44 protein-coding genes, 2 tRNA genes, 2 rRNA genes and 1 pseudogene (1 of these 49 running past the window's edge) are annotated in these 57,671 nt (G+C 70.0%); 36 read left to right on the forward strand and 13 right to left on the reverse strand.

What is annotated here, in order from left to right:
- The 8 genes from ALLO2_RS09395 to ligA form a co-directional block, all read left to right on the forward strand.
- Nucleotides 1–116, forward strand: a 23S ribosomal RNA gene (locus ALLO2_RS09395); the annotation flags it as partial.
- Nucleotides 117–186: 70 nt separating this feature from the next.
- A 5S ribosomal RNA gene (rrf, locus tag ALLO2_RS09400) occupies nucleotides 187–303 on the forward strand.
- A gap of 193 nt (nucleotides 304–496) precedes the next feature.
- Nucleotides 497–3,814 carry a fused isobutyryl-CoA mutase/GTPase IcmF gene (icmF, locus tag ALLO2_RS09405; RefSeq protein ID WP_035731258.1) on the forward strand — a complete coding sequence of 1,106 codons (3,318 nt, stop codon included), beginning with the start codon at nucleotides 497–499 and terminating at the stop codon, nucleotides 3,812–3,814.
- Between the two features lie 202 nt (nucleotides 3,815–4,016).
- On the forward strand, nucleotides 4,017–4,523 hold the full coding sequence (locus ALLO2_RS09410; RefSeq protein ID WP_023840249.1) for a MarR family winged helix-turn-helix transcriptional regulator: 507 nt from the start codon (nucleotides 4,017–4,019) through the stop codon (nucleotides 4,521–4,523).
- A gap of 41 nt (nucleotides 4,524–4,564) precedes the next feature.
- Nucleotides 4,565–5,815 (forward strand): cysteine desulfurase family protein, encoded by a 1,251-nt coding sequence (locus ALLO2_RS09415; protein WP_011438026.1) that lies wholly within the window; start codon nucleotides 4,565–4,567, stop codon nucleotides 5,813–5,815.
- A gap of 79 nt (nucleotides 5,816–5,894) precedes the next feature.
- On the forward strand, nucleotides 5,895–6,953 hold the full coding sequence (gene mnmA / locus ALLO2_RS09420) for a tRNA 2-thiouridine(34) synthase MnmA (RefSeq protein ID WP_035731261.1): 1,059 nt from the start codon (nucleotides 5,895–5,897) through the stop codon (nucleotides 6,951–6,953).
- A 90-nt stretch (nucleotides 6,954–7,043) separates the two neighbouring features.
- Entirely contained in the window at nucleotides 7,044–8,174 is a 1,131-nt protein-coding gene (locus tag ALLO2_RS09425) for a methionine synthase (RefSeq protein ID WP_023840248.1), read from the forward strand.
- A complete protein-coding gene (gene ligA, locus ALLO2_RS09430) occupies nucleotides 8,171–10,291 on the forward strand; it encodes an NAD-dependent DNA ligase LigA (protein ID WP_035731264.1) in 2,121 nt (706 codons plus the stop codon). Before ALLO2_RS09425 ends, ligA begins: the two co-directional genes overlap by 4 nt.
- A 20-nt stretch (nucleotides 10,292–10,311) precedes the next feature.
- Here ligA and ALLO2_RS09435 read toward each other — a convergent pair whose 3' ends face one another.
- Nucleotides 10,312–11,022, reverse strand: coding sequence for an ACT domain-containing protein (locus ALLO2_RS09435; RefSeq protein WP_011438022.1), 711 nt, complete (start codon nucleotides 11,020–11,022; stop codon nucleotides 10,312–10,314).
- 354 nt (nucleotides 11,023–11,376) lie between these two features.
- Here ALLO2_RS09435 and gatC point away from each other — a divergent pair, with 354 nt between their 5' ends.
- The 11 genes from gatC (at nucleotide 11,377) to leuA (ending at nucleotide 25,773) form a co-directional block, all read left to right on the forward strand.
- The gene (gene gatC, locus ALLO2_RS09440) at nucleotides 11,377–11,673 is read left to right on the forward strand and encodes an Asp-tRNA(Asn)/Glu-tRNA(Gln) amidotransferase subunit GatC (RefSeq protein WP_011438021.1); all 297 of its coding nucleotides are present in this window, start codon (nucleotides 11,377–11,379) and stop codon (nucleotides 11,671–11,673) included.
- A gap of 13 nt (nucleotides 11,674–11,686) precedes the next feature.
- A complete protein-coding gene (gatA, locus tag ALLO2_RS09445; RefSeq protein WP_023840246.1) occupies nucleotides 11,687–13,213 on the forward strand; it encodes an Asp-tRNA(Asn)/Glu-tRNA(Gln) amidotransferase subunit GatA in 1,527 nt (508 codons plus the stop codon).
- A 94-nt stretch (nucleotides 13,214–13,307) separates the two neighbouring features.
- A complete protein-coding gene (locus ALLO2_RS09450) occupies nucleotides 13,308–13,502 on the forward strand; it encodes a hypothetical protein (protein WP_011438019.1) in 195 nt (64 codons plus the stop codon).
- 12 nt (nucleotides 13,503–13,514) lie between these two features.
- Nucleotides 13,515–15,032, forward strand: coding sequence for an Asp-tRNA(Asn)/Glu-tRNA(Gln) amidotransferase subunit GatB (gene gatB / locus ALLO2_RS09455; protein WP_035731267.1), 1,518 nt, complete (start codon nucleotides 13,515–13,517; stop codon nucleotides 15,030–15,032).
- 306 nt (nucleotides 15,033–15,338) lie between these two features.
- Nucleotides 15,339–17,030: a penicillin-binding transpeptidase domain-containing protein gene (locus ALLO2_RS09460; RefSeq protein WP_011438017.1), complete on the forward strand. Its 1,692-nt coding sequence runs from the start codon at nucleotides 15,339–15,341 to the stop codon at nucleotides 17,028–17,030.
- A 341-nt stretch (nucleotides 17,031–17,371) separates the two neighbouring features.
- Nucleotides 17,372–19,198 carry an acetolactate synthase large subunit gene (locus ALLO2_RS09465; RefSeq protein WP_035731269.1) on the forward strand — a complete coding sequence of 609 codons (1,827 nt, stop codon included), beginning with the start codon at nucleotides 17,372–17,374 and terminating at the stop codon, nucleotides 19,196–19,198.
- Entirely contained in the window at nucleotides 19,198–19,722 is a 525-nt protein-coding gene (ilvN, locus tag ALLO2_RS09470) for an acetolactate synthase small subunit (protein WP_035731272.1), read from the forward strand. The genes ALLO2_RS09465 and ilvN overlap by 1 nt, the downstream gene beginning before the upstream one ends.
- A gap of 53 nt (nucleotides 19,723–19,775) precedes the next feature.
- The gene (ilvC, locus tag ALLO2_RS09475; RefSeq protein WP_035731275.1) at nucleotides 19,776–20,765 is read left to right on the forward strand and encodes a ketol-acid reductoisomerase; all 990 of its coding nucleotides are present in this window, start codon (nucleotides 19,776–19,778) and stop codon (nucleotides 20,763–20,765) included.
- 300 nt (nucleotides 20,766–21,065) lie between these two features.
- A complete protein-coding gene (serA, locus tag ALLO2_RS09480; protein WP_011438013.1) occupies nucleotides 21,066–22,655 on the forward strand; it encodes a phosphoglycerate dehydrogenase in 1,590 nt (529 codons plus the stop codon).
- Nucleotides 22,656–23,172: 517 nt separating this feature from the next.
- Complete coding sequence (locus ALLO2_RS09485; RefSeq protein ID WP_232235001.1) at nucleotides 23,173–23,790, forward strand: septum formation family protein; 618 nt, start codon at nucleotides 23,173–23,175, stop codon at nucleotides 23,788–23,790.
- Between the two features lie 249 nt (nucleotides 23,791–24,039).
- Complete coding sequence (gene leuA / locus ALLO2_RS09490) at nucleotides 24,040–25,773, forward strand: 2-isopropylmalate synthase (protein WP_035731379.1); 1,734 nt, start codon at nucleotides 24,040–24,042, stop codon at nucleotides 25,771–25,773.
- Here the strand turns inward: leuA and ALLO2_RS09495 are convergent.
- Together ALLO2_RS09495 and ALLO2_RS09500 are read right to left on the reverse strand one after the other, a co-directional pair.
- Nucleotides 25,770–25,964, reverse strand: a complete 195-nt coding sequence (locus ALLO2_RS09495; protein ID WP_035731278.1) for a DUF1059 domain-containing protein — start codon at nucleotides 25,962–25,964, stop codon at nucleotides 25,770–25,772. The genes leuA and ALLO2_RS09495 overlap by 4 nt on opposite strands.
- A gap of 98 nt (nucleotides 25,965–26,062) precedes the next feature.
- Nucleotides 26,063–27,424 (reverse strand): EAL domain-containing protein, encoded by a 1,362-nt coding sequence (locus tag ALLO2_RS09500; protein ID WP_011438009.1) that lies wholly within the window; start codon nucleotides 27,422–27,424, stop codon nucleotides 26,063–26,065.
- Between the two features lie 621 nt (nucleotides 27,425–28,045).
- On the opposite strand from ALLO2_RS09500, the gene ALLO2_RS09505 reads away from it, so the two are divergent.
- The 5 genes from ALLO2_RS09505 (at nucleotide 28,046) to cimA (ending at nucleotide 33,449) form a co-directional block, all read left to right on the forward strand.
- Complete coding sequence (locus ALLO2_RS09505; protein ID WP_011438008.1) at nucleotides 28,046–29,074, forward strand: 3-isopropylmalate dehydrogenase; 1,029 nt, start codon at nucleotides 28,046–28,048, stop codon at nucleotides 29,072–29,074.
- Between the two features lie 242 nt (nucleotides 29,075–29,316).
- A complete protein-coding gene (gene ilvE / locus ALLO2_RS09510; protein WP_011438007.1) occupies nucleotides 29,317–30,243 on the forward strand; it encodes a branched-chain-amino-acid transaminase in 927 nt (308 codons plus the stop codon).
- A 191-nt stretch (nucleotides 30,244–30,434) separates the two neighbouring features.
- A complete protein-coding gene (locus ALLO2_RS09515; RefSeq protein WP_023840243.1) occupies nucleotides 30,435–30,821 on the forward strand; it encodes a cyclic nucleotide-binding/CBS domain-containing protein in 387 nt (128 codons plus the stop codon).
- Between the two features lie 110 nt (nucleotides 30,822–30,931).
- Entirely contained in the window at nucleotides 30,932–31,609 is a 678-nt protein-coding gene (locus tag ALLO2_RS09520) for a Crp/Fnr family transcriptional regulator (RefSeq protein WP_035731281.1), read from the forward strand.
- A gap of 235 nt (nucleotides 31,610–31,844) precedes the next feature.
- Nucleotides 31,845–33,449, forward strand: a complete 1,605-nt coding sequence (cimA, locus tag ALLO2_RS09525) for a citramalate synthase (protein WP_023840242.1) — start codon at nucleotides 31,845–31,847, stop codon at nucleotides 33,447–33,449.
- 102 nt (nucleotides 33,450–33,551) lie between these two features.
- Here cimA and ALLO2_RS09530 read toward each other — a convergent pair whose 3' ends face one another.
- A complete protein-coding gene (locus tag ALLO2_RS09530; protein ID WP_011438003.1) occupies nucleotides 33,552–33,815 on the reverse strand; it encodes a hypothetical protein in 264 nt (87 codons plus the stop codon).
- Nucleotides 33,816–34,129: 314 nt separating this feature from the next.
- On the opposite strand from ALLO2_RS09530, the gene ALLO2_RS09535 reads away from it, so the two are divergent.
- The 3 genes from ALLO2_RS09535 to ALLO2_RS09545 all read left to right on the forward strand — a co-directional run bounded on the left by ALLO2_RS09535 (nucleotide 34,130) and on the right by ALLO2_RS09545 (nucleotide 35,329).
- Complete coding sequence (locus ALLO2_RS09535; protein ID WP_035731284.1) at nucleotides 34,130–34,909, forward strand: fumarylacetoacetate hydrolase family protein; 780 nt, start codon at nucleotides 34,130–34,132, stop codon at nucleotides 34,907–34,909.
- Between the two features lie 168 nt (nucleotides 34,910–35,077).
- Nucleotides 35,078–35,149, forward strand: a tRNA-Gln gene (locus ALLO2_RS09540).
- A gap of 107 nt (nucleotides 35,150–35,256) precedes the next feature.
- Nucleotides 35,257–35,329 (forward strand) — tRNA-Glu (locus ALLO2_RS09545).
- A gap of 119 nt (nucleotides 35,330–35,448) precedes the next feature.
- Here the strand turns inward: ALLO2_RS09545 and ALLO2_RS09550 are convergent.
- Entirely contained in the window at nucleotides 35,449–35,724 is a 276-nt protein-coding gene (locus tag ALLO2_RS09550; protein ID WP_023840241.1) for a hypothetical protein, read from the reverse strand.
- 201 nt (nucleotides 35,725–35,925) lie between these two features.
- On the opposite strand from ALLO2_RS09550, the gene ALLO2_RS09555 reads away from it, so the two are divergent.
- Entirely contained in the window at nucleotides 35,926–37,500 is a 1,575-nt protein-coding gene (locus tag ALLO2_RS09555) for an ATP-binding protein (protein ID WP_035731286.1), read from the forward strand.
- A gap of 109 nt (nucleotides 37,501–37,609) precedes the next feature.
- Here the strand turns inward: ALLO2_RS09555 and ALLO2_RS09560 are convergent, their stop codons facing one another.
- Together ALLO2_RS09560 and ALLO2_RS09565 are read right to left on the reverse strand one after the other, a co-directional pair.
- Complete coding sequence (locus ALLO2_RS09560) at nucleotides 37,610–39,757, reverse strand: serine/threonine-protein kinase (RefSeq protein ID WP_035731289.1); 2,148 nt, start codon at nucleotides 39,755–39,757, stop codon at nucleotides 37,610–37,612.
- A gap of 489 nt (nucleotides 39,758–40,246) precedes the next feature.
- Nucleotides 40,247–40,954 carry an IclR family transcriptional regulator gene (locus ALLO2_RS09565; RefSeq protein WP_011437998.1) on the reverse strand — a complete coding sequence of 236 codons (708 nt, stop codon included), beginning with the start codon at nucleotides 40,952–40,954 and terminating at the stop codon, nucleotides 40,247–40,249.
- A 91-nt stretch (nucleotides 40,955–41,045) separates the two neighbouring features.
- Here ALLO2_RS09565 and leuC point away from each other — a divergent pair, with 91 nt between their 5' ends.
- The 3 genes from leuC (at nucleotide 41,046) to ALLO2_RS09580 (ending at nucleotide 43,916) form a co-directional block, all read left to right on the forward strand.
- Nucleotides 41,046–42,443, forward strand: a complete 1,398-nt coding sequence (leuC, locus tag ALLO2_RS09570; protein WP_011437997.1) for a 3-isopropylmalate dehydratase large subunit — start codon at nucleotides 41,046–41,048, stop codon at nucleotides 42,441–42,443.
- Between the two features lie 83 nt (nucleotides 42,444–42,526).
- On the forward strand, nucleotides 42,527–43,114 hold the full coding sequence (gene leuD / locus ALLO2_RS09575; protein ID WP_011437996.1) for a 3-isopropylmalate dehydratase small subunit: 588 nt from the start codon (nucleotides 42,527–42,529) through the stop codon (nucleotides 43,112–43,114).
- Between the two features lie 517 nt (nucleotides 43,115–43,631).
- Nucleotides 43,632–43,916 (forward strand): HU family DNA-binding protein, encoded by a 285-nt coding sequence (locus tag ALLO2_RS09580; protein ID WP_011437995.1) that lies wholly within the window; start codon nucleotides 43,632–43,634, stop codon nucleotides 43,914–43,916.
- 21 nt (nucleotides 43,917–43,937) lie between these two features.
- On the opposite strand, the gene ALLO2_RS09585 is transcribed toward ALLO2_RS09580, so the two are convergent.
- Nucleotides 43,938–46,139, reverse strand: a complete 2,202-nt coding sequence (locus tag ALLO2_RS09585) for an RNA degradosome polyphosphate kinase (RefSeq protein ID WP_035731292.1) — start codon at nucleotides 46,137–46,139, stop codon at nucleotides 43,938–43,940.
- Between the two features lie 1,046 nt (nucleotides 46,140–47,185).
- Between ALLO2_RS09585 and ALLO2_RS28185 the strand changes: the two are divergent.
- Nucleotides 47,186–48,718 (forward strand): annotated as a pseudogene (locus tag ALLO2_RS28185) (putative bifunctional diguanylate cyclase/phosphodiesterase); the annotation flags it as partial.
- 35 nt (nucleotides 48,719–48,753) lie between these two features.
- Here ALLO2_RS28185 and cofC read toward each other — a convergent pair.
- Nucleotides 48,754–49,632 carry a 2-phospho-L-lactate guanylyltransferase gene (gene cofC, locus ALLO2_RS24270; protein WP_011437992.1) on the reverse strand — a complete coding sequence of 293 codons (879 nt, stop codon included), beginning with the start codon at nucleotides 49,630–49,632 and terminating at the stop codon, nucleotides 48,754–48,756.
- 329 nt (nucleotides 49,633–49,961) lie between these two features.
- On the opposite strand from cofC, the gene ALLO2_RS09600 reads away from it, so the two are divergent.
- Entirely contained in the window at nucleotides 49,962–50,972 is a 1,011-nt protein-coding gene (locus ALLO2_RS09600) for an NAD(P)H-dependent glycerol-3-phosphate dehydrogenase (protein ID WP_198030979.1), read from the forward strand.
- A 42-nt stretch (nucleotides 50,973–51,014) separates the two neighbouring features.
- Here the strand turns inward: ALLO2_RS09600 and murA are convergent, their stop codons facing one another.
- Both murA and thiD read right to left on the reverse strand, forming a co-directional pair.
- Nucleotides 51,015–52,436, reverse strand: a complete 1,422-nt coding sequence (gene murA / locus ALLO2_RS09605) for a UDP-N-acetylglucosamine 1-carboxyvinyltransferase (protein WP_011437989.1) — start codon at nucleotides 52,434–52,436, stop codon at nucleotides 51,015–51,017.
- Between the two features lie 109 nt (nucleotides 52,437–52,545).
- Nucleotides 52,546–53,379 carry a bifunctional hydroxymethylpyrimidine kinase/phosphomethylpyrimidine kinase gene (gene thiD, locus ALLO2_RS09610; protein WP_051875046.1) on the reverse strand — a complete coding sequence of 278 codons (834 nt, stop codon included), beginning with the start codon at nucleotides 53,377–53,379 and terminating at the stop codon, nucleotides 52,546–52,548.
- A gap of 247 nt (nucleotides 53,380–53,626) precedes the next feature.
- On the opposite strand from thiD, the gene ALLO2_RS09615 reads away from it, so the two are divergent.
- Together ALLO2_RS09615 and ALLO2_RS09620 are read left to right on the forward strand one after the other, a co-directional pair.
- The gene (locus ALLO2_RS09615; protein ID WP_011437987.1) at nucleotides 53,627–53,860 is read left to right on the forward strand and encodes an Lrp/AsnC family transcriptional regulator; all 234 of its coding nucleotides are present in this window, start codon (nucleotides 53,627–53,629) and stop codon (nucleotides 53,858–53,860) included.
- A gap of 33 nt (nucleotides 53,861–53,893) precedes the next feature.
- A complete protein-coding gene (locus tag ALLO2_RS09620) occupies nucleotides 53,894–54,541 on the forward strand; it encodes a DUF3515 family protein (RefSeq protein WP_232235002.1) in 648 nt (215 codons plus the stop codon).
- A gap of 77 nt (nucleotides 54,542–54,618) precedes the next feature.
- Here the strand turns inward: ALLO2_RS09620 and ALLO2_RS09625 are convergent, their stop codons facing one another.
- Both ALLO2_RS09625 and rpmB read right to left on the reverse strand, forming a co-directional pair.
- The gene (locus ALLO2_RS09625; RefSeq protein ID WP_023840234.1) at nucleotides 54,619–55,770 is read right to left on the reverse strand and encodes a D-alanine--D-alanine ligase family protein; all 1,152 of its coding nucleotides are present in this window, start codon (nucleotides 55,768–55,770) and stop codon (nucleotides 54,619–54,621) included.
- A gap of 138 nt (nucleotides 55,771–55,908) precedes the next feature.
- A complete protein-coding gene (rpmB, locus tag ALLO2_RS24275; RefSeq protein ID WP_011437984.1) occupies nucleotides 55,909–56,097 on the reverse strand; it encodes a 50S ribosomal protein L28 in 189 nt (62 codons plus the stop codon).
- A gap of 252 nt (nucleotides 56,098–56,349) precedes the next feature.
- Between rpmB and recG the strand changes: the two genes are divergently transcribed.
- A protein-coding gene (gene recG / locus ALLO2_RS09630) for an ATP-dependent DNA helicase RecG (protein ID WP_035731390.1) crosses the window boundary here: on the forward strand, nucleotides 56,350–57,671 show its 5' portion. 874 nt of this gene lie beyond the right edge of the window; 1,322 of the gene's 2,196 nt are visible here — the first part of the coding sequence; its start codon is at nucleotides 56,350–56,352; its stop codon lies off the right edge, out of view.

The raw sequence follows: 57,671 nt of genomic DNA on the forward strand, positions 1-57,671 counted from the left end.
CTCCCACAGGGTAGCCTGGTAAGGCCCCCGACTAGATGATCGGGTTGATAGGCCGGAGGTGGAAGTGCGGTGACGCATGGAGCTGACCGGTACTAATAGGCCGAGGGCTTGTCTTCGAAGGTGCTACGCGTCCACTGTGCGGTTCTCGGGTGTACGGCCGGTTCGGCTGGTATATCTGGATAGTGTTTCGGTGGTTTTGGCGAAGGGGAAACGCCCGGTCTCATTCCGAACCCGGAAGCTAAGCTCTTCAGCGCCGATGGTACTGCATGGGGGACTGTGTGGGAGAGTAGGACGCCGCCGGACGTATACGAGTGTGGGGCTGTCTCCCTAGGGAGACAGCCCCACACTCGTATACGCGTATTTTCCGACTACTGGCTGGCAGCACCCGCTTCAGCACCTTGGCCGTGGTGGCATCTATTACATGGATGTCCTACTATCGGGAAGCCAAGTGTTCTAGGTATCTCCGCCCGCCACATCGTCCCCGGGAGCCGCTTCGATGTCCTCCGACGCGATGTCCTCCGACAACCGGCACGAGCCGGCCGCCACGCTGCACACACCAGCTCATCCGGTCCGGATCGTGACGGCGGCCTCACTCTTCGATGGGCATGACGCGGCGATCAACATNATGCGTCGCCTGTTGCAGGCGCAGGGCGCCGAAGTGATCCATCTCGGGCATGACCGCAGCGTCGAGGAGGTCGTCACCGCCGCGATCCAGGAGGACGCCCAGGGGATCGCCCTGTCGTCCTATCAGGGCGGGCATGTCGAGTACTTCAGCTACCTCATCGAGCGCCTCCGTGCGCGCGGAGCCGGCAACGTCCGGGTCTACGGCGGCGGCGGCGGGGTGATCCTGCCGGCGGAGATCGACCTGCTGCACGCGCGCGGGGTCGCGCGCATCTTCTCCCCGCAGGACGGGCAGCGGCTCGGTCTCGCAAAGATGATCAATATGATCATCGAGGCCTGTGACGTCGATCTGACGGAGGACGGGCCGAAGCTCGATGCGGTGGCGGCTGGTGAGCACGGCGCGCTCGCCCGGGCGATCACCGTGCTCGAGGCGGGCCGGGACCCGCGGCTCGCGGCGGCGCTGCAGGACGAGGCCGCCCGCCACCCGCGGGTTCCGGTCCTCGGTATCACCGGCACGGGTGGTTCGGGAAAGTCCTCGCTCACCGACGAGCTGATCCGGCGCTTCCGCCTCGACCAGGGCGACAGCCTGCGGATCGCGGTGCTCGCCATCGACCCCAGCCGTCGGCGGGGCGGCGGTGCACTGCTCGGTGACCGCATCCGGATGAACTCCCTGGGTGATGGCACGGCAGGGAACGTGTTCTTCCGGTCCCTGGCGACGCGCACGGGGGGCAGTGAGGTTCCGGCTCCCCTGGCGGATGTGATCAAAGCCTGCCAGGCGGCCGGTTTCGATCTGGTGATCGTCGAGACGCCGGGCATCGGGCAGGGTGACGCGGCGATCGTTCCGTTCTGCGATGTTTCGCTGTACGTGATGACACCCGAGTACGGTGCGGCCTCACAGCTTGAGAAGATCGACATGCTGGACTTCGCTGACGTGGTGGCGGTGAACAAGTTCGAGCGGCGCGGCGCCGAGGATGCCCGGCGTGACGTCGCCCGGCAACTGGTGCGCAACCGGCAGGCGTTCGACCAGTCCTGGGAGGATATGCCCGTCTTCGGCACCTCGGCCGCCCGGTTCCACGACGACGGGGTGACCGCCCTGTATCAGCACCTCGTCGGGCTGCTACGCAAACACGATCTGCACACCGTGTCCGGCTCGTTGCACCTGGTGCGCGGGCGGACCTCTACCGGTCTGACCACGGTCATTCCGTCCGCCCGGATACGCTATCTGGCCGAGATCACCGAGACGGTGCGGGGCTATCACGCCGAGACCGAGCGTCAGGCGCTGCTGGCCCGCCGTCGTGAGCATCTGACGACGGCCCTTGCGGCACTGGCCGGCGCCAACCCCAGCGCGGGCCCGGCGCCGGCGGAACCCACCACCCTCGCCGTGCTGCGCGACGAGGCCGAAGCCGCCCTGGCCCCCTGGACGAGGGAGCTCCTGGCGCAATGGCCGGCGATCGTCGAGGAACGTCAGGGCGAGAAGATGACCTATCTCGTCCGGGGAACCGAGATCCACACCCCGCTGGTGCGCACCACACTCAGCGGGACTCTGATCCGGCGGGTGGCGGTACCCGCCATCGACGACGACGCTCGCCTGATCCGCTTCCTGCGGCGTGAGAACCTGCCAGGGTACTTCCCCTTCACCGCCGGCGTCTTTCCGTTCAAACGCGCCGGGGAGGCCCCGGCGCGAATGTTCGCCGGTGAAGGTGACCCCTTCCGGACCAACCGCCGGTTCCACTTCCTCTCCGCCGGCTCGCCTGCGACCCGGCTGTCCACCGCCTTCGACTCGGTGACCCTCTACGGCCGCGATCCCGCGTCTCAGCCTGACATCTATGGCAAGATCGGCACGTCGGGCGTGTCGATAGCGACGTTGGACGACATGAAGGTCCTGTTCGCCGGGTTCGATCTGTGTGATCCGTCGACCAGCGTCTCGATGACCATCAACGGCCCGGCGCCGACGATCCTGGNGATGTTCCTGAACGCCGCGATCGACCAGCGCTTGGACGCTTTCCGCGCCGAGCACGGCCGGGAGCCGAGCACGGACGAGGCCGCCGAGGTCCGGGCCCGCACGCTGGCCACGGTCCGTGGCACCGTGCAGGCGGACATCCTCAAGGAGGACCAGGGGCAGAACACCTGCATCTTCTCCACCGAGTTCGCGTTGCGGGCGATGGCGGACGTGCAGGAGTGGTTCATCGAACACGCGGTCCGGAACTTCTACTCGGTATCGATCTCCGGCTATCACATCGCCGAGGCCGGCGCCAATCCCATCAGTCAGCTCGCGTTCACCCTGGCCAACGGCTTCACCTACGTCGAGGCCTATCTGGCCAGAGGGATGCGCATCGACGATTTCGCCCCGAACCTGTCGTTCTTCTTCTCCAACGGGATGGATGCGGAGTACACCGTCATCGGGCGGGTGGCCCGCCGGATCTGGGCGGTGGCCATGCGGGAGCGCTACGGTGCCGCCCCCCGGTCGCAGATGCTGAAGTATCACGTACAGACCTCGGGTCGGTCGCTGCACGCACAGGAGATGGCCTACAACGACATCCGGACCACGTTGCAGGCGCTGTGCGCGATCTACGACAACTGCAACAGCCTGCACACCAATGCGTACGACGAGGCTGTGACGACTCCTACGGAGAACTCCGTCCGCCGCGCGTTGGCCATTCAGATGATCATAGATCAGGAATGGGGACTCGCCGCCAACGAGAATCCCCTGCAGGGATCGTTCATCGTCGATGAACTGACCGACCTGGTCGAGGAGGCGGTGCTCGCCGAGTTCGAGCGGATCAGCGACCGCGGCGGTGTACTCGGCGCGATGGAGACCGGCTATCAGCGGGGACGCATCCAGGACGAGTCGATGCTGTACGAGCGGCGCAAGCACGACGGCACCCTGCCGATCATCGGGGTGAACACGTTCCTGCGGCCGGAGTCGGCCGGCACCGATCCCGACGCCGAGGGAGGCCCGATGGAGCTCGCGCGGGCCACGGAGGAGGAGAAGCAATCTCAGCTCACTCGGCTGGAGGAGTTCCACCGCCGGCACGGCGCCGAGGCGGGCGCCGCCCTGGAACATCTGCGGGAGGTCGCCAGGAGCGGGGGGAACACGTTCGCGGCGCTGATGGAGGCGGTCCGCGTCTGCTCCCTCGGGCAGATCTCCCAGGCNNTCTTCGANGNGGGTGGGCAGTATCGACGTAACGTCTGATTATNCCCNGGGNGGCGCCCGCCGTTACGTCGATCGGCGTTACGCTGGTCGGTACGCTGGGCGCCGCGGCAATCTCCGGGTACGCATGAATCTTTGCCAGCGCGTCCGTCCTGGGGTGCAATGGACGCTGCCCGCCGCGACGGTCCCCGGCTGCCAGGTTGGGCGGGAACCGTCCCATGAAGTGCAGGAGCGTCGACAAGTCGTGGCCACCCCGAAACCGTTGCCAACCGACCCCATAGCGGAGGCCCATCGGCACTGGACCGCCCACGGCTGGGGGGCGGCAGCGGACGGCATGGCAGCGGTCACCTCCCTGATGCGGGCGCAGCAGATCGTCCTCGCCCGGGTTGACGAGGTCCTGCGCCCCCTCGATCTGACCTTCGCGCGCTATGAGCTGCTGATGCTGTTGATGTTCAGTCGGTCCGGAGCGCTGCCCCTCAACAAGATCGGAAGTCGGCTGCAGGTCCATCCGACCAGCGTCACCAGCGCGGTCGACCGGTTGGAGGCGAGGGGGCAGGTGCGGCGTACCCCGCATCCTACGGACCGGCGGGCGATTCTCGCGAAGATCACCGAGGAGGGNCGGGTCACTGCCATGGCCGCGACCGAGAAGCTCAACGACACCGTCTTCGCCGATCCCGGGCTGGGTGACGGCGGGGTGCGCAGACTCATCGACCTGCTGACCGATCTGCGCCGGGCCGCCGGCGACTTCTGATCGCGCGGTGTTCGGCCCGTCCGCGACTACCCTCTAGAGCTGTGACCTACCTCGACCACGGGGCGACGACGCCGATGCGACCGGAAGCGCTCGCCGCGTACACCGCGGTGCTCGCCGATACCGGCAATGCCTCGTCGCTGCATGCCAGTGGCCGCCGTGCCCGCCGCATCGTCGAGGAGTCCCGCGAGACACTCGCCGGAGTGCTGGGCGCCCGTCCGTCCGACGTGGTGTTCACCGGAGGCGGTACCGAAAGTGACAACCTCGCCCTGAAGGGTCTGTACTGGTCACGCCGCCGGGCCGAACCGGGCCGGCGGCGGGTGCTGGTCAGCGCCGTCGAGCACCGGGCGGTCCTGGACACCGTCGACTGGCTCGGCCGGGCGCAGGATGCCGAGGTCGAGCTGCTCGCGGTCGATGCCGCGGGAACCGTGCGGCCGGACACCCTCGCCGCCGCCCTCGAACGGGATCCGGACTCGGTGGCCGTCGTGTCGGTGATGTGGGCGAACAACGAGGTCGGCACCGTTCAGCCGATCGCCGAGCTCGCGACGATCGCGCACCGTCACGGCGTGCCCTTCCACACCGATGCGGTGCAGGCGTTCGGCCAGATCCCGATCGCCGTCACCGACGAGGGCCCCGACGCCATCACGGTCAGCGCGCACAAGATCGGGGGGCCGATCGGTGTCGGTGCCCTGGTGGTGCGCCGGGGATTGGCGATGGAGCCGCTGACCCACGGCGGCGGTCAGGAGCGCGACATCCGGTCCGGAACGTTGAACACGGCCGGGGTGGCGGCGTTCGCGGCGGCCGCGGCGAGGGCATGCGCCGAGGCGCCGCAGGAGAGCGTCCGGCTGGCGGCCCTGCGTGACGACTTGGTGCGCCGGGTCCGGGCGGAGGTCCCGGAGGCGGTGCTCAACGGTGCCCCGCTGCTCGGGGACGGCGGCGGTGGGGACGGCGGCGGTGGGGACGGCGGCGGTCCGGGACCGCACCGGCTGCCGGGAAACGCCCATCTGACCTTCCCCGGCTGCGAGGGAGACTCGCTGCTGATGCTGCTCGATGCCCGGGGGATCGAGTGTTCCACCGGCTCGGCCTGCTCCGCTGGAGTGGCGAGGCCGTCGCACGTGTTGCTCGCGATGGGAGTGGATGAGGCACACGCCCGCGGATCGCTGCGGTTCTCCCTCGGGCACACCTCACGGGCCTGCGACATCGACGCGCTGGTCGCGGCGATCGGGCCGGTCGTCGAGCGGGCGAGCCGCGCGGGGGCGCTGGCCGGCACGAGCGGCAGCATGAGCGGCACCTGAGAGGCGATGCCCATGATGCCTTGCTCCCGTCCACGTGGTTCCCTGAGGTTCGGCGGAGATTCGGGGAGGTGATGGTCTGATGCGGGTGCTCGCCGCGATGTCCGGCGGGGTCGACTCCGCCGTCGCCGCCGCCCGGGCGGTTGACGCCGGTCACGACGTCACCGGGGTGCATCTGGCGTTGTCGCGCTCGCCGGAGTCGGACCGGACCGGAGCCCGCGGCTGCTGCACCATCGAGGACGCCCGGGACGCCCGGCGGGCCGCCGATATCCTCGGCATCCCGTTCTACGTCTGGGATCTCGCGGACCGGTTCGAGACCGACGTCATCGAGGAGTTCGTCGAGTCCTACGCGGCCGGTCGCACGCCCAACCCCTGCGTGCGCTGCAACGAGCGCATCAAGTTCGCGGCCGTACTCGACAAGGCCCTCGCGCTCGGCTTCGAGGCCGTCGTCACCGGGCACCACGCCCGGCTCGATCCGGACGGCACCCTGCGCCGCTCGGTGGATCCGGACAAGGACCAGTCCTACGTCCTGGGAACGCTGCGTCCCGAGCAGCTCGCCGCCGCGCGGTTCCCGCTCGGGGATTCCACCAAGGCCCAGGTGCGGGTAGAGGCGGCCGAGCGTCGCCTTGCCGTTGCGGACAAGCCGGACAGCCACGACATCTGTTTCATCTCGCACGGGGACACCGGTGGCTGGTTGCGCGAGCGGCTCGGCCCGCGGCCGGGTCCGGTCATCGATGCGACGACCGGGCAGACGCTCGGGCACCATGACGGCGCCTACGCCTTCACCGTGGGTCAGCGTCGCGGGCTGAAGCTCGGGCGGCCGGCCGCGGACGGCCGGCCGCGCTATGTGCTGGACATCTCCCCGGTGACGTCGACGGTCACCGTCGGACCGGCCGAGGCGCTCGACGTGCGCCGGCTCGTGGCGGACCGGGCCGTCTGGCCGCACGAGGGGGCCGTGTCATGCCTGGCCCAGGTGCGGGCGCACGGCGGGGTGGTACCGGCGGTGGNGCAGGCGCGCGACGAGGAGCTCGTCGTGACGCTGACGACGCCGGTCCGCGGCACGGCCGCAGGCCAGGCAGTGGTGCTGTACGACGGTGACCGGGTGCTTGGCGGAGGGCACATCCGCACCACCGGTGGTTAGCTGGGCGCCCGGTCGGCGGGCCGTTGACGGAGCGGGCGTGGAGCGGGCGTGGCCGGGGATCTCCCGCGGACTCCCGGAGGATGTCAAGACATGAGTACTGACGCTGCACGGATGTGGCCGCCCGGCGCGGCCACCGGGGTGGGCTCGCTGCCGGGAACGGATGCGGCCCAGGCCGTCAAGCTGGTCTTCGACGAGCTGCCGGACCTGCCGCATCTGCCAGAACTGCCGGCCAGGGGAGCCGGGGGTGCGATGGTCGGGCGGGCGGCGGCGATCCTCGTCGACATGCCGGTGGACCTTCAGCCGGCTGGCTGGCGGCTGGTTCCCCGACCCGGCCTGGACCTGCGCCGGTCACGGGATCTGCTCGAACGCGACCTGGACGCGCTGACGGAGGTCGCCGCCGACTACGCGGGATCCTTCAAGATTGCCGTGACCGGCCCGTGGACGCTGGCTGCCGAGCTGGAGCTTCCCCGCGGGCACAAGGCGTTGTCGGATACCGGCGCCACCCGTGACATCGCCGACGCACTGACCGCGGGGCTCGTCGAACAGGTCGAACAGATCGCCCAGCGGGTCCCGGGGGCGCGGATCCTGGTCCAGCTCGACGAGCCGTCGCTGCCGGCGGTGCTCGCGGGCCGGATCCGCACTCCGAGTGGGTTCTCGGTGCTGCCCGCCGTCGAGGAGGGCTTGGTTGTGGAGCGGCTGCGGATCCTGCTCGGTGGCCTGCGGGCGCTGCCGGCGACCGTCGGAGTCGGGGTGCACTGCTGCGCTCCCGCGGTGCCGCTGGCGGCGTTGCGCGCGGCGGGTGTGGACTTCGTCGGTCTCGACGTCACCGCGCTTACCCGGGCCGAGGACGACGCCGTCGGCGAGATCGTGGAGGCCGGAGTGCGGCTGATGGCGGGCCTCGTCCCCACCAGGCCGATTTCACCGGCCGCGCCGATTTCACCGACAGGACCGACTGGACCGGCCGCACCTGCTGGTGCAGCCGGACGGGCTGGTGCAGCCGGACGGGCTGTCTTGGCCGCACCGAAGTTGTCGGATGTCCGCCGTACGGTCGAACCCGTCATCGCACTGTGGCGCCGGTTGGGATTCCGGCCCGAGCAGCTCGGAGAGGTGGTCGCCGTGACGCCGACATGTGGCCTGGCGGGCCTGGGAACGGACGATGCCAGGACGGTGATGCGCCACTGCCGGAAGGCGGGGCGGGTCCTGGTCGACGCACCGTCGTGAGCGCGACGGCCGGTACGGCCGACGAATCCGGCGTGGCTTCGGCGGCGGCTTCGGCGGACGAGCGGGCCCGCGCCGCCAGCCTCGCCCGCGAGCTCGACGAGCACGCGTACCGCTACTACGTGCTCGATTCCCCGACGATCTCCGATGCCGAGTACGACCGGTTGATGGCGGAGCTCGCCGCGCTGGAGGAGCGGCATCCCGACCTGCGCACACCGGACTCGCCGACGCAGAAGGTGGCCGGCTCCTACTCGACCCTGTTCACCCCGGTCGAGCATCTCGAACGGATGCTGTCCCTGGAAAACGTCTTCGACGACGACGAGTTCCACCAGTGGGCGGCGCGCGTGGCCCGGGAAAGCGAGGTCGACGCCTGGCTCTGCGAGCTGAAGATCGACGGGCTTGCCGTGGACCTCGTCTACGAGGATGGTTACCTGGTGCGTGCCGCGACGCGCGGCGACGGCCGGACGGGGGAGGACATCACCCCCAACATCCGCACCCTGGCGAGCGTGCCGGTACGGCTGCGCGGGCCGCGGGTGCCCGGGCTGCTGGAGGTGCGGGGCGAGGTCTTCTTCCCGACCGCGAAGTTCGCCGAGCTCAACGCCGGGCTGGTGGCCGTGGGGGGCAAACCGTTCGCGAACCCGCGTAACGCCGCGGCCGGATCCCTGCGGCAGAAGGATCCCCGGGTCACCGCCACCCGGCCGCTGGAGATGATTGTCCATGGCCTGGGCGCGCAGCGCGGCTTCGAGGTCACGTCCCAGTCGGCGGCCTATGCCCGCTTCGCGGAGCTCGGGCTGCCCGTCGCCACCCACTTCGAGGTCCTGGCGACGGTGCCCGGCGTGCTCGACTACGTGCACCGGTGGGGCGACGCGCGCCACGACGTGGTGCACGAGATCGACGGAGTGGTCGTCAAGGTCGACTCGTTCGCCCTGCAACGCCGGTTGGGCTCCACCTCGAAGTCCCCCCGCTGGGCGGTGGCCTACAAGTATCCGCCGGAGGAGGTCACGACCAAGCTGCGCGATATCCGGGTGAACGTGGGCCGCACCGGCCGGGTGACCCCCTTCGGGGAGCTGGAGCCGGTCCTGGTCGCCGGGTCCACGGTGGGCCTCGCGACCCTGCACAACATCGACGAGGTCGGTCGCAAGGGGGTGCTCATCGGGGACACGGTCGTCCTGCGCAAGGCCGGGGACGTCATCCCGGAGATCGTCGGCCCGGTCGTCGACCTGCGAGAGGGTTCCGAGCGGGCCTTCGTGATGCCCACGCGCTGCCCGGAGTGCGGCACCGAGTTGGTGCGGCCCGAGGGCGAGGTCGACATCCGTTGCCCGAACACCGTCTCCTGTCCCGCGCAGTTGCGGNAGTCGATCTTCCATTTCGCATCCCGGGGGGCGATGGACATCGACGGGCTCGGGTACGAGACGGCGACCGCCCTGCTCGAGGCGGGCCGGGTGCGTGACATCGGCGACATCTTCCACCTGACGCCCGAGTCCTTCGAGGGGCTGCGCGGGTTCGCGCAGAAGAAAATCGACCAGATTCTGCGGGGGGTCGAGGCCGCGCGGCACCGGCCGCTTTGGCGGCTGCTGGTCGGCCTGTCGATCCGCCACGTCGGGCCCACGGCGGCGCGGGCGCTGGCCCGGGAACTGCGGTCGCTGGAAGCGATCGCCGCCACGTCGGCCGAGGACCTCGCCGCGGTCGAAGGGGTCGGTCCGAAGATCGCCGGCGCGGTGCTCGACTGGTTCGCCGATGAACGGCACCGCGACATCCTCGCCAGGATCGCCGCCGGCGGGGCACGGCTCGCCGACGTCGGCGCGGAGGAGGGCCCACGTCCCCTCGACGGCGTCACCGTCGTCATCACCGGCACGCTCACCGACTGGAGCCGCGACTCGGCCAAGGAGGCGGTCGAGGCGCGCGGCGGCAAGGTCACCGGCTCGGTGAGCAGGAAGACCACCGCCGTCGTCGTCGGCGCGGATCCGGGGGCCTCGAAGTACGACAAGGCGCGCAGTCTCAGGATCCCCATGCTGGACGAGGCCGGATTCGCCGTTCTGCTGGCGCAGGGGGTCGACGCGGCCAGCAAGCTCGCCGTTCCCGCCGACGGTCCCGAGAAGGCCGAGACCCCGGTGGAATAACCCGGGGGAGGATCCCCCGCTCAGAAACGGTCCGTCCTGGTCAGGCTCGCGGCGATGCCCGCCAGATGGGCCAGTCGGTCGATCTCGGAGGAGCGGAACCGGGGGCCGCCGGGCCGCCCGACCAGGATCACCAACCGGTCGCCGCCGACCGGGGCCGCGGCGAGTTCCATGCTGACCGCCCGCCAGCGAGGCGGGAAGGCGCCATCCTCGGCCCCGATCCGCCGCGCCCGTTCCAGCGGCAGCCAGGGCAGGGGTAACCGGACCCGTTCGGGGACACCGAGATCGTCCCCGCCGAGGGCCGGAGCGCCCACCGAGGTCTCCCGGACCCGGACGTCGTCCGGCCCGACGTGCTCCAGCAGCATCGCCCAGTCGGCGTGGAAGACGCCGGGCGCGAGGTCCGTCAGGGTCGCCACGGCGTCGTGCGGCCGATCGGTCATGGCGTCCACCAGGTCGAGGTCGTTGCCGATACCGCCCCCGTCGGCGAGAAACGGCCGAAGCGACTCGACGATCACGCCTGGAACCGAATGAGCGGCGGTGAGGACGCGATCGGCGAGGCCGCCCGGTGGCAGAAGCACGAGCAGATCGTCCACGGCTCCGTCGGCGGTGCGCTCGATGACGGTAATGCTGACGATGTCGATGCTCGCCCTGCCCAGGGCCGTGGCCACCGCGCCGAGCGCTCCCGGGCGGTCCGGCAGCACGAGGCGAAGCAGATACGACATGTAGCTGAGCATGCGCAAAGAGCATGTCGGCGGGATGGCCGGCCGGTCACGCGAAGATAACGTCCCCGCCCGGCCGGCGGCTCCCCCAGGACCACAGCACAGGAACCTCGCCGAAGGTGAGGTGACGGAAACCCCGAAGGGCAGCCTGGGCCAGGAGAGCAGCGGGGGGCGGCGTCCGCGGGGGTCCCGCCGCGGCCCGTACGATGACATCACGTCGACGCGGCGATGCGTCCGGTCCGGGACCGTCCGCCCGGGGCGCCCCCAGGGGTGCATCCGGCCTCTCCCGGTTCCGGTTCCCGCATCCGTCGCGGCGCCCAGGACCAGTCACGGGCCCCGCGCCCACCGCCCACGAAGGGGCCACACGCCATGGCGATCACTCGGGACGAGGTGGCTCACCTCGCCCGCTTGGCGCGGATGTCGGTGACCGACGACGAGCTCGACGCGCTGGCACCGCAGCTCGAGGCGATCCTGTCCGCGGTCGCCCGGGTCTCCGAGATCGCCGCCGGGGACATCCCGCCGACCAGCCACGCCGTGCCGTTGACCAACGTCTTCCGGCCGGACACCATCTGCCCGTCGCTGCCCGTCACCGAGGCCCTGGCCGGTGCCCCCGCCACCGAGGACGGGCGGTTCCGGGTGCCCCGCATCCTCGATCCGGACGAATGAGGTCGCCGCCCGCATGACGGAGAACATGACGGAGAACCCGACACCTCCCGGCGCGACTGACGTCGTGCGCCTGTCCGCCGCCGCGACGGCGGCCGCGATCGCCGTCGGCAGGCTGAGTGCCGTCGAGGCGACCCGGGCGGCGTTGGACCGCATCGCCAAGGTCGACGAGACCGTCCACGCCTTCCTGCACGTGGACGCCGACGGCGCGCTCGCCGCGGCCCGGTCGGTCGACGACCGGCGCGCGGCCGGGGAGCGCCTCGGGCCGCTCGCCGGGGTGCCGTTGGCGCTCAAGGACGTCTTCACCACCCGAGGGATGCCCACCACCTGCGGCAGCCGCATCCTCGAGGGCTGGCACCCCCCGTACGACGCCACGGTGGTGAGCCGGCTGCGGGCCGCGGACGTCGTCCTGCTGGGTAAGGCCAACATGGACGAGTTCGCCATGGGCTCGTCGACCGAGAACTCGGCGTTCGGGCCGACCCGCAACCCCTGGGACGTCACCCGCATCCCCGGCGGCAGCAGCGGCGGCAGCGCCGCGGCCGTCGCCGCCTTCGAGGCGCCGCTTGCCCTCGGCACCGACACGGGCGGTTCCATCCGTCAGCCGGCCGCCCTCTGCGGTCTGGTCGGGGTCAAGCCCACCTACGGCGGGGTCAGCCGCTACGGGCTGGTCGCCTTCTCCAGCTCGCTGGACCAGGCCGGCCCGCTGGCCCGCACGGTGACCGACGCGGCGTTGCTGCACGCCGCGATCGCCGGCCACGATCCCCTGGACTCCACGAGCGTCGACGCGCCGGTTCCCGCGGTCGTGGCGGCGGCACGGCAGCGCGACATCCGCGGTATGCGGGTCGGTGTGGTCCGCGAGTTCGCCGGCGACGGATACGACCCGGGGGTCGAGGCCGCCTTCGCCGCCGCGGTCGAGGCGCTGACGGGCCTGGGCGCCCAGGTCGTCGAGGTGAGCTGCCCGCACTTCAGCTACGCGCTGCCCGCCTATTACCTGATCGCGCCCAGCGAGTGCTCGTCGAACCTGGCTCGCTTCGACGCGATGCGCTTCGGGCTGCGGATCGGCGACGACGGTCGGGCCGGGGCCGAGGAGGTCATGAGCCGCACCCGCGAAGCCGGCTTCGGCCCGGAGGTGAAGCGGCGGATCATCCTGGGCACCTATGCCCTGTCCTCGGGGTACTACGACGCCTACTATGGCCAGGCGCAGAAGGTCCGTACGCTGATCAGCCGCGACTTCACCGCCGCGTTCGAGCAGGTCGACGTCCTGGTCTCGCCCACCACCCCGACACCGGCCTTCCCGCTGGGCGCGAAGGTCGACGATCCGGTGGCCATGTACCTGTCGGACCTGTGCACGATCCCGTCCAACCTCGCGGGCGGCCCGGCGATGAGCCTGCCGTCCGGGCTCGTGGACGGGCTGCCGGTGGGTATCCAGATCATGGCGCCGCCGTTCGCCGATGACCGGCTCTACCGGGTCGGCGGGGCGCTGGAGGAGGCGTTGGACGTCGAACGCGGCCATCCGCTGCTCGACGAGGTCCCGGCGCTGTGAGCGGGCGCCCGGCGCTCTCGCGGGTCATCCGTGTTCCGGGTGTGGCGGCCGCGGTGACGGGCCGCCGACCGCGAGGGAAGGGAAGGAAACGGCGATGGTGAGTCTGCGCAGCGGCCGGCAGGACCGGTTCCTGGTGGGCGTGGTGTGGCTGCTCACCGTGCTGGTGCTGGGTCTCGGCATCGCCACGCTCAACCCGGTCCTGCTCGTCTGGGGAGTGCTCGGCCTACCGGCCGCGGTGTTCCTCACCTACGTGCACGTCCGCGACACCCGCCCACCCAGCGACCCATGAGGAGTTCATCCGGTGAGCACAGTGGCTCCCGCCGGCGCGCTGCCGTCCTACTCCGACGTTCTGGCCCGCTACGAGCCGGTGATCGGATTGGAGACGCACGTCGAACTCGGCACCGCTTCCAAGATGTTCTGCGGCTGCGCGACGGCCTTCGGTGCCGAGCCCAACACGCAGGTCTGCCCGGTGTGCCTCGGGCTGCCGGGTTCCCTGCCGGTGGTGAACGAGGCGGCGGTGCGCTTCGCGGTCATGATCGGACTCGCGTTGCACTGTGAGATCGCGTCGTGGTGCCGGTTCGCGCGCAAGAACNACTTCTATCCCGACATGCCGAAGAACTTCCAGATCAGCCAGTACGACGAGCCGCTGTGCACGAACGGCTGGCTCGACGTGGAGGTCGAGGGCGAGGTGCACCGGGTGGGCATCACCCGGGTGCACATGGAGGAGGACACCGGCAAGTCGCTGCACGTCGGCGGCGCCACCGGCCGCATCCACGGCGCCACCCACTCGCTGGTCGACTACAACCGGGCCGGCATCCCGCTCGTGGAGATCGTGACTGAACCGGACGTGCGTTCCCCCGAGGTGGCCCGGGCCTACGTGGACGAGTTGCGGGAGCTGATCCGGGCGCTCGGGGTCTCCGACGTCCGGATGGAGCAGGGATCGCTGCGCTGCGACGCCAACGTCTCGCTGCGCCCGCGGCCGGCGCCCGGCGACCCGGACGCTCCCTTCGGCACCCGCAGCGAGACGAAGAACCTCAACTCGCTGCGGTCGGTGGAACGCGCGGTGCGTTACGAGACCACCCGGCAGGCCGCGTTGCTCGACGACGGCCAGCGCATCANCCAGGAGNCCCGCCACTTCGACGAGGCGTCGGGCCGCACCTCGTCGGGTCGCTCCAAGGAGGAGGCCACCGACTACCGGTACTTCCCGGAGCCTGACCTCACCCCGTTGGCCCTGCCCGCGGAATACGTCGAGCGGCTGCGGGCCGGCCTGCCGGAGTTGCCCGCGGCGCGCCGGGCCCGGCTGATCGCCGAGCACGGCTACACCGCGCGGGACCTGCAGGACCTGCGCAATGCCGCGGTCCTCGACCTGGTCGAGGAGACCATCGCCGCCGGCGCGGCCCCGGCGACCGCCCGCAAGTGGTGGCTCAACGAGCTGGCCAGGCGCGCCTCGGACGCCGGTCTCCAGCCTCGCGATCTTAAGATCACCCCGACCGACGTCGCCCGGATCACCGCGCTGGTGGCCGCGGGCGAGCTCACCGACGCGCTGGCCCGCAAGGTCATCGACGGGGTGCTCGCCGGTGAGGGCACGCCCGACGAGGTGATCGCCGGCCGTGGGCTGGCGATCGTCGCGGACGACAGCGCGCTCACCGCGGCCGTCGACGCGGCGCTCCTCGGTGCCCCCGACATCGCCGAGAAGGTCCGCGGTGGCAAGGTGAACGCCGTCGGTCCGCTGGTGGGCGCGGTGATGAAGGCGATGAAGGGCCAGGCGGACGCGGCGGCCGTGCGGCGACTGCTGCTGGAGCGCCTCGGCGTCTCCTGACATCGCTTCCCGGCCTTCGGCTTCCCGGCCTTCGGCTTCCCGGCCGATCCCCGATTTGTCGTATTCAAGATGATTCGCAGATTTTAGCGCCATTCGTTCAAGAAACGTCCGACCGGTCGCCGCCGTCCCCCGCGCCGTGGGTTGCCTCTCCGTGATCCGAGCTCGGGAGGACCACGTTCTCCCGCCGTGTCGGACCCGCGTGTCGGGTTGCCGACGTCGTACGGCGCGTCGGATGCGAAGGGCCGGAGGCCTCCATAGGGTGGGTCTCCCATCGGGGTGTCACGATCGAGGGGAGAGCGTGCCGCCGTGCCCCTTACACCTTCCGGCTTCACCGCGTCAACCTCCCGCCGTCGGGGTCGGGGCCGCCGGACGGCGATCATCGTCGCGGTCGTCGTCGTCCTGCTGGCCGTCGCCGGCGGTGTCGGCTACGTCCTGAACAACCGCGCCGCCGACCGCGCCGCCGACCGGAAGGTCCAGGCTGCGGCCGACTCCTACCTGGCCGGCTGGCGGACGCTGACGACTTCCGGTGGGACGGCGACCCCCGGCTCCGCGGCTGTCGCCGCCGTCTCCACGCCCGGGAGCATCGACGTCGCGCGCCTGGTGGGCACGATGGCCGAGGTGCGTGACCGCCTGCTCGTCACAGCGGCTACGTTTACCCCGGGCGCGATCAGCCGCAGCGGCGAGACGGCGACCGTGCCGTACCTGGCCAGGCTCACGCTCTCTGGTCTGCCGACGCCGCTGGAGTACACCGGGGCGCTGCATCTCGTCTCGACCGGCGGCGGGTGGCGGGTGAAGGCTGATCCGGTCTCGGTGCATCCGGCCCTGCGCCCAGGGCTGCACCTGGACCGGACCGCCTCCACCGGTAAGCGGGGGGACCTGCTCGACGTGGCGGGCCAGCCCCTACGGGACTCCTCCGACCTGGCGGGCAACCTCGTCGGTCGGACGGCGCCGCTGTCCGGGTTGCAGCGGGTGTACGACGACCGGCTGCGGGCGCAGGGCGGCGCGGTCGTCGTGCGGGATGCGAAGAACGCGACCGTGCAGACGCTGCACACCTATCCGATGACCGACGGCGAGGCGATCCGTACCACGATCGACCTGCGGGTCCAGCAGGCCGCCGAGGCGGCCCTGGCCACCGCGGCCCGCCCGACCGGGGCGATGGTCGCGATCGACACTCGTACCGGCGCCATCCTGGCCCTGGCCAACCATCCGCCCAGCGGGTCGAGCCGGGCTGTCCGGGGCAAGTACCCACCGGGTTCCACCTTCAAGATCGTGACGGCCACCGCCGCGCTGATGAACGGCAAGGCGCCGGACATGCCCCTGGACTGCACCCAGACGGTCAGCGTCGGCGGTCGGACCTTCCAGAACGCCGAGTCCGAGCAGTTCGGCCCCATCCCGCTGCGGACCGCGTTCGCCAGGAGCTGCAACACCGCGTTCATCCGGCTGGAGGAGTCACTCCCGGACGGCGCGCTGGAGAAGGCCGCCCAGCTTTACGGCTTCGACGGCCGACCACCGCTGGATATCGCCAGCGTCGGGGGGACCTTCCCGACCCCGCGTGACGCGGTCGAGTCGGCGTCGGCGTCGATCGGCCAGGCCCGCATCGAGGTCTCCCCGCTGCAGATGGCGAGCGTCGCCGCGGCGGTCGCGAGCGGTACCTGGCACCAGCCGTTCGTCGTCGGCCAGTCGGCGCGCAGCAACCCCATCCCGCCCGTGGTGCTGCCCCCGCTGCGGGACTTCATGCGGGCGGTCGTCACCGAGGGCACCGCCGCGAAGGTCCCGATGCCCGGCGAGGTCTTCGGGAAGACCGGCACCGCCGAGTACAAGGACGGCAACCCGCCGCCGACCCATGCGTGGTTCGTCGGCTACCGGGGCGACGTGGCCTTCGCGGTGGTCGTCGAGGACGGCGGCTTCGGCGCGGAGACGGCCGCGCCGGTCGCGGCCAGGTTCCTCACCGCGTTGGACGGTGGCCAGATCGGTGCGCCCGGCTCCGGCGGGCAATGACCTGGCTGGACCCGGTCCTGGCTGGACCCGGTGCCTGGCTGGACCCGGTGCCCGGCGATGCTTGACGTGGGGCTGGAACTCCGGCAGGGTAGAACCGTGCATCTCGGGATTCTCGTACGCTCAGAGCGTGCATAGTCGACGACGTCGACCTGTGCGCCGCCCCTCAGTGCCTCGGCACGAGGGGCTTTTTCGTGCAGTGAGCACTGCCTCGTGCCAAGCCTGCGTGGTCGTGCTCAGCTGGNAGAGCCGTGCCNGGNGGGCCNGGTCCCGCCGGTCCCGCAGTGCCAGCCGAGATTGCCACGTGCCACGTACATCCCCGGCCTGTCAAGGAAGACGACCAGATGACACGAGAGATCACCGGAGCCCAGTCGCTCGTCCACTCCCTTGAAGCGGTCGGAGCCGATGTGGTCTTCGGCATCCCCGGCGGCGCGATCCTGCCCGCATATGATCCACTGTTCGACTCCACCCGGGTGCGACATGTCCTTGTCCGGCACGAGCAGGGCGCGGGTCATGCGGCCGAGGGGTACGCGCAGGCCACCGGGCGGGTCGGGGTGTGCATGGCGACGTCGGGGCCGGGGGCGACCAACCTGGTGACTCCGATCGCCGACGCCTACATGGACTCGGTGCCGATCGTGGCCGTCACCGGGCAGGTCCCCAGTCCCTCGATCGGGACCGACGCCTTCCAGGAGGCGGACATCTGCGGCATCACCCTGCCGATCACCAAGCACAACTTCCTGGTCCAGTCCGCCGACGACATCCCGCGGATCATCGCGGAGGCGTTCCACCTGGCGGCGACGGGCCGGCCCGGACCGGTGCTCGTCGACCTGCCCAAGGACATCCTGCAGTCGGCCACCTCCGTGCTGCCGCACGATGTCTGGCCGCCGGCTCTCGACCTGCCCGGTTATCGTCCGGTCACCCGCCCGCACGGCAAGCAGGTGCGGGAGGCGGCGAAGATGATCAGTGCTGCCCGGCGTCCGGTGCTCTATATCGGTGGGGGAGTGCTCAGGGCCCGCGCTGCCGCGGAGCTGCGGACACTGGCGGAGCTCACCGGCATCCCGGTGGTCACCACCCTCATGGCCCGCGGCGCCTTCCCCGACTCCCATCCCCAGCACCTGGGCATGCCCGGCATGCACGGGTCGGTCGCCGCGGTGACCGCGTTGCAGAAGGCGGATCTGCTGATCACTCTCGGGGCCCGCTTCGATGACCGGGTGACCGGCAGGCTGTCCTCCTTCGCGCCCGGTGCCGCGGTCATTCACGCCGACATCGACCCGGCCGAGATCGGCAAGAACCGGACCGCGGACGTACCGATCGTCGGTGACTGCCGTGATGTGATCAACGAGCTCGTCGCCGCGCTCGTCCTGGAGGAGCGGCCGGACCTCGCCGCCTGGTGGCGGACGCTGGACGGCTGGCGCCGGACCTACCCGCTGGGCTACGACCAGCCGGCTGACGGCTCGCTGGCCCCGCAGTACGTCATCGAGCGGCTCGGGAAGATCGCGGGACCGGAGACCATCTTCGCCGCCGGCGTCGGGCAGCACCAGATGTGGGCCGCGCAGTTCATCTCCTACGAGAACCCCTACACCTGGCTGAACTCCGGCGGCGCCGGCACGATGGGCTACGCCGTGCCGGCCGCGATGGGCGCCAGGGTCGGCCGCCCCGACGCCACGGTGTGGGCCGTCGACGGTGACGGCTGCTTCCAGATGACCAACCAGGAGCTTGCGACCTGCGCGCTGGAGGGAATCCCGATCAAGGTTGCCGTCATCAACAACGGGTCGCTCGGCATGGTCCGCCAGTGGCAGACCCTCTTCTACGACAAGCGGTACTCCAACACGGAGCTCGGGACGCACCCGGACTCCCCGCGGACCGGCGGCGCAGGGGCGTCTGGGCGGGGCTCAGGGGCGTCCAGGAGGGTGCGGGTGCCCGACTTCGTCCGGCTGGCCGAGGCGTTGGGCTGCGTCGGGCTGCGCTGCGAGACGGCGGCGGATGTCGACGCGACGATCGAGAAGGCGATGGCGATCGACGACGCCCCGGTCGTGGTGGACTTCGTCGTGCATCCCGACGCCATGGTGTGGCCGATGGTCGCCGCCGGCGCCAGCAACGACGACATCCGCATCGCGCGCGACNCCGCGCCGGACTTCGACTNCNCCGGCGACGCNGAGGTNAACATCTGATGACCCGCCATACCCTGTCCGTGCTGGTGGAGAACAAGCCCGGGGTGCTGGCCCGGGTCTCGGGCCTGTTCTCCCGGCGCGGGTTCAACATCGAGTCACTCGCGGTCGGGCCGACCGAGCAGCTTGACATCTCCCGGATGACGATCGTCGTCGTCGTGGAGGACCTGCCGCTGGAACAGGTGACCAAGCAGCTCAACAAGCTGATCAATGTTTTGAAGATCGTCGAGATGNACACCTCCGCCTCGGTGCAACGTGAGCTGATGCTCGTGAAGGTGCGCGCCGACCTGTCGGTGCGATCCCAGGTCCTCGAGACGGTCGCCCTGTTCCGTGCCAAGGTGGTCGACGTCGCCCAGGACGCCGTCACCATCGAGGCGACGGGAACCCGCGACAAGCTGGACGCCCTCATCCGCATGCTGGAGCCGTTCGGAATCCGGGAACTGGTCCAGTCCGGCCTGGTGGCACTCGGCCGCGGATCGCGTTCGATCACCGATCGCAGCCTGCGAGCAGTCGACCGTCCGGCCTGACCGGGACCGTCGCGCGTCTTTTTCCCATCCACTCAACGAGGAGATTCCCCACGATGGTCGAGATCTACTACGACGACGACGCCTCGCTGGACGTCCTGGCCGACCGTAAGGTCGCCGTCATCGGCTACGGCAGCCAGGGCCACGCGCACGCGCTGAACCTGCGCGACAGTGGCGTCGACGTGCGGGTCGGCCTGCCGGCGGACAGCCGCAGCCGGGCCAGGGCCGAGGAAGAGGGCCTGCGGGTCCTCACTCCGGCGGAGGCGTCCGCCGAGGCCGACATCATCATGCTGCTCACTCCGGACACCACCCATCGCACGATCTACGCGGAGTCCATCGCCCCGCACCTCACCGCGGGCAAGGCGCTGGCGTTCGGGCACGGTTTCAACATCCGCTACGGGCTCATCGAGCCGCCGGCCGGCGTCGACGTGTTCATGGTCGCTCCGAAGGGGCCGGGTCACCTGGTGCGGCGGGNGTTNGAGGNGGGNAAGGGNGTTCCCGTCCTCGTCGCGGTGGAGGCCGACGCGAGCGGCAACGCGCTGGCCGTCGCGCTGGCCTACGCCAAGGGCATCGGTGGCACCCGGGCCGGTGCGCTGAGGACCACCTTCACCGAGGAGACCGAGACCGACCTGTTCGGCGAGCAGGCCGTGCTCTGCGGCGGCGCCAGCGCGCTCGTGCAGGCCGGCTTCGAGACCCTCGTCGAGGCGGGCTACACCCCGGAGGTCGCCTACTTCGAGTGCCTGCACGAGCTCAAGCTCATCGTCGACCTGATGTACGAGGGCGGCATCTCCCAGATGCGGTACTCGATCTCGGACACCGCGGAGTACGGCGATGTCACGCGTGGCCCGCGCGTCATCNCCCCCGCCGTGAAGGCCGAGATGCGCAAGATCCTCGACGAGATCCGTGACGGCGCGTTCGCTCGCGAGTGGGTGGCCGAAGACGACAACGGTCGGCCGAATTTCACCAAGCTCGTGGCGGAGGGCAAGCAGCACCCGATCGAGCAGGTCGGCGCGAAGCTCCGGCCGATGATGTCTTGGATCGCCTGATTTCTGGATCGCCAGGTAGGTCCCGCGGGTCGTCGGGCGGATCGTGCCCTCTCGGGGGCGGCCGTGGTGCGCTGCCGCCGTCCCCGGGTGCGGGCCGTCCCCGTCCGGGTGCCGGGCACGCCGTCGCCGTCGGTCGGCGGAAAGGGCTCGGAGTCCACGGCGGGCGTCGGTAGGCTGGGCCCGCCGCCTCGTGCGGTGTCCGCAGTATCCACGTTCATCATCGCCAGGCCGAAGGCCACGTGATCACGCCTCGTTCCGCGTCGCCTCCCGGTCTGACCCGAGGTCGCTAGGAGAGGTCCAGTGCCTGTCGTACTCGTTGCCGAGGAGCTCTCACCGGCCGGGCTGGAGGTGCTGTCCGGGGACTTCGAGGTTCGTCACGTTGACGGTGCCGACCGGTCCGCGTTGCTGCCCGCCATCGCCGACGTCGATGCCGTGATCGTCCGGTCGGCCACCAAGATCGACGCCGAGGTGCTCGCCACCGCGGGAAAGCTCAAGGTCGTCGCCCGGGCCGGCATCGGGCTGGACAACGTCGACGTCGCCGCCGCCACCCAGCGCGGTGTCATGGTGGTCAACGCGCCGCAGTCGAACATCGTCAGTGCGGCCGAGCATGCGATCGCGCTGCTGCTCGCCGTCGCCCGGCGGGTTCCCGCGGCCAGCGAGGCACTGCGCGGCGGCGAGTGGAAGCGCTCGAAGTACGTCGGTGTCGAACTCGTGGAGAAGACGGCCGGCGTCGTCGGCCTCGGGCGGATCGGCGTGCTCGTGGCGCAGCGGCTCGCCGGCTTCGGGATGAAGGTCATCGCCTACGACCCGTACGTGTCGGTGGCCCGTGCCGCGCAGCACGGCGTGACCCTCGTCGACCTCGACGAGCTGCTTCGGCAGAGTGACGTGATCACGATCCATCTGCCCAAGACGCCGGAGACGCTCGGTCTGATCGGCACCGACGAGCTGGCCCGGACCAGGCCCGGTGTCATCATCGTCAACGCGGCGCGCGGCGGCCTCGTTGACGAGGCGGCGCTCGCCGAGGCGGTCCGCTCCGGTCAGGTCGGCGGTGCGGGCATCGACGTCTTCGCCAAGGAGCCCACGACGGCCTCCCCGCTGTTCGGGCTCGACAACGTCGTCGTCACCCCCCACCTTGGCGCGTCCACCCAGGAGGCGCAGGACAAGGCCGGGCTCGCCGTCGCCCGCTCGGTGCGGCTGGCGCTGCAGGGCGAGTTCGTGCCCGACGCGGTCAACGTGCAGGCCGGTGGCGTCGTGGCCGAGGACCTCCGGCCGGGTCTTCCGCTCGCGGAGAAACTCGGGCAGCTCTTCTCCGGCCTCGCGGGCAGCCTGGCCGCCGCGATCACTGTCGAGGTGCGTGGCGAGATCGCCGTGCACGACGTCTCGGTGTTGCAGCTCGCGGTGCTCAAGGGTGTGTTCACCGACGTGACCGAGGAGCAGGTCACCTACGTCAACGCGCCGCTGCTGGCCAAGGAGCGCGGGGTCGACGTGGCCTTGGAGACCGCCGAGGACAGCCCCGACTATCACAACCTCGTGACTGTGCGAGGAGTCCTCGCCGACGGCACGCCCGTGTCGGTGAGCGGCACGCTTGTCGGCTCGCGGCAGGTCGAGAAGATCACCGCGATCGACGGGTTCGAGGTCGACATCCGGCCCGAGGCGCATCTGGCGTTCTTCCGCTACGAGGACCGGCCGGGGATCGTCGGCGCGGTCGGTGCCCTGCTCGGCGAGGCGCACATCAACATCGCCAGTGCGCAGGTCAGCCGCCTGCAGGCCGGCGGCGAGGCGTTGATGTCGCTGTCGCTCGACGACGCGGTCGCCCCCGACATCCTGGCCGAGATCGCGAAGATCATCGGCGCTTCCTACGCCAGGGCCGTAAGCATCAGCAGCGACTGACCCCTTCCCCACACGGTGGCTTCGCCACCGTGTGGGGTCTCCGCAAAGGCACCTTCGGCGATTTTGCGGGGGGAGTCGTGGGGGCCTTCGGTGGTCCGGGGTGTTCCTCGGGTTGCCGTGGATTACCTGGGCTGGATGGGGTTTACCAGGGGTAGCTGCGGGCGATCTCAACGGTAGGCGATCGATTGGGTACGGGTAGCGGTGGCGTGGGGACGTGATCCAGGTGATCTTTCCGTGGAACGCGCGCCGTAGTCGTGGTGCCGGGTTTACCGTGGCTAGCATGGCGTCGCGGCATCAGGACCCGTTCGAGGGGCTTCGCCTGGATGAGCGATTCGTCCGCGGAGCCCGGTTTCTCGAACCGTCCGCGGCCGAGCGCAGCCGGCAGCACGGCCGGCCGGCTTCCAGTCGCTGTCAGGTCGTCCCAGCTTCCCGGGGTCTGCCCGGCTTTTTCCATCGGCTGGTGGCGCCGCCCAGACCACCGGGCCGCCCCCGCCAGATCGCGCGAATGGTCACGTTCATGGCCATCATCGTCGGGATGATCACCATCACCGTCGTCGCCCTGCGGCAGACGGCGAACCGGACCAGCCCGACCGCCGCACGGCTGGTGCCGACCACGTCGTCGGGGTCCTCCGCGGCCACCAAGCAGACCGCCGTACCGGCTGCCACCGGCACGCTGACCGGTCCCCCCGCCGGCTTTGGGATCAGGCCGGACCTGCTCGCGGCCCTGCGGCCGGGTGACTGCCTGAACTGGACCCCGTATCCGGCGGGCTCGCCCGCCTCGGTCGATCCGGTGGTGCCCGTCCGGGTGAGCTGCCGGGAGCCCCATATCGACGAGGTCACCCGGATGGTCGACCTGGCGGTGCTCTTCCATCGCTGGCCTGGCGCGTCGGTGGTCGCCGAGGTGACGGACGAGCGCTGTGCCGGAGCACTGCGCGAGTTCCCCGGAACCGTCGACAGCACTCCGCACCGCACCGTTGGCACGATCTACCCGTCCGAACCCAGCTGGCAGCTCGGTGCGCACGCGGCCGTGTGCACCGTGCGCACCGACGACCTGCGGCCCCGCAGCGGTCAGTTCCGTGTCCCCGGCGCCGTCGCGGCACCGGAGTTTCCTCGCGGTCGGCCGAACATCCGGTAATGTTGGTGCGCGATGCGTGCGCTGCTTCTCCTTAGCCGCCGCGGCGGGGCCTGATACCTGAGCTGGCTTCCCCGTCGCGGTGTTTTCNTGTGTCAGCGTCGGGATCCTCGCCATCCGGCGGTCCAGCGTCCAGGTGCGACCTGACGCTCCTCTGCTGATTCTCCGCGGATCCTCCGGCATCCAGTCACCCACGTCGCGAACCGTGTGATCACGGTCGCGGGGGACTCCTTCGAGGAAGCAGGAGCAGGAATGACCACGCAGCAGCCGTCCGGCATGCCGGTCGAGAAGTACCGTCCGTTCGTCCCCGTCTCACTTCCCGACCGGGCCTGGCCCGAGCGGACGATCACTCGCGCCCCGCAATGGTGCAGTGTCGATCTGCGCGACGGTAACCAGGCACTGATCGACCCGATGACCCCCGCCCGCAAGATGCAGATGTTCGAGCTGCTGGTGGCGATGGGGTACAAGGAGATCGAGGTCGGGTTCCCGGCGGCCAGCCAGACCGACTTCGACTTCATCCGGCAGCTGATCGAATCAGATCGCATCCCGGACGACGTCGTCATCCAGGTCCTGACGCAGGCGCGGGAGGACCTGATCGAGCGCACGGCCGCGTCGCTGGTCGGCGCGGACCGGGCGCTGATCCACCTGTACAACTCGACATCCACGTTGCAGCGGCGGGTGGTGTTCGGTCTTGATCGGGCGGGGGTGACTGAGATCGCGGTGCAGGGCGCTCGGTGGTGTGCCCAGTACGCCGAGAAACTACTGGACGGCACCGATGTGCGCTGGCAGTACAGCCCGGAGTCGTTCACCGGCACCGAACTCGACTACGCGGTGGAGGTGTGCGAGGCAGTCATGGACGTGTGGGCGCCGACCCCGCAGCGTCCGGTCGTGCTGAACCTGCCGGCGACGGTCGAGATGTCGACCCCGAACGTCTACGCCGACCAGATCGAATGGGTCGGGCGGAACCTGACCCGCCGGGATGCCGTCGTGCTGTCCCTGCACCCGCACAACGACCGGGGCTGCGCGGTCGCCGCGGCGGAACTGGGTGTGCTGGCCGGCGCCGACCGGGTCGAGGGCTGCCTGTTCGGCAATGGGGAACGGACCGGAAACGTCTGCCTGGTCACGCTGGGGATGAACCTGTTCTCGCAGGGGATCGACCCGATGATCGATTTCTCGGACATCGACGGGATCCGACGCGCGGTGGAGTACTGCAACCAACTGCCCGTCCATCCCCGTCATCCCTACGGCGGCGACCTCGTCTACACCGCCTTCTCCGGCTCCCATCAGGACGCCATCAAGAAGGGTTTCGAGGCCATGGAGCGCACCGGCCAGACCCGCTGGGAGGTGCCCTACCTGCCGATCGACCCGAAGGACGTCGGCCGCTCCTACGAGGCGGTGATCCGGGTGAACAGTCAGTCCGGCAAGGGAGGGGTGGCATACCTGCTGAAGTCCGAGCACTCCCTGGACCTGCCGCGCCGGCTGCAGATCGAGTTCTCCGGTGTCGTACAGCGCCACACCGACTCCGCGGGCGGCGAGGTGACGGCCGAGGAACTCTGGACGATTTTCCGCAGCGAGTACTTCCTGGACGGCGCGGAGGGGTCCGGCCCGCTCGAACTGCTGGGCTCCCGGACGACGGCGGCGTCGGGCGATCGGGACGAGGTCTCCGTCTCGGTCCGTTTCCAGGGGGCCGACACGGTGATCACGGGAACCGGCAACGGCCCCATTGACGCATTCGTCACGGCGCTCGCCAGCCGCGATCTGACCGTGCGGATTCTGGACTACAACGAGCACGCCCTGGGCTCGGGAGCGGATGCGCGAGCGGCCGCGTACCTCGAGGTGGCCGTCGACGACCGGATCTTCTGGGGAGTCNGGATCGACGCCAACATCGTGACGGCGTCCCTGCGGGCCGTGGTGAGTGCCGTGAACCGGGCTGCCCGGGACCGTTCGGTGCCCGCGCGGGCTGGTCGTGGTGGTGGCGCTGGTTAGTCGTGGTGGTCCGCCGGTTCCACGTCGTGGATATTCTGGCGGACCTCGTCCAGCATCGACTCCGGGATATCCGTCATACCATGATCAACTCTCGCGTGGGTGTCGACGGAACGGAGAAGATCGTCTTCGGTGGGGGCGATCATGCGCGTCTCGCAGTCGTGCATGATCGCACCACAGTAGAATTGCTTCATGCTCGGGTGCCGGACGATGATCTCTGCCGACGCGGAATGGCTCCTGGCCGCTGGGCTCGGCGACATGAGCGCCTGCGCGGTCCAATAGCGGTTTCGCCTCATGTGGACATTTCCGCGAGCCGTAGCATCAGACGCTCCATCCGTACCAGGCCGAGTGGGCGCCCCATCTCGGTGACGATTATCACGGGATCGAATCGGCTGGCCCGGGCCCGCGTCATGGCGCGACGCGCGACCTCGGTCACCGGCTCCTCGGGCCGCGCGAAGAGCGTCGTGGGAACACGGCGCGGTTCCGTGCCGCCGCCCGGGCCGCCGGACAGATGCAGGGCGACCGGTCGGCATCGGTTGGAGACGATGACGGTCGCTCGAGGCGTCCGGTCACCGTCCGGTCCGGCCGGATCATCGCCGGCCGCGAGACCGTCCCGGTTCCGGGCGGCGCTCATGGGACAGGACGGACAGTCCGCGGACATGGCGCACCGACCGGAGTCACCTATGCTGATCGTGACCTGTTCCATCAGGCTCTCGATGCTCGCGGCGTGGTTGCTGCGTTCCGAGAACTGGCGGATACGCCTAGCCACGGTTGGGTCGAGCTGCTGCCAGGCCCGGGAGGGACGCCCGAGCAGGAATCCCTGGCCGAGCGGAACCCCCAGCGCGACCAGCATTCCGAGCTCGTCGAACCGCTCGACCCCCTCCGCGATGACCCAGGCGTTGAGCCGGCTGGCGAAGGTGCCGACCAGCTCGGTGAGGGCGATCTTGACCTGGTCGTCGTCCACGTTGACTACGAGCGAGCGGTCCAGCTTGACGAAGTCGGGGCGGATCCGCGCCAGCTGCCGCAACCCGGCATAGCCCGAGCCGACGTCGTCCATCGCCACGAACGCACCGAGGTTGCGCAGTGCGCCCGCGGTGGTCGTCAGGCCGGTGGTGGCGTCGAGGTCGACTGCCTCGTTGAGTTCTAGGACCAGGCGCCGCAGGTCCGCGCGCTGCCAGATTGCCGTGACTTCTGGTGCGGTGAGCAGATGGGGCAGGACGTTGACCGCGAGGAAGCAGCGGTCGGGAAGCCGGTCACGCGCCTCCAGCGCGGCGGCGAGGACACGGGCCTCCAACTGGGCCGCGAGCCCGAGCCGGTCCGCCTCGGCGAAGACGAGGTCGGGCGGGTGGGCCGGGTGGCTGTGGAAGCGTGCGAGCGCCTCATACCCCGCGATGACCCCCCGTTGCAGATCCACGATCGGCTGGAAGAACAGCATGGGTTCGTCGGGGTCGGCGAGAATTCGGCGCAGGTCGGGCCGGTCGTCGCCACGCGTCCCACCGCCGTCGCCGTTCTTCAACCGGCCGAGGGGACCCGCCCCATCGGCCGCGGGCAGCGTCCTGCCCTCGGCCACGCCACCGGACGAAACAGCCGCGTCGCCGACATCGGGGCGGTCGCTGGACGGAGGTCCCGCGGGAGTCCGCTGCCGAGTAATCATGCGCCGTGCACCCCCTCGCATCGAAGCACGTCGCACCTGTCCTGTAAGTGAGTTTCTTACCATCCGGCCGCGATGCCGGGTGCGAGTACCGTCCGGAGTTGTGAATTCTGCGCTCTTTTGTGTGACCGGCGGGNAGCGGNCAGATTGCCGTTCATCGTCCTTCCCGTGTCCCCGACGCAAGATCGGCGATTTCTGGGCGCCGGAGGCGTCGTTCATCGTTGATCCGTTGCCAAAACGGTCATTGCTCGCCAGGATTTTCGGGTGCCGACGCGAGGCGTGCGAGTAGTCCGAGTCGGCCGATGGAAATCAATCCAGCGACAACGAGGGTGAACTTTATTTGGCGAGGTGGTGCACTACGATTACTCAAGGTGATCGAATGCGGAGGTGTGAGGCGCCGTTCCGGCGCTGAGGTTGGACTGAGGTAATGGAATGGCTACTGTTAGCAGCCATTCGGGGGTGGTTCGCGGCCGTTCGGGAGCACGATGACGGCCGTCGGGGCGGCGGCCCGTCGTGAGCGGCCCCGTGCGGCCCCGTGCGGCCCCGTGCCGGATCGGCGCCGGTCGGGTGGGCCAGGCCGGGTGGGACCGCTGCGGGGCCGCGGTCGGCCGCTACAGTCGGCCTATGAGGCTTGCGGTGATTGGCGGTGACGGGATCGGCCCCGAGGTGGTGGCGGAGGGGTTGCGGGTGCTGCGCGCGGTACATCCCAAGGTCGACACGACCGAATACGACCTGGGTGCCCGGCGCTGGCACGAGACCGGGGAGACGCTGCCCGACTCGGTGCTGGAGGAACTGCGCGGTCACGACGCGATCCTGCTCGGGGCGGTCGGTGATCCCGGCGTGCCCAGCGGTGTCCTCGAGCGTGGCCTGCTGCTGCGGCTGCGGTTCGAGTTCGACCATCACGTCAATCTCCGGCCGGTGCGGCTCTATCCGGGAGTCCGCTCGCCGCTGGCCGGAGATCCGGCCATCGACATGATCGTGGTGCGGGAGGGCACGGAGGGGCCGTACGCGGGCGCGGGGGGTGTGCTCCGGAAGGGGACGCCCCATGAGGTGGCGACCGAGGAGAGCCTCAACACCCGGTACGGCGTCGAGCGCGTCGTGCGCGACGCGTTCCGGCGGGCCGATCGACGCGAGCGTCGCCACCTGACTCTCGTGCACAAGAACAACGTGCTGACCAAGGCCGGCGACCTGTGGTCGCGCACCGTGGCCGAGGTGGCGCCCGAGTTCCCCGACGTGCGCGTCGACTACCAGCACGTGGACGCGGCCTCGATGTTCTTCGTGACCGATCCGGGTCGGTTCGACGTCGTCGTGACGGACAACATGTTCGGTGACATCCTCACCGACATCGGCGCGGCCATCACCGGCGGGATCGGCCTGGCCGCCAGTGGCAACCTCGATCCCTCCGGTGTCCACCCGAGCATGTTCGAGCCCGTGCACGGCAGCGCCCCGGATATCGCCGGCAGGCAACTCGCCGACCCGACGGCCACCGTCGCCTCGGTGGCGATGCTACTCGATCATCTCGGCCACGCCGAGGAGGCGGCGAAGGTCGAGGCCGCCGTCGCCTCCTCCCTGGCGGATCGTGCCGCCGCGGGAGCGGCCCAGCCGTCGACCCGGGAACGTGGCGAGGACCTTGCCGCGCGGGCTGCGGGCTGAGTTCTCGTCACGCCGGTCTTCTCGTCCCCCCGCCACGCCGGTCTTCTCGTCCCCCCGCCACGCCGCCGGTGGAGGCCGGATGGTTGATCGCCGCGGGGCCCTTCCGGTCCAGGTGCGTCGTGGTTATTCTCTACGGGAGCCGTAGATCCGGTAAGACGGCAGCCGACAGGGCCCCACCACGGCGAAGATCGGCGGATTCGTCATCTCCTGTTCGCTTCGTCGCACTTTGGCCTGGAGTCGCCGTGCCTATCACCCCAACCTCGAAGATCTGGATGAGTGGAGAGTTCGTCGACTGGGACGACGCCCGCATCCACGTGCTCAACCCGACCCTGCACTACGGGTGGGGTGTGTTCGAAGGCATCCGCTGCTACGAGACGGCCCAGGGGCCCGCCGTGTTCCGGCTGACGGACCACATCGCCCGTCTCTACCGCAGTGCCAAGATTTATGTGATGGAGCCGTCCTTCACGCCGGAGCAGGTCGTCGCGGCGACGAAGGAGACCATCGCGGTGAACGACATCGCCTCCTGCTACATCCGGCCGCTGATCCACCTCGGTTACGGTGAGATGGGGCTCAATCCGTTGCCCTCTCCTGTCGAGGTCATGATCGCGGTGTGGCCGTGGGGTGCCTACCTTGGCGAGGAGGCGGAGGAGAACGGCGTCCGCGCGATGATCTCCTCCTGGAAGCGGAACGACCCGAACATCACGCCGCCGGCGGCCAAGGCGTCCGGGCAGTACCTCAACTCGTCCCTGGCGAAGGTCGCGGCGGTCAAGGCCGGTTACGACGAGGCAATTCTGACCAGCCCCAACGGCCACATCGCCGACGGCACCGGGGAAAACGTCTTCATCGTCTCCGGACGCAAGGTCATCACTCCGCTCCTCACGGACGGTCCGCTCGGTGGCATCACCCGCGCCTCGATCATGAGGATCGCCGCCGACCAGGGGTACGAGGTGATCGAGCAGCACATCGTGCGCACCGACCTCTATCTGGCTGACGAGGCGTTCTTCACCGGCACGGCGGCCGAGATCGTGCCGATCGTCGAGGTGGACGACCGGCAGGTCGGGAGCGGGAAGCCGGGCCCCGTCACCCGGGAGCTGCTGGAGATCTTCCACCGCGCGACCCGAGGGGAACTGGACCGATACCAGGAGTGGAACGAGTTCGTCCAGCAATAACGCCGTGGCCGGCGTCGTCGCGGGCGTTCCACGTTGCCCCGCGTCCCGGCCAGGGCCGTGAGCCCGGCCCCGCGTGGCCGGGCTCACATAATGCCCATGCCGAAGCATCGTGTGCTCTGGTCAACACGGCAGGCAGGGCCTACCGTCGCGAGTAGCAGTTTTCACGAATGCACAAGCGTCGGGAGGGCGTCGTGCGGGTTTCGGAGGGTATGAGTTCCCTTGTTCTCATGATCGGCCCGGGGCACACGCTTCGCCAGGCGGCGAGGCTGATGGCGGCGCGCAAGGTCGGTGCCGCGGTCGTCCACGATGCGGACAGCGAGGGCTACGGGATCCTGACCGAACGGGACGTTCTGCGGTCGATCGCCGCGGCTCAGGATCCGGATGTCGAGATCGCGGGTGACCATCTCACCCGCGATGTCGTCTTCGCGGATCCGGAGTGGTCCTTGGACGAGGCGGCTGCCGCGATGCTGCGAGGTGGTTTTCGGCACCTTATCGTTACCTCGGGTGGTGGCGTAGCCGGAATCCTCTCCATGCGCGACGTGGTACGTTGCTGGAGTAGTCATCATGTTACGGTATGATGTCGACTGTGTCGTACGCCGGGAATGCTTGCGGTCTGCCGCCGCATCNGATCCCGTCGTCCGGGGTAGTTGGGGAACATGAGGCAGGCGGACGGCGCTACGGTCACCGCATGCACGACAACGAGGCGGTCGCCCTGCTCCGAGCGACCACGCTGCTGAAGGAACTGCAGGAGGAGGACCTGTTGCGGCTCGCCACACGAGCCGTCACGCGACGTTTCCGGCGTGGACAGGTTGTCTTCACGGAAGGCGAACCCGCTGACACCCTTCTGGTGGTCGCCTCCGGACGGTTGAAGGTGCTCACGAAGGCCGATGACGGCCGTGATCACGTTTTGAACATTGTCGGGCCACGGGAAACCCTGGGAGAACTCAACATCGTCGAAGGGGGGACCCGGTCCGCCGGCGTCGAGGCGCTCGAACCGAGTACCGCGCTGGTTCTCGACCGCACCGCGGTGTGGGAACTCGTGCGGGAACGACCGGCCGTCGCCGAGCAGCTCATCCGAGCACTGGTGGCGCACGTGCGACGCCTCACCGGAGCGAATGCCGACCTCGTCTTCCTCGATCTGCCGCGACGCGTGGCCAAGTTGCTCCTGCTGCGGATGCGGGAGGCAGGGCGTCCAGTGATCGAACTCGGCCTCACACAGACCGAGATCGCCTCGCTGCTCGGCGGTTCCCGCCAGTCGGTGAACCAGGCGTTGCGCGAGTTCGAGCGGAGGACCTGGATCCTCTCGGAAGGTCAGACCATCACGATCCTGCAGGTCGACCGGCTACGTCGGTTCGCGGGGGACTGAGATCCTCCGCTATGGCGCACGCCACACCCGTCACATGTCGGGCCTGTTACATCGTAGGCTTGTCACCCGGCGGCGAACCCGTCTCCGTCGCGCGCTTCGGTCGCTGACCCCTGGGACCGGGCGCGTGGCGGCCCCAGGTTCCCGAACTCTGCTCGGTTCGGCGTGCCGGAGGTTGTCCGGACCGCTCGGCTTGGNCGGGGCGGAACGACCCAAGATCCTTGCGGANGGGCGCCCCGTGCGGCCATACGATCCCGATTCCCTGCACGTCTATGACACGACATTGCGGGACGGTACCCAGCAGGAGGGGCTGTCGCTCTCGGTCGGCGACAAACTCGCGGTGGCCCGTCACCTGGACGATCTCGGCGTCGGTTTCATCGAGGGCGGCTGGCCGGGATCGAACCCGAAGGACGCGGAGTTCTTCACCCGGGCGCGCGGCGAACTGAACCTGACGACCGCCGTGCTGACCGCCTTCGGGGCCACCCGGCGGGCGGGCCGCGCCGCCGCGGACGATCCCCAGGTGGCGGCGCTTCGGGACGCGGGGACCTCGGTGGTCTGCCTGGTCGCCAAGTCGGATCTGCGCCATGTCGAACGTGCCCTGCGCACCACCCCGGCCGAGAACCTCGCGATGATCCGGGACACCGTCGCGCATCTGCGCGCGGAGGGAAAGCGGGTGTTCGTTGACGCCGAGCACTTCTTCGACGGCCATCGGGTGTATCCCGACTACGCTCTTGAGGTCGTCTCCGTTGCGGCCGAGGCCGGTGCCGAGGTCGTCGTGCTGTGCGACACGAACGGCGGCATGCTCCCGACGCGGATCGGCGCGGTCGTCGCCGATGTCCTCGCCGCAACCGGCGCCCGGCTCGGTATCCACTGCCACGACGACGCCGACTGCGCGGTCGCGAACACCCTGGTGGCGGTGGAGGCCGGCGTCACCCACGTGCAGGGCACCGCAAACGGCTACGGCGAGCGGTGCGGGAACGCCAACCTGCTGAGCGTCATCGCGGGCCTGGAGACCAAGTTGGACCGGGCCGTGCTGCCGCCCGGGCGGCTGCGTGAGCTCGTCCGGGTCTCTCACGCGATCGACGAGGTCACCAACTCCGTGCCCGACCCGCACCGGCCGTACGTCGGGGCCAGCGCCTTCGCGCACAAGGCCGGCCTGCACGCCAGTGCCGTCAAGGTCGATCCGGACCTGTACCAGCACATCGACCCGGCGGTCGTGGGCAGTGACATGAGGATGCTGGTCTCGGAACTCGCCGGTCGGGCGACCATCGAACTGAAGGGCCGTGAGCTCGGCCTCGACCTGTCGAACCAGCGTGAGGCGCTCGGACGGGTGGTGGACCTGGTCAAGGAGCGGGAGGCAGCCGGATACGTCTACGAGGCCGCGGAGGCCTCCTTCGAACTCCTGCTGCGCGACGAGGTGACCGGCCGGCAGCGGTTCTACACCCTCGAATCCTGGCGCGTCATCGTCGAGCAGCGTCCGGGCGGCGAGGTGGCCAGCGAGGCGACGGTGAAGCTCACCTCGCACGGCGAACGCCACGTCGCGACGGCGGAGGGGAACGGACCGGTCAACGCTCTCGACACGGCACTGCGCAACGCGCTGGAGAAGGCGTATCCGGGGTTGGCCGATCTGGACCTGGTGGACTACAAGGTTCGGATCCTCGACGGCAAGCAGGGGACCGGCGCGGTGACCCGGGTCCTGCTGGGAACCAGCGACGGCCGCGAGCGCTGGGACACGATCGGCGTGGACGAGAACATCATCGCAGCCTCCTGGGCGGCCCTGGAGGACGCTGTCGACTACGGACTGCGGCGGCAGGGGGAGAGCCCGGACCCGGTCGCGCCCTGACGCCGGGCCCCACCCCCGGGCGGGCCGCGCCCGGGGGTGGGGCCCGGCGTATCGCCCGCGGAGCAGCCCGCCGCCGCGGGCCGGTCCGCCGGCTACGTGCGGTCAGTCCTGCGGGATCTCCTCCCACCACTGGCACCACCAGTCGCCGCCGACCAGAACGCGCAGCTTCGGGTGCCAGCAGTAGGCGATGTCCTTGTCGGTGTCCAGGTAGTACAGGCAGTTGTCGCACCGCTCGTCGCCGTTGGGTTTACCCCGCAGGATCGCGTCTTCGGCCAGGTGGCCCAGTTTGACGCTCAGCTCCTCGTCGATCGGCTTCGGCTCGGGTGCGCCGACGTCGTAGACGGGGGTGGTGTCGGTCTCGCTCACCGTCTTCCTTTCCTTTCTTCTGCCGGTCCTCTGCCGGGTAGCTTGCCGGGTAGCTCCGCGGTGATGTCGGCCGTCCGCGTCGGCTCTGGTCAGTACAGGACAGCGGGACCGGGTGGCCGCCATCCGCTGGTGGACCAGGCGGTGGACCAGGCGCGGATTCTGGCCTGATTCTCGGTCACTCGTCACCGTTCTGGCGAACCTGATCAGGCCCCGGCCGTGGTCATGTCGGTCATACAAGTCATACCCGCGGCGTGGCGGGGCCGCCCACCGGCCGGTCGTGTCAGCGCCTTCCGCGGGCTCGGTACGGTTTGGGGGTGCGTATCGCGAGGTTTACCGATGGTTCGGAGCCTGGGTTCGGGGTCGTGGAGGGGTCGATCGAGGCGGGNACGGCCGNGNTCCNCGGCATCACCCCNCNTCCGTTCGGTCCGTTCTCCTTCACCGGCGTCCGCCGGGGGCTCGGCGACGTGCGGCTGCTCGCTCCCGTGCTGCCGAGCAAGGTGCTCTGCGTGGGCAAGAACTATGCCGACCATGTCCAGGAGATGGGCGGTGACNCCCCGCCGCAGCGTCCGATCCTCTTCCTCAAGCCCTCCACCAGTGTCGCCGGCCCGGGCGATCCGATCATCCTTCCGTCGGACAGCGAGCGGGTCGACTTCGAGGGCGAGCTGGCGATCGTCATCGGCCGGCTGTGCCGTGACGTCCCGGTGGAACGGGCCTTCGAGGTGGTGCTCGGCTACACCTGCGCCAATGACGTGACCGCTCGCGATCAGCAGAAGGCGGACGGCCAGTGGACCCGGGCCAAGGGCCATGACGCCTTCTGCCCCCTCGGTCCCTGGATCGAGACGGATCTCGACCCGGCGGATCTGCCCATCCGCACCACCCTGGACGGCGAACTGCGCCAGAGCTCCCGAACCGGCCTGCTGCTGCGCGACGTCCCCTCGTTGATCGCCTACCTGTCGTCGGCCATGACGCTGCTACCCGGCGACGTGCTGCTGACCGGAACGCCCGCGGGCGTGGGGCCGATGTCACCGGGGCAGACGGTGGCGGTGACAGTCGAGGGCATCGGGACGCTCACCAACCCGGTGACGGCTCGCTAGCGCCCGCGGTGCGATCCTCCGCCGGGTGGCCGTGGATCGGGTGGCTGCCGGTCGTTCCCGATGCCCCAGCCACGGGACGTGACGGGGATGACCGGCGTACATCGGCACCCCGGCGCGCTGATGTGCCCTCTGCATGAGGTACAGTAGGCAGCGCCCGGACAGGGCCCATGGGGTATGGGGTAATTGGCAGCCCAACGGATTCTGGCTCCGTTAGTCTAGGTTCGAGTCCTGGTACCCCAGCTGCACCAGATCTACCGCTCGGTTGAAACTGGCCGCTATGCTGTATAGTGTGACACGGCTGTATGGTGTGATACGCGCGTAAGCGCGTAAGTAAGAACCAGAGTCTTGGCCCCGTCGTCTAGCGGCCCAGGACGCCGCCCTCTCAAGGCGGTAGCGCCGGTTCGAATCCGGTCGGGGCTACACAGTGATTTTATCTTTGATTCTTCGCAGAGGGTGAGAGATGCGCCCTCGCACCAAGACCATCGATGGCCCCCGGATTCCTCTCCGGGGGCCATCGTCATGTCGGGCGCGATCCGGGCCTACCGCACAACCTCGAACCGCAGCATGGCCGCGGGGTGGCGGGCCATCGTGCACGCGCGGCAGCCGCAGGACGCCGGGCCTCCGCGGCCGTGGACCACTTCGATCTCGGTGTCCGGGGTCGAGGCCACCAGGCGCAGCTGGGGGCGCGCGGCTCGGGCCATGACGGCGGTCAGCGCGGGATCGTCGGTGGCACCCGGCTGCGGCGGGCCGATCCGACCCGCGGTCGACGGGGCGATCGCGGAAGCGGTCGAGGCTGTCAGGGCCACTGAGGGCACGGTGTCCTCCTCCATGGGGGGCCGTCTCGGGGCCACCCCGCGGACCACAGCCTGGCGGGGAGAGCGAGGTCCGCGCCATGCTCCGTTGAGCCCGGTACCAGGTGGTGCAGATGGCCTAGTCAAACCTGGGCACTGTCGCCATGCGACACCACCCTTGACAACCATGGTGCTCCAGCACCGGATCGGTACAAACTTGCGCGGATGTCCACCGTCAGTCCATCGACACCCGAACGCGCACGGCGTCGGCATGGTAGTGCGCATGTGGGGCGCGCCGCCCGCCATGCTGGTCGGCTGCGTCCGCCGGGATCGGCACCGGAGCAGGTGGACGTCCTGCCGGGAGTTGCCCGGCGCATCACCTCGCTGCTNCCCCAGGGCCGCGGTCTGCCCATCGAGGACTGGACAGCCCGTCACACGTTGATGTGCCTGGTGCTGGCGATGCACCCGCCGGTCATCGTCTGTTACGCGATCTGGCGCGACCTGAGCCTCGTGCACGGCTTTCTGGCGGCCAGTCTGCCGGCGCTGCTGTTCGCCTCCGCGGTGGTGCCCGGCCGCCGTCGGGTCCGTGCCCTGGCCGCCAGCCTCGGGCTGTTGTGCTGTTCGGTCGTCCTCGTCCATCTCTCGGGCGGCCTCACCCCGATGTACTTTCACTTCTTCGTGGTCGTCGCATTGATCGCGCTCTACGAGGAGTGGACCGTCTACCTGCTGGCGATCGCCTTCGTGTTCGTCGCCAATCTGGCGATCGGCAACATCATCTCGGCCGACGGGGAGTTGCTGGACAACGNCTGGCTGGTGGCCGGCCTGCACGCCGGCTTCATCTTCGCCCTTGCCTGCGCACAGATGGTCTTCTGGCACTACAACGAGCAGTCCCGCCGCCGGGTGGAGCACTACCGGCAGCAGCTCTACGAGGGTCAGCAGAGCCTGATGGCCCGGTTGGAGGAGACCGACAGGATCCGCAGCGACCTGGTTGCGACGGTGTCGCACGAGTTCCGCACGCCACTGACCGGTATCCGCGGAAACCTGCTGACCATCAAGCGCCGTCGCGACCGGCTCTCGGACGCCCAGCTCGACGATCTGCTCGATGCGGCGGTGAACTACTCCGATCGCCTCTCCCGCCTGCTGGAGAACATGCTCACGGCCGCCACGGCCACCGGCACGGACGAGACCACCATCGCCGATCTGCCGGAGGTCGTCCGGCACGTGCTCGCCACGCTCTCGTACGCCGGGTCGCCAAGCAGCGTGACGGTGGATCTTCCGCCAGAGCTGCCGGTGCGGATGGCCCGGCAGGCCCTCATCCAGGTGGTCGCGAACCTCGTCGACAACGCGCTGGTGCACTCCTGGCCGGGAGCGCCGGTACGGCTCATCGCCGGCCGGGTGGGCGACGAGGTCGTCCTGCGCGTCCGCAATCCCGGGCCCGATCTCGACCCCGACACCATCCGCCAGCTCTTCGAACCGTTCACCCAGCGGGACAGCACGGCGACCCGCCCCACGGACGGGGCCGGCATGGGGCTCTATGTCGTGCGACGCCTCGTCGAGGTACACGGGGGACGGCTGCGGATGTCCTCGGAGAACGGCGAGATCATCGTCGAGGTGGACCTGTGGGCGGCGACCAGCCTGGCGGCGCTCGCGCCGGAGCCTGAGGCGGAACTACCGGTTCCGATGCCCCTGCCGCGCAGTATCCGGGTTGACGAGGAGCCGGGTAAGCCACGGCTTACCGGCGGGCCACTCGCTGGTTCCCGGGACGACATCCGCTCGTTGCCCATGGACCGTTTCGGCTGAGCGGGGCGGGAAGACCGTTCCCCGCGCCGGGCTGATCCCCGTGCGGGGCTGATCCCCGTGCCGGGAAGGCGCCGGGACCTGCCCCGCCGGCGGCCCGATGGTCAGGCGTTCAGGTCCTGGCCGTCGATGTCGATGTCGATGTGGGGGTCGGGGCCGGGGCGGACGCTGGGGGCTTGGTGCAGGCCAGGGTCAACGTCACCGTCGTGGAATGGCGTGGACGCTGTCCGGTGGGGGAGTACGCCGACACCTTGCTGGTCTCGCTGTTGCTGCATGACCCGTTGACCGCGGTGGAGGTGAAACCGGCGAGGGTGAGCTGCCACTTGGCGTCCGACTCGGTCATTCCGATGACGCCGGGTACCTGCGCGCAATCCTCAACCTGCAGGTTAATCGTGGCTGTTTTGGCAATCTTCCCCGACTTCGGGGACTGGTGCGCGACGGTGTCGACCGCACCGGCGCCGTAGCACCCGAAGGCCTTACTGAGGTTCGTGAAGCCCGCCGATTTCAGGGTGTTCTCCGCCGTGGTGAACGAGCTGCCCTCGGTGTTGGGAACGGTCGCCGTGCCGTCGTCGGTGGGTGACGGGGACGGGCTGCTCCGCGCCGTCGGGCTGTTCGTCGGCGTGGCCCCCGTGGGGCTGGCCGCAGGCGCCGTGCCGGCGCCGGGAGAGGGAGATCCCTTCGCGCTGGGCCGCGGGGTCGCCCCGCCCCCGGAGAGGCTCGTCGGGTTGACCCCAACGGCCACGCCCGGAGCGGCTCCGCTGGTTCCGAAGCCGGAACCGCCCGAGGCCGCCGCGGCGGACACCCCGCCGGGACCGTCCGCGCTCAGTTCCGCGCCGGTGCCCCCGCTGGAGGCGAGCGCCCAGCCGCCGGCACCGGCGACGAGGGCGACGACAAGGCCCGCACCCGCCGCGATCCGGCTACGCCGCCGCCGGTCGGCAGCCGCCCGCGAGGCGGCCGCGGCCCCACCGATCGGGGGGCCGGGTTGGTGGTTCGCCGGGATCGCCGACATGACTGTGTTCGTGTCCGCGGCCGGGGCGTCGGAGCGGGCCGGGACCCGCAGCGCCGGCTGCATGCCGGTCGGGGCGTCACCGTCCCACCCTCCCCGGCCGCCGGTGGCCGGGGCCATCCGGGTGCGCTCGACGCCGCCCTCCCGTCCACCGGCCTGCGTGCCACCGGCCTTCGTGGCGGTGGTCAGCGGACTGCCCGCGATCTGCGTGTGCTCCAGGTCGGACCAGGCGGCTGCGCCGACCGCGTCGCCCGCCCCGACCACGCATCCCGCGCCCCCCGCCGCGGCCACGGCGGCGGAGCGCACCACGCGCTGCGTTCCCGTGGCGGGGGNATGATCCGCGCTTCGGGCCGCGGACGCGCCGGCGAGTGCGGAGAGCTGGATTCGGTTGTCATGCTCGGCATGGCTGCCTGGCCTGGACGCGTAGCCGCCCCCCCAACGGCTGGCCTCGAGCGCCTCGACCAGGTCCTCGGCCGCGTCGGCGGCGCTCACGGGCCGCCCCCTCGGGGACTTGGCGAGCATTCCGGCCAGCACACCCCACACCGGCGCCGGCACACCCTGGATGGGCTGGGGCTGTTTTTCGCGGTGCGCCTGCAGGAGCTCGGCCGGGTTGGGGGAGTCGAACGGCGGCGAACCCGCGAGAAGCTCGTACAGCACGACTCCCGCCGAGTACACGTCCGCTGCCGGGGTGGGTGGCGCGCCCGTGCTCAGCTCGGGAGCCATGTAGAGCGGGGTCCCGATCGGCCCGGTGACGCTGGTCCGGGACGAACCATTGATCATCTGGGCGATCCCGAAGTCGGTCAGGCGCACGATCGGATGAGCCGGATCGGAAGTGTCGATGAGTATGTTCTCGGGTTTGACGTCCCGGTGGACGACGCCGGCGGCGTGCACGCTGTCGAGCGCCCACAGGGTGCCGACGACGAGCCGGACCGCCTCCTCCACCGGTCGAGGCCCGAACTCGCGCAGATGGGTCCGCAGGTCGGGACCGTCAACCAGATCCATGACTATGGCGAGCACGTCGGGTTCGTTCACCAGATCGCGTACGGCGACGAGATCCGGGCTGTCGAGGTCGATCAGAAGGTCCCATTCACGCAGGAAGCGCTCCACGATCTCGGGATCGTCGGCGAGCTCGGGGCGCAGCACCTTGATGGCCACGGGAGCACCGCCCGAGACGGCGGCGCCCCGCCAGACCTGGCCGGTCGTACCCTGCCCGAGTATCTCGTGCAGCACGTACCGCGAACCCAGTTTGCGCACCGCGCGTTGTCCCCTTCTTTGGCGCCGCCCGGGGCGGCCGAACCTACGACGGCGCCGCTGCGGGCGGCGGCGGCCCGTGGGCGGAGCCCGCAGCGTCATCCGGACGAGCGCACCAGTGCGCGGGCGAGCTGTATCGCTTGCACTAGATGCCAATACCCGCATGGGTCATCCGGCCTACTGTTCCGATCATCCGAGACGGACGACTCGAACAGGCTACGACGTAGGGCGGCGAAGCCGCGCGGCGGGGGATACCCCTGCGCGGTGGAGCCGCCGCCCGCCACCGGCAGATGTAGCCCGGGCAGTCGCGGGCGTGGGGTCCGAATGGGGGATTCAAAATGGCGAATGGCAAGAACGGCCGACGAAAAGGTCCGGTCGCGTGTTTTGTGGCCGGGGAAAAGTTGCGGTGGTCCACCGGTTGGTGGCCGACGTCCGGTGGCCGGCGGTTGGTGGCGGGTGGATGCAGGCGAGTGGATATAGACGAGTGGTGTGTCAGCCGACGGCCGGTGTCGAGAGCCGGGCCGCCGCGGCGAGGACCGCCGCGCGGTGCCGGCGCCCCGGCGACCGGGTGAGCCGCTCCACCGGTCCCGACAGGGACACTGCCGCGATCACCGTTCCCGTGCCATCGTGCACCGGGGCGGACACGGACGCCAACCCCCTCTCGCGTTCCCCGATGCTCTCCGCCCAGCCACGATCGCGCACCCGGCGGAGGACAGCTTCGTCGAACAGGGCTCCGGCGAGCAGTTCCGGCTCGGGATGCGCCGCGAAGGCGAGGAGGACCTGAGCACCGGACCCCGCGGTCATCGGGAGTGCGGCGCCGACGGGCACGGTGTCGCGCAGGCCGCTGGCGCGTTCGGAGGCGGCGACGCAGTGGCGCAGGGCCCCGCGCCGCACATAGAGCTGGGCACTTTCTCCGGTCACCTCACGAAGCTCGGCGAGAACCCGGCCGGCCCGATCCAGCAGGTCCCACGGCAAGGGGGTCGGGGTCCCCGCGGCGAGCCGCGGCCCGGAGACGAAGCGGCCGTCGGCGGTCCGGCCGAGCAGGCGGTGGACCTCGAGAGCCTGTGCCAGCCGATGCGCCGTCGCGCGGGTGAGCCCGGTTCGGGCCACCAGATCAGCCAGTGACGCCGGTCCCGCCTCGACGGCGGTCAGCACGAGGGCTGCTTTGTCCAGGACTCCGACTCCGCTAAGCTGTTTCACACATTGATACTGTCATCCCACATCATGAGACAACAAGCTGTGGGAGAGGGAAACTCATCACCACGCCAGAAGAGGGGAGAATGGGTTGCCCATGGGGCGCACACTTGCGGAAAAGGTCTGGGACGCCCACGTGGTGCGGCGCGCCGACGGTGAACCGGATCTGCTGTACATCGATCTGCACCTGGTTCACGAGGTCACCTCGCCGCAGGCGTTCGAGGCCCTGCGGCTGGCCGGGCGGCCCGTGCGGCGTCCGGAGCTGACCCTCGCTACCGAGGATCACAACGTCCCCACCACCGACACGCTGGCGCCGATCGCCGATCCGATCTCGGCGGCCCAGGTGGAGGCGCTGCGGAAGAACTGCGCCGAGTTCGGCGTGCGGCTGTACCCGATGAACGACCCGGGCCAGGGCATCGTGCACGTCGTCGGCCCCCAGCTCGGGCTGTCCCAGCCCGGCATGACGATCGTCTGCGGTGACAGCCACACCTCCACCCATGGCGCGTTCGGGGCGCTGGCCTTCGGGATCGGCACCAGCCAGGTCGAGCACGTCCTCGCGACCCAGACGCTGCCGCAGCGCAGGCCGAAGACGATGGCGATCACCGTGGCGGGCGACCTGCCCGTCGGGGTCAGCGCGAAGGATCTCATCCTGGCGATCATTGCGCGGATCGGTACCGGCGGTGGTGCCGGCCACGTCATCGAGTACCGCGGTGCGGCGATCCGGGCCCTGTCGATGGAGGGCCGGATGACGGTCTGCAACATGTCCATCGAGGCCGGCGCGCGCGCCGGGATGATTGCGCCCGACGACGTCACGTTCGAGTATCTCGCCGGGCGGCCGCGTGTCGCCACCGGTGCTGCCTGGGAGGAAGCGGTGGCCTACTGGCGCACCCTCGCCTCCGACTCCGACGCGGTCTTCGACCGGGAGGTCGTGATCGATGCCGCGAGCCTCACGCCCTACGTCACCTGGGGAACCAACCCGGGCCAGGCCGCACCGCTCGGATCGCTGGTTCCCGCGCCCGCCGACTACCCGGACGCGGCCGCGCGGGCCTCGGTCGAACGAGCGCTGACCTACATGGGCCTCACCCCCGGCACCCCGTTGTCCGACGTCACCGTCGACACGGTGTTCATCGGATCGTGCACCAACGGGCGCCTGAGTGACCTGCGCGCCGCCGCCGACGTGCTGCGCGGCCGGCGGGTGAGCGAGGGGGTCCGGGTCCTGATCGTTCCCGGCTCCATGGCGGTGAAGGCGCAGGCCGAGGCGGAGGGGCTCGACGAGGTCTTCCGAGCGGCGGGAGCGCAGTGGCGCAGCGCCGGCTGTTCGATGTGCCTCGGCATGAACCCCGACACGCTTCGGCCCGGCGAGCGCAGTGCCTCGACGTCGAACCGCAACTTCGAGGGCCGGCAGGGGCCGGGTGGGCGCACCCATCTCGTCTCGCCCGCGGTCGCCGCGGCCACCGCCGTGACCGGTCGGCTGACCGCTCCGGCGGATCTGTAGCGCGCCCGGCGTGGATCGTCGGTCCACGCACGACGGCGACCGTCGTTCATCCACGACTTCTTTGAGAGGGGAGCGTTTCCGCGATGGAGGCGTTCACGATTCACACCGGGCGCGCGGTGCCGCTGCGCCGCAGCGACGTCGACACCGATCAGATCATTCCAAGTGAGTGGCTCAAGCGGATCGAGCGGACGGGATTTGGCGCCGGCCTGTTCGCGCAGTGGCGCGCCGACGACGGCTTCGTGCTGAACGAACCAGCGTACGCCGCGGCGTCGATCCTACTGGCCGGCTCGGACTTCGGCACCGGTTCCTCGCGGGAGCACGCCGTCTGGGCGCTGCAGGACTACGGGTTCCGTGCCGTGCTCTCGCCCCGGTTCGCGGACATCTTCCGCGGCAACGCCCTCGGCAACGGCCTGTTGCCGGTGCAGCTGTCGGCTGAGACGGTCGAGGCACTCACGTCCGCGGTCGAGGCCGATCCCACGATCGAGATCACTGTCGATCTCGTCGCGCGCGAGGTCCGGGGCGCGGGGCTGGTGGCCACCTTCGACCTCGACGACTTCACCCGCTGGCGGTTGATGGAGGGGCTCGACGACGTCGGGCTGACCCTTCGCCACGAAGATATGATCACCTCTTTCGAGGCCGGTCGGCCCGCCTGGTCGCCGACCACCGCCTAACGCCCGGGGCTGTCACCCGGCCACCGGCGTCCGGATGCGCCGGTTCCCGAGCACCGCACCATCCGCGGGGACGGAGTCGGATCCGGTCTCGGTCGGGGGTTCACGGTGGTGCGTGTCGGATCTCACATTCAGGAAGGTGGGATGGGTGGCGGGTGCGCCGGGGGGGCGTTCCCCATCTCTGTGGGGATGAAGCGACTGTCGCGGCCGGCTTCCGGGTAGCTACCCATCGGAGTGGCATCAGCGATGTCGGGGGCATCCGGCTACCAAAGGGTGACATTGCGCCCAAACCAGAAGGCAATTCTCGCTACTGAACGTAATTAATCTGCCGAACGGGCTATGTCGCCCGGACCCTACGCATCCCGTCGCCCACCGGAGCGAACCCGTTGACGTGCGGGTTTGTGTGACGCGACACGCTCACGGGAATTGCCCTCGACAGTGGAGATGCCTACGGTGCAGCGCAGTGTGATGCCCGATCTGCTCCCCACCCCGCGCCCGCGGGGGGCGTCCGGAGGTTGTTGTGAACAAGTCCCAGTTGGTTGACCGCATCGCCCAGCAGATCGAGGGCGGGCGGTCGAACGCCACCAAGGCCGTCGACGCGGTGTTCGACGCCATTCAGGAGGCCGTCGCGAGCGGAGAGAAGGTGACCATCACCGGCTTCGGCGTGTTCGAGCGGGTGGAACGGGCCGCCCGCACAGGTCGTAACCCGGCGACGGGTGAGCCCGTGCACGTCGCTGCCTCGGTCGTGCCGAAGTTCCGGCCCGGCTCCGAGTTCAAGTCGAGCGTCTCGGCGAGCAACGACTGACCATCGGTGCGGGCGCCGGGCTTACCGGTGCCCGCGCCGCATGGCGTCGGCCATCAGGTCGTGCTGGTAGTCCGACAGGCGAACGTCGTCCGGCCCGGTCGTGCGTCGTTCCCAGCGGCCGTCGGACTGCAGCACCCAGGCGGACACCTCGTCGGAGAACGCATGGTCGAGCATCTGCCGCAGGGTGTCTCGCCGGTCCGGGTGCGGGACGCGCACGAGTGCCTCGATACGGCGGTCGAGATTGCGGTGCATCATGTCCGCGCTGCCGATCCAGAACTCGCCAGACGAGGTGAACTCGAGGACCCGGCTGTGCTCCAGGAACCGCCCCAGGATCGAGCGCACGTGGACCGTCTCCGACAGGCCCGGCACTCCGGGACGTAGGGCGCAGATCCCGCGGACCAGGCAGTGCACGGGTACNCCGGCGATGGAGGCGTGATACAGCGCGTCGATCACCTGTTCGTCGACAAGGCTGTTGACCTTGATGCGGATCCCGGACTCCCCGCCCCCCCGGGCAGCCTGGGCCTCGGCTTCGATCCGCTGCAGGATGCCGTCCCGCATGTGCTGCGGGGCGACCAACAGCGAGCGGTACTCCGTCTGTCGGCTGTAGCCGGTGAGGACGTTGAACAGGTCGGTGAGATCCGCGCCCACGCCCGGGTCGGCGGTCAGCAGCCCGAGGTCCTCGTAGAGCCGAGCGGTCTTGGGGTTGTAGTTGCCGGTACCCACATGGCAGTAGCGGCGCAGGCCGCCGCGTTCCTGGCGTACCACGAGGCAGGTCTTGCAGTGGGTCTTCAGGCCGATGAGACCGTAGACCACGTGGCAGCCGGCCCGTTCCAGCTCGCGGGCCCAGCGGATGTTGGCGCTCTCGTCGAACCGGGCCTTGATCTCGACGAGGACGACGACCTGCTTTCCCGCCTCGGCCGCGCCGATGAGGGCATCCACGATGGGGGAGTCCCCGGACGTGCGATAGAGCGTCTGCTTGATGGCGAGAACATGCGGATCGGCCGCCGCCTGCTCGATGAACCGCTGAACGGACGTGGTGAACGAGTCGTACGGGTGGTGGACGAGGATGTCGCCCTCCCGGAGCACGCTGAAGAAGTCCGGTGTCTCGCCGTCATCGGTCGTCAGCCGCCGATGTGTGATCGGGACCCGCGGCGTATCTTTCAGCTCCGGGCGGTCGAGGTCGTAGAGAGCCCACAGGGTCGACAGGTCGAGCAGGCCGGCGACCCGATGTACCTCGCGCTCGGTGATCTCCAGCTCCCGCATCAGCAGGGTGAGCAGATCATCATCGATGTCGGCGTCCACTTCCAGGCGGACGGCGGGACCGAACCGGCGCCGGGCGAGCTCGCGCTCCAGAGCCTGGAGCAGATCCTCCGCCTCGTCCTCCTCGACTTCGAGGTCGGCGTTGCGGGTGACCCGGAACAGATGGGAGTCGATCACTTCCATGCCCGGGAACAGCTGGGAGAGATGGGCAGCGATCACTTCCTCCAGCGGGACGAAGCATGCGCTCGCCTGGGGGGCCAGACCCCCCGGGACACCGGCCGTGTCGGTAGGCTCCACCGCTACGGGGACCAGCCGAGGAACGTTCTGGGGCACCTTCACCCGGGCGAAGCGGTCGACCTCCCCGCCCGGGTCACGGACCTGGACGGCCAGATTGAGCGACAGCCCGCTGATGTAGGGGAAGGGGTGCGCCGGATCGACGGCGAGGGGAGTGAGCACCGGGAAGATCTGTTCGTGGAAGTAGTGGTGCAGCTGATCACGCTGGGTCTCGGTCAGCTGGGGCCAGAACCGGATGCTGATCCCGGCATGGGCCAGCGACGGCCCCACCTCGTCGGTGAAGCATCGCGAATGCCGCCGGGTGACCTCGGCCGTCATCGTGCTGATGAGATCGAGTTGTTCCCGGGCGGTCAGCCCGTCGGCGGAGCGGACGGCCAGTCCCGTCGCCTCGCGTCGCATCAGCCCCGCGACCCGGACCATGTAGAACTCGTCCAGGTTGCTGGCGAAGATCGCTAGGAACTTCGCGCGCTCCAGCAGGGGCGTGGACACGTCCTCGGCGAGCGCGAGGACCCGGGCGTTGAAGTCGAGCCAGGACGCCTCCCGGTTGATGAAGCGGCCGGCGGGCAGGTCGGACGGCGCCGGCTGACGCGGCGCCTCCAGGGGCTCGAGCAGGCCACTGCGGGCCTTGCGCTGAGGCTGTTCAGGACGGGTCGCCATCAGCTCGCTCATGCCTGTAGATGGTGCCAGTCCCCGATGGACTCGGCAGCATCGATGTGGCATCTCTGGCAGCGGGGGCCGGGCGGGACCCGCATCGCCGGTCTGACCCCGATCCGGACACTGGCAGAGACCGCGCGGCACGCGAAGTATTCGCCTACTCTTTGTGATATAGCGATCACGCGCTACGGTGCCGAGAAGCGCCGTCGCGCTCGTTTGTACCTTATCGTGATGTAGCGGGCCGTTTCCGTGGTCCGGTCGGATCCCTCTGCCCCAGGCGGCCGACTGCCCCAGGCGGCCAGCACAGGGGGAGGAGGGCGGGACGAGGGATGCTCGTCGACGCCGCCGCGATCGCCGCGGGCCTGACCGCGACACTGAGTTGTGCCCGGGCCGGTCGCCGTCTCGGTCGAGTACGGGGCCGCTGGTTGGTGTGGCTGTCCTTCGCGCTGGCGACCTGGACGGTTGGACAGGCCGGATGGATGCTGCACCGCTGGGACGGGGCATCGGTCGGAGGGCGGACGGCGACGGATGCCGGGTATCTCACCGACGCCGGCCAACTCGCCATGCCGGTCCTCGCACTCGCCGCCTTCGCGGCTGTTCCCGCGGGTCGGGCGCGTCGATCACGACCGCGCGCGGGCGTGCTGGCGCCGGCAGGGATGGCCGGCCTCGCCGGGGGCACCCACCGCTGGCCGCCGAGTTCCTCGCGGCTCACCCGCGTCGCCGGGGCGGGCGGCGAGGGGGTGGCCGCCGCCTACCCGCGCGCCAGTCCGGCCACCGCGTTCGACGAGGTCATACTCGGCAACTCCCTGTTCCTGCTCGCCTGGTCCGGGGTGCTCGCCGGGATCGACGAAGTGGACTCCTCCCGCCCGCCGCAGCCGGTGGAGCATCTCCTCGCGGTTGCGCATCCGATCGTCGTGCTGCTATTGATCATCGCATTCCTGCACGTGGCAGGCTTCCGGCAACCGGTGGACCTGCCCGCCGTCGCGATCGCCGGAACCGGACTGGTGTGCCTCGCGGTCGCCGGCGTATGGATCGTTCAGCTCGACGGCAGGGATCCCACGATGACGGGTTCCTGCTCGGTCGCCGGTGCCCTGTTGATCGTCCTTGCGGCATCGCGTGCCGGCCGGGGGGACGGCCGGGAGAACGGCTGGGAGGACGGCCGCCGGTCTCGCCGGTGGCCCGTTCACGGCGAACTGCTCGGATGGCTGTGGCCGGCGGTCCCCTATGTCGCCGCGGCCGTGGTCGCGGCGCTTCTGCTGGGGCGGGCCCACGGCGGAGTCATTCTCGATCCGGTCGAGATTATCGGGGGTGCGACGCTCGTCCTCACCGTCCTCGTCCGGCAGCTGACGACCCTGCGGGTGAGTCAGCGGTTGGCGAGCCGGGTCGGCGAGGCCGAGCACGAGGTGCGGCACTGGACATCCCATGACCCGTTGACCGAGCTGGCCAACCGCACCCTGTTCCACCAGCGGCTCACCGACGCCCTCGCCGCGAGCCGCCACGACGGCCGTGACGTGGCCGTCCTGTACTGCGACCTCGACGACTTCCGGGTCGTCAACGACAGCCTCGGGCACGCCGCAGGTGATCATCTGCTGCGCGCGGTCGGGCAACGGCTACGACACTGCGTAGGCACGTCGGACACCGTGGCGAGGCTCGGCTCCGACGAGTTCGCCGTGCTGTTGGACGGTGGGCGGGAACTGCCCGAGACCGTCGCCGAACGGGTCCTGGCCGCGCTGCGCCAGCCGGCGCAGGCCGCCGGTCACCTCTGGCCGGTCCGCGGGAGTGTGGGGCTGGTCGNCGCGTGCCGGACCCAGGAGACCACCGAGGCGCTGCTCCGGCGGGCCGACACGGCCGTCCACACGGCAAAACGAACGGGAAAGAACCGTCTGGTGGTCTACCGGCCCGGACTGTGCCCGCCCAGCGCCGGCACGCACCTCGCCGACGCCTTGGCCACCGCCCTGCGCAGGGGAGGACGGTCGGCCGGCTTCGACGTGCACTACCAGCCCATCGTGCGGCTGCGCGATCGCAGTCCGGTCGCCCTGGAGGCCCTCGCCCGATGGACGGAGCCGGGGCGTGGACCGGTGCCACCGGGCACCTTTGTCGCGGCCGCGGAGGACGGCGGCATCGTCGGCGCCCTCGACGACATGGTCCTCACCCAGGCCTGCGCGGAGGTCGCCGTGGCGTACCCGGCCTCGGCACTGCGGCTGCACGTGAACGTCTCAGCCAGCAGGATCGCCGACACCACGCTGCTCGACAGCGTCGCCCAGGCGCTGGCGGCCAGTCGGTTCGACCCGGGCAGGCTGGTGGTCGAGATCACCGAAACGAGCCGGATTGACGATCTGCGCGGCGCACGCGAGGTGTTGAACGAGGTTCGTGCGCTGGGGGTGGCGGTCGCGCTCGACGATGTCGGTGCCGGCCACAGCACATTGGCCGCCCTCCATCAACTGCCGGTGGACGTCGTGAAGCTCGATCGGACGCTGCTCGAACCACCGCCCAGGGACGGACACCGGGTGGCGACGATGCGTCGATCGATGATCAGTCTCGCGCACGCCCTCGGTGCCGTCGTCGTGGCCGAGGGCATCGAGCGGGAAGGACAGATCGCCGAGCTCGAGGAGCTGGGTTGCGAGCTGGGTCAGGGATACTTCTTCGCCCGACCTGGTCCGCTCGCGTCGCTCACGATCCGGCGCTGGGTTCCGCCTACGATCCCCGGTGGTACGGACAGCCCTGACTCCGCCGAGGTGCCCGATTCGCCGCCGGATCCGCCGGAGTCCTCCGCCACGAGCGGGGAGTGATACCCGGCGGTCAGCGCCGCCCTGGTGGCCCGGCCTACCCCCAGGTCCCGGGCCTGCGCCAGATCCGCCAGCGTGTCGACGTCACGTCGCAGTCCCGGTACCGAGCCACCGAGGGTTCCCGTCAGATCCACCGCTCCGGAGCGACGGTGCGTGGCGTGACTGTGTGGTCCGAATGCGGGCTGCAGGGTGGCGCCGGCCGACGCGGTCAGCAGAACGGTTCCCGTTCCGGTCGCGTCGGCGAGAACCGCTCGACGGTGCTGGCTCGCCTCGGACAGCGCCTGATGCAGCTCGGGGGGGCGCAGCGCGGGAAGGTCGGCGGAGAGGGCAGCCACCGCACGGGTGGGCCAGCGGGCCGAGGCCAGCGCGGCGCCGTGCACCAGAGCGGGATTGAGACCTCGGTCGGGTTCGTCCGGAATCACGACGAGCCGAGCACTCCTCGCAGCCGGGGAAAGATTCGGTTGATCTGCGCCAATATAGTGGGAATTGAGGAGAGTCGACAGGGCGTGGTCGGCCGTCCGATCGTTCGTTACGATCATCACGGCGCCGACCAGATCGGTCTCGGACTCAAGTACCGCCATCACCGTGTCCAAGGCCATCGCAAGGGCCAGCCGGCTCCGGTCGGGGCGGTCCAGCCGGGTCTTCGCCCGGGTGAGGTTCTTCAGCGGCAGCACGACCGTCCAGGACACTCCGTTTCGTGGGAGCCACACGAAGGCGACCATAGGCCATGCCGACCCCGCGGTGCGCCGGGTCCTGCGTGCGCGGGCTGAACGCCGGAGCCGTGGCGCGTCCCCGGCATGCGGCGCATCCTGCGTGGTACCCGCCAGATCGGCGTCTACGGTCAGAGTGAGGACGCGGCGGACGCGGCGCGATGCGAGGTGTCCAGCCGGCCGGGCGTCGATACCAGGCACGCGATCCANCNGGAGGGCANAATTATTGTCGATTCCCGCCACAAGGTAGAAAACGCCTCGATCGGTGGCGCCTTCCTCGTACCCATCGTCGGGGTCGCGATCACTCCCCCCGCTCGGCCGGACGTTTCCTGGGGAACCAGGTGAGACGGGCCGCGGTGCTTACGGCCGGGTCCTGGGGAAGTGTGTTCGCGAAGGTCCTCGCGGATGCCGGAGCACGGGTCAACCTGGTCGCCCGTGACCCTGAGATCGTCCGGGCGGTCAACACCCGCCAGGTCAATCCGCGCTATCTGCCGGCGATCCAGCTGCCGGACCGGGTGCGCGCGATGTCCGACGCGGGGGAGGCGCTGGCCGGCGCGGAGTTCGTGGTGCTGGCCGTACCGTCTCAGGCGCTGCGCTCCGTCCTCGCCGGATGGGCGCCCCTGATTGGGCCCGACGCCGTCTACGTCAGCCTGATGAAGGGGGTGGAGGTGGGCAGCCAGTTGCGGATGAGCGAGGTCATCACGCAGGTCACAGGCGTGTCGCCGGACCGGATCGCGGTGGTGAGCGGTCCGAATCTGGCGCCCGAGATCGCCGCCGAGCAGCCGGCGGCGACTGTGGTCGCCAGTACCTCGACGAGCACGGCGGAGGCCGTCCAGGCGGCGTGCTGGACGCCCTATTTCCGCCCCTACACCAACACCGACGTGATCGGCTGCGAGCTGGGCGGAGCGATCAAGAACGTCATCGCACTGGCTGCCGGCATGCTGGAGGGAATGGGCTTCGGCACCAACAGCCTCGCCTCGTTGATGACGCGCGGCCTGGCCGAGACCCTCCGACTCGGGGTCGCGCTGGGTGCCGATCCGATGACATTCGCGGGACTGGCGGGACTGGGGGNTCTCGTGGNGNCCTGCGGCTCCCCGCTCTCGCGCAACCGCACCTTCGGCGAGAAACTCGGGCGTGGCCTCACGCTCGCGCAGGTGGAGGCCGAACAGCAGCAGGTCGCCGAGGGGGTGCGCTCCTGCCGCCCCCTGCTCGCCATGGCCGATGACCTGGGCGTCGCCATGCCGATCACCCGCCAGGTCGAACGGGTCCTCTATGAGGGTCTTCCCCCGATGGAGGCCGTCAAGGATCTGATGAGTCGGGAGCCGGGCCCGGAGTACCGGCTCCGTCCCTGACCTGCGTGTCCCTGACCTGCATGCGCCTGGCCTGCACGCGCCTCACCTGCATGCGCCTGGCCCGGCAGCACCGTCGTTCCGGTCAGGTCGGGGCGTGGTCGGTGCCGGGGGCGAACCCACGGCCTGCGTGTCAATGAACGCTCCGATCGAGCGCAGCTTACCCACCGGGTCCTCGTAACCGCGTTCGAGGAAACGGGTCCCGCGGATGATGCTGGTGCCGTCGGCCACCAGCGCGGCCAGCACGTAGGCAAAGCCGGCGCGCAGGTCGGGGATCGCCAGATCACCGCCGGTGAGGGAGGTCGGCCCGCTCACGACCGCCGAATGCTCGAAGTCCCGGGACGCGAACCGGCAGGCCTTCCCACCGAGGCACAGGGTCGACAGGGCGATGTCGGCGCCCATCTCGGCCAGTTGTCTGGTGTATCCGAACCGGTCCTCGTAGATCGTCTCGTGGATCACGGAGGCACCCTTGGCCTGGGTGAGCAGGACGACCAGGGGCTGCTGCCAGTCGGTCATGAACCCGGGGTGTACGTCGGTCTGCACATGTGACGCGGTCAACGGCTGGGCCCGGAAGAAGGTCATGCCCCGCGGGGTGACCTCGAACTCGCCACCGAGCCGGCGGAGGTGGTTGAGGAAGGTCGCCAGATGTTCCTGGCGGGCACCGACCACCTCCACCCTGCCGTTGGTGGCCACCGCGGCCGAGGCGAAGGACGCGGCTTCGATGCGGTCGTGGATCGGGGCATGGGTGGCTCCCCGCAGTGCGTCGACCCCCTGCACCACGATCGTGCGGTCGACTTCCACGTCGACGAGGGCGCCCATCTGCTGCAGGAACATGATGAGGTCGATGACCTCCGGTTCCACCGCCGCATTCGAGATGACGGTCGTACCCTGCGCCCGGACCGCGGCCAGGAGCAGGTTCTCGGTCGCGCCGACACTCGGGAACGGCAGCGCGACATGGGTGCCGTGCAGACCCAGCGTCTTGACCTGGACGGAACGCAGCTGCTCGACGATCTCCGCACCCATGGCACGCAGGCCGGCGAGGTGGAAGTCGACGGGACGCTTGCCGATCCGGCAACCGCCGGGCAGCGGGATCACGGCTTCGCCGACGCGGTGCAGGAGCGGGCCCATCATCAGGATCGGTATCCGGTTGACCCCGGAGTAGGCCTCGGACAGCGACGCGTCGATGATCTTTTCGGTGGCGAGTCGCACAGTGTGCTCGTCCAGCCACTCCACCTGGGTGCCGAGTTCGGCGAGCATGCCCAGGACCACGTCGACCTCGGCGATCCGAGGCACCCGGGTCAGGGTGCACGGCTCTGGCGTGAGGAGGGTGGCGACGAGCAGCTTGGTGACCGAGTTCTTGGCCCCGGACGCTTCGACCGAGCCGGTGAGCGGAGCGCCGCCGACGATGCGATACCACCGTCGGTCCGTGCTGGTGGATGGTACCACTCCCGAGCTGTGCGCCCCCACGGGCTACCTCCACGGTGATGATGCGGATGCGTGACGTGCGTCAGGTCACGTGCGGCGGGGCGATTGAACCAGACGCCGCCGGCGCGGCCCGAGCCCGGCTCTCAGGCTGCTACCTACGGTGACGATAGCCGTGGTCTACCGGGCCGATCCCCGCGCCGAGCGGAAAGCCGCTGGCCAGGGCGCCACTGACGTAGGCCTTGGCGGCCTGTGCGGCCTCGACGTGACCACGCCCCTGCGCCAGGTGCGCGGCGATCGCGGAGGCCAGCGTGCATCCGGTGCCATGGGTGTGCCGCCGGTCCAGGCGGGGGCTTCGGAGGACGACCTCGGTGGTCCCGTCGGTGAGCAGGTCGACCGCGTCGCCGGGAAGATGCCCGCCCTTCACCAGCACCCAGCGCGGGCCCAGGGCGAGCATCNCCTCGGCGGCTCTGGGCAGGTCGGCGACGTCCAGCACCTCCACCCCGGTCAGCAGACGTACCTCGTCGAGGTTCGGTGTGGCGATGGTGGCGCGGGGCATGAGCTCCGTACGGACCACCTCGACCGCCTCCGGGGACAGCAGGGGGTCGCCGTGCTTGGAGACGCTGACCGGATCGACCACGACGGGTACGTCGAGCCGCGAGAGTTCGGCGGCGACCAGCGAGACCAGAGCCGCGGAGGAGAGCATCCCCGTCTTCACCGCGTCGACCCCGATGTCCGCCACGACCGCTCTGATCTGGGCTCGGACCGCTTCCGGAGGGAGATCCCACACACCATGGACGCCCAGGGAATTCTGTGCCGTCACCGCGACGATCGCACTCATGCCGTGGACGCCGAGGGCGAGCATCGTCTTGAGATCTGCCTGAATGCCCGCGCCGCCGCCAGAATCCGATCCGGCGATCGTCAGTACGCGGGGCGGGGCGGAGCTCGGTTCCGGCGGCGGCTCGCTCCGGATGCTCCGAGCGTTCACGTGTCTCCTATTCTTCGCTCTGGGTAGCTGCGTCGTGGTTGCCATCACAACCGGGTACCGAGCCGGCCAGCTGACCCCCACGATTGGGGTTCCGGATGAGGCCGGGCGACCCCTCGGTCGGTCCCTGTCGGCCGATCTGAGCAAATTCCTCGACCTCGGAGGCTCTCATCCGGGCCGTTTGCCTGTTACCTTCTGTCGGCCCGTAGTTCTGCTCGACGGGCTGTCGACGTCCGACGAGGGAGCGTCTGTGGTCCACGCGTACATCCTTATCCAGACCGAGGTCGGCAAGTCCTCCTCGGTTGCCAAGGAGATCGAGCAGATCCCCGGGGTCACCCAGGCCGAGGACGTCACCGGCCCCTATGACGTCATCGTCCGGGCGGAGGCGGCCACCGTCGATGACCTCGGGAAGATGGTCATGGCGAGAGTGCAGTCGGTCGACGGCATCACCCGCACGCTGACCTGCCCGGTCGTTCACTTCTGAGCTTCTCCGCCGCTGAAGCTCCTCCGTCCCGACGTGGGTCAGGTCGGCTCCGGGACGGGGGACCCGGTGGGCGCTCCCGGCTCCCGGCTCGCGCCCACCGCCGGGGCCGGGCCACCGGTGACGTCGGTGGCGCGCCAGAATCGGGACATGGCCACCGGTGGTGAGCAAGCCGAGCGGGGCCGACGCCCGGCACGGGGCGGGCGCCGGCCGGGGCGGTCATGTCGGTATCCGGTGTTCGTCGCCTCGTGGGTCCTGCTCGCGCTGGTCGGATGCGGCGGTCCCGGATCGATTCGGCTGACCAACGTGCCGATTCCCGCGGAGTCGGTCCGTTCGTCGTGCGTGGACCTGGTCCACGATCTTCCCCCGTCGCTCGGGGACGACCTCGACCGCCGGACACTGGACCCCCCACAGGCCACGGCGGCGGCCTACGGCGCGGCGCCGGTGGTGCTCACCTGCGGCGCGCCCGGTCTTCCGGCAAGCTACCGTCCCGATGCGATGCTGTCCGCCGTGGACGATGTGGGGTGGTTCGCCGAGAACCTGGGCGGCACGACGGTGCGCTATTCCACCCCCACGCGGCAGCCCCAGGTGGTTCTCACCCTGCCCGCCGACGTGCAGGCGTTCGAGGTACTCGTCTCGGTCGCCCCCGCCGTGCGGGCGCACAGCAGGTCGACGACANCCTGAGACGAGCTCCCGGCCATTCCCGCCCGGCGGAACGCCTCCACGCCGTCACGGGCCCGGGTGGCGCAGGTGCCGGGCGGTCAGCGCAGCCCCGCTCCGTCGCGCAGGGCCAGCCTGACGAGCCGGTCCACCAACTGCGGATAGGTGACCCCGCTCGCCTCCCACATCCGCGGGAACATCGAGGTAGGGGTGAAACCGGGCATCGTGTTGACCTCGTTGATGATCACATGGTCGTCGGCCGTGACAAACATGTCAACCCGCGCGAGCCCGGCACAGTCCAGGGCCTCGAACGCCGCGATCGCCACTCCCCGGACCTCCTCCCGTACCGCGTGGGACAGGTTGGCCGGGACGTCGAAGTGGGTGGCGTCGGACATGTACTTGGCCTCGAAGTCGTAGAAGCCGGCCGAAGACGTGACGGTGATCTCGGCGGGCACACTCGCCTCGGCACCGGGGCCGTCTAGAATTCCGAGGACCCCGCACTCGATCTCGCGGCCGACGATCGCCGACTCCACCAGGACCTTGGGGTCGCTGGCGCGGGCTGCCTTGATCGCGGTGTCCAGGTCCGCCCAGGCCTCGACCCGGCTGATCCCGATACTCGACCCGCCGCGCGCGGGCTTCACGAAGACGGGCAGCCCCAGCCGTTCCTGGTCGGCCCCGGTGAGTGTGTCACCGGCTCGCAGGACGGCGTAGGAGCCGACGGGAAGGCCGGCGGCCCGCAGCAGTGCCTTCATGTGTTGCTTGTCCATGGCGGCCGCGCTGGCGAACACCCCGGAGCCGACGTAGGGCAGGCCGGCCATCTCCAGGAGACCCTGGACCGTCCCATCCTCCCCAAAGGGGCCGTGGAGCAGCGGGAAGACCACATCGATGTCCCCGGGAATGTCGCTGCTCCCGAGAGCGTCGCTGCTCCCGAGGGTGTTCCTGACAGAGTCGAGGCCGCCGCGGGGGCGGCACGGCAACAGACCGGGCGTCGTCGGATCCGCGGCCAGGACGACGCTCTCACCGTGGGCCGCGACGACGGCGGGCAGTCGGTCTCCCGTCACCGCGAGGGCGGTCGGGTCGTCCGGCAGCACGACCCAGCGGCCATGTGTGTCGATGCCGACGGGGACGACGTCGTAGACGTCACGATCCAGGGCTCGCAGTACACCGCTGGCCGATATACAGGAGATCGCGTGCTCGGTGCTGCGGCCACCGAACAGGAGGGCGAGCCGAATCCGACGCCTGGAGCCTGCCATGCCGGGACACTAACGGATCGGCGTCGGTGACCGGCAGCGTACCCGACGTGGATGTGGCCGCGCTCCGCCTCGACCTCCACGGGAGGCCTGTGTCCGGTGACGCCCCGTCCGGCCGGAGTAACGTCCGGCCCGGAGGGCTCAGGCGCGAGAGACCTTGCCCGCCTTGATGCAGGAAGCGCAGACGTTCAGCCGCTTGGGGGTCCCGCCCACGACCGTGCGCACGGTCTGGATGTTGGGGTTCCACCGACGGCGCGTGCGTCGGTGGGAGTGGGAGACCGACATACCGAAGCCCGGCCCCTTGCCGCAGACGTCACACACCGAAGACACGAGAAACACTCCGTCGAAGTAGTAGCCGAAGTCGAAGTAGTACTGGTCCCGGTAGGCGTGCCCGGGACGTCAGGGGAGTCAGAACCAGAATCGTACGCAACCCGCGACCCTGACGGCGCCGCCGGGGGACGCGCGCAGTGGCGGCCCGCTTGAGGTTACCCCACCTTCTGTGGTCCAGTTCTGTGGTCCAGATGATGCGGCGGGAGCCGGNGGGNCTCGGTACTGTCGGTGCTCCGGTGCACTATCGGTGATGTGGTCGACCTCGACACGCCCCTGAAGGCCCTCGTCGGCGCGCGTGCCGCCGCCCTCCTGGCCGATGGTCTGGAGTTGAGGCTGGTNGGTGATCTGCNGGGNCNCCTGCCCCGCCGGTACCATGAGAGAGGCGAGCTGACGGACCTCGCGGACCTCGTCGTCGGTGAGACGGTTACGGTCCAGGCCCGGGTCGAGAAGACGGAACGCCGCCCGATGCGCGGCACCCGGAAGTCGATGGTGCGCGTGACGGTGACGGACGGCCGGCATTCACTGTCGCTGACCTTCTTCAATCAGAGCTGGCGGGAGCGTGACCTACGTCCCGGGACGACCGCGCTGTTCGCCGGCAAGGTCGACGAGTTCCGCGGGCAGCGTCAGCTGACCAACCCGGAGGTCCAGCTCCTCGAACCCGAGGAGAGCGGGGAAGCCGTCAGCGGTGCGCCGTTCGCGAACGCGCTGGTTCCGATCTACCCCGCCTCCGCCAAGGTGCCGAGCTGGACGCTGGCGAGGTGCGTCCGGCTGGCGTTGGACTCTCTCGATCCCGTCGAGGATCCGTTGCCGGACGATCTCCGCAGCCGGTACCGCCTGCCCGCTCTGGCCGAGGCCTTCCGGCTGGTTCACCAGCCCGCGAACCGTGGTGAGATCGCCTCCGGTCGTCGGCGCCTCACCTGGGATGAGGCTCTGGTGTTGCAGGTGGCGTTGGCCCAGCGGCGTCGTGAGGTGGAGGCGCTGGCGACAACACCCCGGCCGCAGCGTCCGGATGGTCTGCTGGCGGCGTTCGATGCCGATCTGCCCTTCCCCCTCACGACGGGCCAGCGCGAGGTGGGGAAGACGATCGCAGCCGAGATCGGTCGGCCCGTTCCGATGCATCGACTGCTACAGGGAGAGGTGGGTTCGGGCAAGACACTGGTCGCCCTGCGGGCGATGCTCACTGTGGTCGACACGGGCGGCCAGGCGGTACTCCTGGCGCCCACCGAAACTCTTGCCGCTCAGCACAGCCGAAGCCTCCGGGAGATGCTCGGCGATCTGGCCCGGGCAGGGGAACTAGGAGCCGATCATCGGGCCACGCGGGTGACGCTGGTCACCGGATCGATGGGAGGGCGTGCGCGGCGGGAGGCTCTGGCGGAGATCGCGGACGGTTCCACCGGTCTGGTGGTCGGTACTCATGCCCTGCTGCACGATGAGGTGATTTTTAACGATCTTGGTCTGATCGTCGTCGACGAACAGCATCGTTTCGGCGTCGAACAGCGGGACGCACTGCGAGCGCGTGGACGACGTCCTCCCCACCTTCTTGTGATGACCGCGACACCGATTCCCCGGACGGT

The organism is Frankia sp. Allo2 (genome assembly GCF_000733325.1).
GTDB classification, from domain to species: domain Bacteria; phylum Actinomycetota; class Actinomycetes; order Frankiales; family Frankiaceae; genus Frankia; species Frankia casuarinae.

Excerpts from the sequence above, each read along its gene's own strand:
- ALLO2_RS09425 (WP_023840248.1), top strand. The coding sequence starts at position 7,044 with ATGAGTACTGACGCTGCACGGATGTGGCCGCCCGGCGCGGCCACCGGG.
- ALLO2_RS09435 (WP_011438022.1), bottom strand. The coding sequence starts at position 11,022 with ATGCTCAGCTACATGTCGTATCTGCTTCGCCTCGTGCTGCCGGACCGC.
- gatC (WP_011438021.1), top strand. The coding sequence starts at position 11,377 with ATGGCGATCACTCGGGACGAGGTGGCTCACCTCGCCCGCTTGGCGCGG.
- gatA (WP_023840246.1), top strand. The coding sequence starts at position 11,687 with ATGACGGAGAACATGACGGAGAACCCGACACCTCCCGGCGCGACTGAC.
- ALLO2_RS09450 (WP_011438019.1), top strand. The coding sequence starts at position 13,308 with ATGGTGAGTCTGCGCAGCGGCCGGCAGGACCGGTTCCTGGTGGGCGTG.
- ALLO2_RS09485 (WP_232235001.1), top strand. The coding sequence starts at position 23,173 with ATGGCCATCATCGTCGGGATGATCACCATCACCGTCGTCGCCCTGCGG.
- ALLO2_RS09495 (WP_035731278.1), bottom strand. The coding sequence starts at position 25,964 with ATGAAGCAATTCTACTGTGGTGCGATCATGCACGACTGCGAGACGCGC.
- ALLO2_RS09500 (WP_011438009.1), bottom strand. The coding sequence starts at position 27,424 with ATGATTACTCGGCAGCGGACTCCCGCGGGACCTCCGTCCAGCGACCGC.
- ALLO2_RS09505 (WP_011438008.1), top strand. The coding sequence starts at position 28,046 with ATGAGGCTTGCGGTGATTGGCGGTGACGGGATCGGCCCCGAGGTGGTG.
- ALLO2_RS09520 (WP_035731281.1), top strand. The coding sequence starts at position 30,932 with ATGCACGACAACGAGGCGGTCGCCCTGCTCCGAGCGACCACGCTGCTG.
- leuC (WP_011437997.1), top strand. The coding sequence starts at position 41,046 with ATGGGGCGCACACTTGCGGAAAAGGTCTGGGACGCCCACGTGGTGCGG.
- leuD (WP_011437996.1), top strand. The coding sequence starts at position 42,527 with ATGGAGGCGTTCACGATTCACACCGGGCGCGCGGTGCCGCTGCGCCGC.
- cofC (WP_011437992.1), bottom strand. The coding sequence starts at position 49,632 with ATGGTCGCCTTCGTGTGGCTCCCACGAAACGGAGTGTCCTGGACGGTC.
- ALLO2_RS09625 (WP_023840234.1), bottom strand. The coding sequence starts at position 55,770 with ATGGCAGGCTCCAGGCGTCGGATTCGGCTCGCCCTCCTGTTCGGTGGC.